At 46.7% G+C, this 57298-nt stretch carries 55 protein-coding genes and 2 other annotated features; of the genes, 35 read left to right on the plus strand and 20 right to left on the minus strand.

The window, feature by feature from the left end; genetic code table 11:
- Positions 1-109 precede the first annotated feature (109 nt).
- A complete protein-coding gene (gene mnmM, locus KNQ07_RS12725; protein WP_012371148.1) occupies positions 110-700 on the minus strand; it encodes a tRNA 5-(aminomethyl)-2-thiouridylate-methyltransferase MnmM in 591 nt (196 codons plus the stop codon).
- 178 nt (positions 701-878) lie between these two features.
- Between mnmM and KNQ07_RS12730 the strand changes: the two genes are divergently transcribed.
- From KNQ07_RS12730 to KNQ07_RS12750, 5 genes are all read left to right on the plus strand, one after another.
- Positions 879-2060, plus strand: a complete 1182-nt coding sequence (locus KNQ07_RS12730) for an MDR family MFS transporter (RefSeq protein WP_214767087.1) — start codon at positions 879-881, stop codon at positions 2058-2060.
- Between the two features lie 167 nt (positions 2061-2227).
- Positions 2228-3259, plus strand: coding sequence for a peptidoglycan bridge formation glycyltransferase FemA/FemB family protein (locus KNQ07_RS12735; protein ID WP_214767089.1), 1032 nt, complete (start codon positions 2228-2230; stop codon positions 3257-3259).
- Positions 3260-3311: 52 nt separating this feature from the next.
- Positions 3312-3956, plus strand: coding sequence for an HAD family hydrolase (locus KNQ07_RS12740; RefSeq protein WP_012371145.1), 645 nt, complete (start codon positions 3312-3314; stop codon positions 3954-3956).
- Between the two features lie 39 nt (positions 3957-3995).
- Positions 3996-4218 (plus strand) — a binding site (T-box leader).
- Between the two features lie 47 nt (positions 4219-4265).
- Positions 4266-6671 carry a leucine--tRNA ligase gene (gene leuS / locus KNQ07_RS12745; RefSeq protein ID WP_214767091.1) on the plus strand — a complete coding sequence of 802 codons (2406 nt, stop codon included), beginning with the start codon at positions 4266-4268 and terminating at the stop codon, positions 6669-6671.
- A gap of 129 nt (positions 6672-6800) precedes the next feature.
- Positions 6801-7781, plus strand: a complete 981-nt coding sequence (locus KNQ07_RS12750) for a hypothetical protein (protein WP_214767093.1) — start codon at positions 6801-6803, stop codon at positions 7779-7781.
- Between the two features lie 32 nt (positions 7782-7813).
- Here the strand turns inward: KNQ07_RS12750 and KNQ07_RS12755 are convergent, their stop codons facing one another.
- Positions 7814-9073: a BaiN/RdsA family NAD(P)/FAD-dependent oxidoreductase gene (locus tag KNQ07_RS12755; RefSeq protein ID WP_214767095.1), complete on the minus strand. Its 1260-nt coding sequence runs from the start codon at positions 9071-9073 to the stop codon at positions 7814-7816.
- 184 nt (positions 9074-9257) lie between these two features.
- On the opposite strand from KNQ07_RS12755, the gene KNQ07_RS12760 reads away from it, so the two are divergent.
- Complete coding sequence (locus KNQ07_RS12760; protein WP_214767097.1) at positions 9258-10922, plus strand: putative polysaccharide biosynthesis protein; 1665 nt, start codon at positions 9258-9260, stop codon at positions 10920-10922.
- Positions 10909-11628, plus strand: coding sequence for a pseudouridine synthase (locus KNQ07_RS12765; protein ID WP_214767099.1), 720 nt, complete (start codon positions 10909-10911; stop codon positions 11626-11628). The genes KNQ07_RS12760 and KNQ07_RS12765 overlap by 14 nt, the downstream gene beginning before the upstream one ends.
- Before the next feature lie 38 nt (positions 11629-11666).
- Here the strand turns inward: KNQ07_RS12765 and KNQ07_RS12770 are convergent, their stop codons facing one another.
- Both KNQ07_RS12770 and KNQ07_RS12775 read right to left on the minus strand, forming a co-directional pair.
- On the minus strand, positions 11667-12299 hold the full coding sequence (locus KNQ07_RS12770; protein WP_214767101.1) for an SDR family oxidoreductase: 633 nt from the start codon (positions 12297-12299) through the stop codon (positions 11667-11669).
- 109 nt (positions 12300-12408) lie between these two features.
- A complete protein-coding gene (locus KNQ07_RS12775; protein WP_012371138.1) occupies positions 12409-12627 on the minus strand; it encodes a DeoR family transcriptional regulator in 219 nt (72 codons plus the stop codon).
- A gap of 306 nt (positions 12628-12933) precedes the next feature.
- Here KNQ07_RS12775 and pepV point away from each other — a divergent pair, with 306 nt between their 5' ends.
- From pepV to KNQ07_RS12805, 6 genes are all read left to right on the plus strand, one after another.
- A complete protein-coding gene (gene pepV / locus KNQ07_RS12780; protein ID WP_214767103.1) occupies positions 12934-14331 on the plus strand; it encodes a dipeptidase PepV in 1398 nt (465 codons plus the stop codon).
- A 91-nt stretch (positions 14332-14422) separates the two neighbouring features.
- Positions 14423-15568, plus strand: coding sequence for an MFS transporter (locus KNQ07_RS12785; RefSeq protein ID WP_214767105.1), 1146 nt, complete (start codon positions 14423-14425; stop codon positions 15566-15568).
- A gap of 5 nt (positions 15569-15573) precedes the next feature.
- Positions 15574-16125: an RNA 2',3'-cyclic phosphodiesterase gene (thpR, locus tag KNQ07_RS12790; protein WP_214767106.1), complete on the plus strand. Its 552-nt coding sequence runs from the start codon at positions 15574-15576 to the stop codon at positions 16123-16125.
- Positions 16100-16966 (plus strand): hypothetical protein, encoded by an 867-nt coding sequence (locus tag KNQ07_RS12795; RefSeq protein WP_214767108.1) that lies wholly within the window; start codon positions 16100-16102, stop codon positions 16964-16966. Before thpR ends, KNQ07_RS12795 begins: the two co-directional genes overlap by 26 nt.
- Positions 16967-17059: 93 nt before the next feature.
- Complete coding sequence (pulA, locus tag KNQ07_RS12800; protein ID WP_261966413.1) at positions 17060-19165, plus strand: type I pullulanase; 2106 nt, start codon at positions 17060-17062, stop codon at positions 19163-19165.
- Between the two features lie 51 nt (positions 19166-19216).
- Positions 19217-20020, plus strand: a complete 804-nt coding sequence (locus KNQ07_RS12805) for a phosphotransferase family protein (RefSeq protein ID WP_012371132.1) — start codon at positions 19217-19219, stop codon at positions 20018-20020.
- A gap of 83 nt (positions 20021-20103) precedes the next feature.
- On the opposite strand, the gene budA is transcribed toward KNQ07_RS12805, so the two are convergent.
- The 3 genes from budA to KNQ07_RS16420 all read right to left on the minus strand — a co-directional run bounded on the left by budA (position 20104) and on the right by KNQ07_RS16420 (position 22793).
- Positions 20104-20817, minus strand: a complete 714-nt coding sequence (budA, locus tag KNQ07_RS12810; protein WP_214767112.1) for an acetolactate decarboxylase — start codon at positions 20815-20817, stop codon at positions 20104-20106.
- 16 nt (positions 20818-20833) lie between these two features.
- On the minus strand, positions 20834-22528 hold the full coding sequence (alsS, locus tag KNQ07_RS12815; RefSeq protein ID WP_012371130.1) for an acetolactate synthase AlsS: 1695 nt from the start codon (positions 22526-22528) through the stop codon (positions 20834-20836).
- A 163-nt stretch (positions 22529-22691) separates the two neighbouring features.
- Positions 22692-22793: a cytochrome bd oxidase small subunit CydS gene (locus KNQ07_RS16420; RefSeq protein WP_413230418.1), complete on the minus strand. Its 102-nt coding sequence runs from the start codon at positions 22791-22793 to the stop codon at positions 22692-22694.
- A gap of 173 nt (positions 22794-22966) precedes the next feature.
- Here KNQ07_RS16420 and trmB point away from each other — a divergent pair, with 173 nt between their 5' ends.
- On the plus strand, positions 22967-23608 hold the full coding sequence (trmB, locus tag KNQ07_RS12820) for a tRNA (guanosine(46)-N7)-methyltransferase TrmB (RefSeq protein ID WP_012371129.1): 642 nt from the start codon (positions 22967-22969) through the stop codon (positions 23606-23608).
- Between the two features lie 115 nt (positions 23609-23723).
- Entirely contained in the window at positions 23724-24239 is a 516-nt protein-coding gene (locus KNQ07_RS12825) for a hypothetical protein (protein WP_012371128.1), read from the plus strand.
- Between the two features lie 73 nt (positions 24240-24312).
- Here KNQ07_RS12825 and KNQ07_RS12830 read toward each other — a convergent pair whose 3' ends face one another.
- Positions 24313-24669, minus strand: coding sequence for a DUF1304 domain-containing protein (locus tag KNQ07_RS12830; protein ID WP_012371127.1), 357 nt, complete (start codon positions 24667-24669; stop codon positions 24313-24315).
- A 60-nt stretch (positions 24670-24729) separates the two neighbouring features.
- On the minus strand, positions 24730-25032 hold the full coding sequence (locus KNQ07_RS12835; protein ID WP_012371126.1) for a PepSY domain-containing protein: 303 nt from the start codon (positions 25030-25032) through the stop codon (positions 24730-24732).
- A gap of 120 nt (positions 25033-25152) precedes the next feature.
- Here KNQ07_RS12835 and KNQ07_RS12840 point away from each other — a divergent pair, with 120 nt between their 5' ends.
- Both KNQ07_RS12840 and KNQ07_RS12845 read left to right on the plus strand, forming a co-directional pair.
- Positions 25153-26223, plus strand: coding sequence for a M42 family metallopeptidase (locus tag KNQ07_RS12840; RefSeq protein WP_012371125.1), 1071 nt, complete (start codon positions 25153-25155; stop codon positions 26221-26223).
- A gap of 135 nt (positions 26224-26358) precedes the next feature.
- Positions 26359-27372, plus strand: coding sequence for a PTS sugar transporter subunit IIC (locus KNQ07_RS12845; protein WP_214767114.1), 1014 nt, complete (start codon positions 26359-26361; stop codon positions 27370-27372).
- A gap of 103 nt (positions 27373-27475) precedes the next feature.
- Here the strand turns inward: KNQ07_RS12845 and KNQ07_RS12850 are convergent, their stop codons facing one another.
- Positions 27476-27766, minus strand: a complete 291-nt coding sequence (locus KNQ07_RS12850; RefSeq protein ID WP_214767116.1) for a hypothetical protein — start codon at positions 27764-27766, stop codon at positions 27476-27478.
- A 124-nt stretch (positions 27767-27890) separates the two neighbouring features.
- Here KNQ07_RS12850 and KNQ07_RS12855 point away from each other — a divergent pair, with 124 nt between their 5' ends.
- From KNQ07_RS12855 to KNQ07_RS12885, 7 genes are all read left to right on the plus strand, one after another.
- On the plus strand, positions 27891-28199 hold the full coding sequence (locus KNQ07_RS12855) for a thioredoxin family protein (protein ID WP_012371122.1): 309 nt from the start codon (positions 27891-27893) through the stop codon (positions 28197-28199).
- Between the two features lie 54 nt (positions 28200-28253).
- The gene (locus KNQ07_RS12860) at positions 28254-29051 is read left to right on the plus strand and encodes a DUF1444 domain-containing protein (RefSeq protein WP_012371121.1); all 798 of its coding nucleotides are present in this window, start codon (positions 28254-28256) and stop codon (positions 29049-29051) included.
- A 53-nt stretch (positions 29052-29104) separates the two neighbouring features.
- Positions 29105-29713 carry a YtpR family tRNA-binding protein gene (ytpR, locus tag KNQ07_RS12865; protein WP_214767118.1) on the plus strand — a complete coding sequence of 203 codons (609 nt, stop codon included), beginning with the start codon at positions 29105-29107 and terminating at the stop codon, positions 29711-29713.
- Between the two features lie 37 nt (positions 29714-29750).
- Entirely contained in the window at positions 29751-30647 is an 897-nt protein-coding gene (locus KNQ07_RS12870; protein ID WP_214767121.1) for a hypothetical protein, read from the plus strand.
- A gap of 78 nt (positions 30648-30725) precedes the next feature.
- Positions 30726-32021, plus strand: coding sequence for a UDP-N-acetylmuramate--L-alanine ligase (gene murC, locus KNQ07_RS12875; RefSeq protein ID WP_012371118.1), 1296 nt, complete (start codon positions 30726-30728; stop codon positions 32019-32021).
- A 171-nt stretch (positions 32022-32192) separates the two neighbouring features.
- Positions 32193-32708 (plus strand): DUF2179 domain-containing protein, encoded by a 516-nt coding sequence (locus KNQ07_RS12880; RefSeq protein WP_012371117.1) that lies wholly within the window; start codon positions 32193-32195, stop codon positions 32706-32708.
- A 116-nt stretch (positions 32709-32824) separates the two neighbouring features.
- A complete protein-coding gene (locus KNQ07_RS12885; RefSeq protein WP_012371116.1) occupies positions 32825-33265 on the plus strand; it encodes a Dps family protein in 441 nt (146 codons plus the stop codon).
- Positions 33266-33317: 52 nt separating this feature from the next.
- On the opposite strand, the gene KNQ07_RS12890 is transcribed toward KNQ07_RS12885, so the two are convergent.
- The gene (locus KNQ07_RS12890) at positions 33318-34430 is read right to left on the minus strand and encodes an aminopeptidase (RefSeq protein WP_214767122.1); all 1113 of its coding nucleotides are present in this window, start codon (positions 34428-34430) and stop codon (positions 33318-33320) included.
- Positions 34431-34570: 140 nt separating this feature from the next.
- Here KNQ07_RS12890 and KNQ07_RS12895 point away from each other — a divergent pair, with 140 nt between their 5' ends.
- From KNQ07_RS12895 to ccpA, 4 genes are all read left to right on the plus strand, one after another.
- Positions 34571-35140, plus strand: a complete 570-nt coding sequence (locus KNQ07_RS12895) for a DUF948 domain-containing protein (protein ID WP_114595229.1) — start codon at positions 34571-34573, stop codon at positions 35138-35140.
- Complete coding sequence (locus tag KNQ07_RS12900; RefSeq protein ID WP_012371113.1) at positions 35140-35700, plus strand: YtxH domain-containing protein; 561 nt, start codon at positions 35140-35142, stop codon at positions 35698-35700. Before KNQ07_RS12895 ends, KNQ07_RS12900 begins: the two co-directional genes overlap by 1 nt.
- A gap of 123 nt (positions 35701-35823) precedes the next feature.
- Entirely contained in the window at positions 35824-36909 is a 1086-nt protein-coding gene (locus KNQ07_RS12905) for a bifunctional 3-deoxy-7-phosphoheptulonate synthase/chorismate mutase (protein WP_012371112.1), read from the plus strand.
- Positions 36910-37066: 157 nt separating this feature from the next.
- Positions 37067-38077 (plus strand): catabolite control protein A, encoded by a 1011-nt coding sequence (gene ccpA / locus KNQ07_RS12910; protein ID WP_114595232.1) that lies wholly within the window; start codon positions 37067-37069, stop codon positions 38075-38077.
- A gap of 47 nt (positions 38078-38124) precedes the next feature.
- On the opposite strand, the gene KNQ07_RS12915 is transcribed toward ccpA, so the two are convergent.
- From KNQ07_RS12915 to KNQ07_RS12930, 4 genes are all read right to left on the minus strand, one after another.
- Entirely contained in the window at positions 38125-38889 is a 765-nt protein-coding gene (locus tag KNQ07_RS12915) for a FixH family protein (RefSeq protein ID WP_214767124.1), read from the minus strand.
- A 106-nt stretch (positions 38890-38995) separates the two neighbouring features.
- Entirely contained in the window at positions 38996-40189 is a 1194-nt protein-coding gene (locus KNQ07_RS12920) for an acetoin utilization protein AcuC (protein ID WP_214767126.1), read from the minus strand.
- Complete coding sequence (locus KNQ07_RS12925; RefSeq protein ID WP_012371108.1) at positions 40186-40818, minus strand: acetoin utilization AcuB family protein; 633 nt, start codon at positions 40816-40818, stop codon at positions 40186-40188. Before KNQ07_RS12925 ends, KNQ07_RS12920 begins: the two co-directional genes overlap by 4 nt.
- Positions 40819-40829: 11 nt before the next feature.
- Positions 40830-41462 carry a GNAT family N-acetyltransferase gene (locus tag KNQ07_RS12930; RefSeq protein WP_214767128.1) on the minus strand — a complete coding sequence of 211 codons (633 nt, stop codon included), beginning with the start codon at positions 41460-41462 and terminating at the stop codon, positions 40830-40832.
- A 146-nt stretch (positions 41463-41608) separates the two neighbouring features.
- Here KNQ07_RS12930 and acsA point away from each other — a divergent pair, with 146 nt between their 5' ends.
- Positions 41609-43312, plus strand: coding sequence for an acetate--CoA ligase (gene acsA, locus KNQ07_RS12935; protein WP_214767130.1), 1704 nt, complete (start codon positions 41609-41611; stop codon positions 43310-43312).
- Between the two features lie 125 nt (positions 43313-43437).
- Here acsA and KNQ07_RS12940 read toward each other — a convergent pair whose 3' ends face one another.
- Positions 43438-46083 (minus strand): transglycosylase domain-containing protein, encoded by a 2646-nt coding sequence (locus tag KNQ07_RS12940; protein ID WP_214767132.1) that lies wholly within the window; start codon positions 46081-46083, stop codon positions 43438-43440.
- 150 nt (positions 46084-46233) lie between these two features.
- Positions 46234-46435: a binding site (T-box leader), on the plus strand.
- A 50-nt stretch (positions 46436-46485) separates the two neighbouring features.
- Between KNQ07_RS12940 and tyrS the strand changes: the two genes are divergently transcribed.
- Positions 46486-47733, plus strand: a complete 1248-nt coding sequence (gene tyrS / locus KNQ07_RS12945; protein ID WP_012371104.1) for a tyrosine--tRNA ligase — start codon at positions 46486-46488, stop codon at positions 47731-47733.
- Between the two features lie 48 nt (positions 47734-47781).
- Here tyrS and KNQ07_RS12950 read toward each other — a convergent pair whose 3' ends face one another.
- The 3 genes from KNQ07_RS12950 to KNQ07_RS12960 form a co-directional block, all read right to left on the minus strand.
- A complete protein-coding gene (locus tag KNQ07_RS12950) occupies positions 47782-48309 on the minus strand; it encodes a biotin transporter BioY (protein ID WP_214767134.1) in 528 nt (175 codons plus the stop codon).
- A 118-nt stretch (positions 48310-48427) separates the two neighbouring features.
- Positions 48428-49027 carry a 30S ribosomal protein S4 gene (gene rpsD, locus KNQ07_RS12955; RefSeq protein ID WP_012371102.1) on the minus strand — a complete coding sequence of 200 codons (600 nt, stop codon included), beginning with the start codon at positions 49025-49027 and terminating at the stop codon, positions 48428-48430.
- A 225-nt stretch (positions 49028-49252) separates the two neighbouring features.
- Positions 49253-49738 (minus strand): GAF domain-containing protein, encoded by a 486-nt coding sequence (locus tag KNQ07_RS12960; RefSeq protein WP_012371101.1) that lies wholly within the window; start codon positions 49736-49738, stop codon positions 49253-49255.
- A gap of 220 nt (positions 49739-49958) precedes the next feature.
- Here KNQ07_RS12960 and ezrA point away from each other — a divergent pair, with 220 nt between their 5' ends.
- Positions 49959-51665 (plus strand): septation ring formation regulator EzrA, encoded by a 1707-nt coding sequence (gene ezrA, locus KNQ07_RS12965; RefSeq protein ID WP_214767136.1) that lies wholly within the window; start codon positions 49959-49961, stop codon positions 51663-51665.
- A gap of 66 nt (positions 51666-51731) precedes the next feature.
- A complete protein-coding gene (locus tag KNQ07_RS12970) occupies positions 51732-53291 on the plus strand; it encodes an amidohydrolase (protein ID WP_214767138.1) in 1560 nt (519 codons plus the stop codon).
- 34 nt (positions 53292-53325) lie between these two features.
- Here the strand turns inward: KNQ07_RS12970 and KNQ07_RS12975 are convergent, their stop codons facing one another.
- Positions 53326-54141: an NAD kinase gene (locus KNQ07_RS12975; RefSeq protein WP_012371098.1), complete on the minus strand. Its 816-nt coding sequence runs from the start codon at positions 54139-54141 to the stop codon at positions 53326-53328.
- 164 nt (positions 54142-54305) lie between these two features.
- On the opposite strand from KNQ07_RS12975, the gene tpx reads away from it, so the two are divergent.
- The 3 genes from tpx to KNQ07_RS12990 all read left to right on the plus strand — a co-directional run bounded on the left by tpx (position 54306) and on the right by KNQ07_RS12990 (position 57157).
- Positions 54306-54812 (plus strand): thiol peroxidase, encoded by a 507-nt coding sequence (gene tpx, locus KNQ07_RS12980; RefSeq protein WP_148206690.1) that lies wholly within the window; start codon positions 54306-54308, stop codon positions 54810-54812.
- A 104-nt stretch (positions 54813-54916) separates the two neighbouring features.
- Positions 54917-55825 (plus strand): class I SAM-dependent methyltransferase, encoded by a 909-nt coding sequence (locus tag KNQ07_RS12985; protein WP_012371096.1) that lies wholly within the window; start codon positions 54917-54919, stop codon positions 55823-55825.
- 120 nt (positions 55826-55945) lie between these two features.
- Positions 55946-57157, plus strand: a complete 1212-nt coding sequence (locus tag KNQ07_RS12990; protein ID WP_012371095.1) for an acetate kinase — start codon at positions 55946-55948, stop codon at positions 57155-57157.
- Positions 57158-57298 lie beyond the last annotated feature (141 nt).

The following is a 57298-nucleotide window of genomic DNA, read 5'->3' on the forward strand; positions in this document are numbered from 1 at the left end:
GAAAATCTAGATGTAGCCATAGAAAAAGCTCCCTTCAAAGTAGACAGTTTTTGTTATTTCAACTGTCTACTTTTTGGGGAGCATATCACATCGGGATTCCTCTTTTTGTTTAGTCGATTGTTTGTTTCTTTAATTTTTTTTCAATCGCGACGATGAACGGGGGATTGTTTTGCTGATTCAAGAAACGATATTGCAGGACGGCATAATCCTGTTGCGGGAGGGAAGAAACATGTTCCAATACCGCATCGCGTTCACGTCGTCCTTCCGAATGGCCATGGTAGATCACGAGGACAACCAGACCGCCGGGGACAAGAACCGGAAGGAGGGCACGGAGTGCTTCGAGTGTTTCTTCCCCGGTCGTCGTAACGGATTTATCACTCCCCGGTAAGTACCCCAGATTAAATACTCCGGCACGAATCGGGCGTTGTTCAGCAAACAAGCGGGCTCCGACATGAATATGACTTTCATGGTACAAATCGACCCAGTCGAAAACGTGAGCCGCCTGCAGACGGCGTGTCGTTTCTTCGATGGCCTGCTCCTGGACATCAAACGCGATGACCCGTCCGCTCGGTCCGACCTGTTCGGCAAGAAAATGCGTATCATGACCGTTCCCGGCAGTCATGTCGACGACACAATCCCCCTCATGAATGACTGATTCCAATAATTCTTTGGCGTAAGGCAATACACGTGCAAGTGACATGGCAAAAACTCCTCTTTCTGATAATATGCTCTATTTTTTTCTAAGTACCCGGAAAATTGACCCTTTAGTCAATTGTATCATTTTTCCGATTGTTCGTTTAATAGCGAAGTTCCTTGACAGAGGGTAGCGTAATTTCGTAAAGTGGCAAGGTTGGAAACTACATTGGAGGATACTTATCATGCCGAAATTACCTCGCGCGGTCTGGATTCTGGTATTGGCGATGGCGATCAATACGACAGGATCTTCTTTTTTATGGCCGTTTAATACATTATACATTCATGATTATTTAGGAGAGTCGATGACAAAAGCCGGAATGGCTTTATTCGTCAACTCGGCTCTCGCCATTGTCGGAAACTATATCGGCGGAAAAGCATTTGACCGGTTAGGCGGGAAACGGACGCTTGTCATCAGTGTCATCGGGCTGGTCCTTGCCTCGATTGGTCTTTGGCTGTTCCATCAGACCTTCACCGGATATGTGCTAATGTTGGGATTGATCGGATTCGTCGGAGGAATGGTATTCCCGACGATCTATGCTTTGACCGGTGTCATCTGGCCGGAAGGTGGAAGACGGGCATTTAATGCAATCTATGTTGCCCAAAACGTCGGAGTGGCACTCGGTACCGCGATCAGCGGACAAATTGCAGCAATCGACATCCAGTTCATCTTCATCGCCAATCTGATCCTTTACTTATTGTTTGCCGTCGTCCTCTTGGTGGGACTGAACTGGATTCACGTGCATCCGGTCAAACGTCAATCGGTATCGGCAGGGGAGGAAGTGCGGGAACCGCTTTCGAAGAGTTCAGTCCGGACGATGCTGTACGTTTCGGTCGGCTATGCGCTCTTGTGGTTTGTGTATGTTCAATGGCAGGGAACATTTTCCGTGCATACAAAATCCCTCGGTGTGACAATTTCCGAATACTCGATTTTATGGACGATCAACGGTGCACTGATCGTATTTGCGCAACCGTTATTGACACCTGTCCTGCGCTGGTTTGGTGACGACTTGAAACGTCAGTTGCTGACGGGAACCGGCATTTTTCTTTTGTCCTACGCGATCGTGCCTTTTGCCGGCGGATTCAAGATGTTCTTAGTAGCGATGGTCATTTTGACGATCGGTGAGATGTTCATTTGGCCGGCGGTTCCGGCAATGGCAGCCCGCCTGGCTCCGATCGGGAAAGAAGGCGAGTTTCAGGGGTATGTCAATATCGCCGCTTCGGCAGGGCGGATGATCAGTCCGACTGTCGGAGGGCTGATTTATGATTTATCCGGTATGAATGCCGTGTTCATGACATTGATTGGATTGATCCTGCTGGCAGGATTCACATTCGTTCGGGCTATACCAAACAAGGCGGTAAAATGAGAAAAGGACAGAAGCGGTCGCTTGATTCCGCTGTCTGTCTTTTTTGTTGAAGAAGCATATTAAACATGTAAAATGGGTATTGAATTAAAAGGTAAAAATTAATTGATTAACCAAATTAAAGGAAAAATAGTTATGTTCGACGTGTCATATGCCGGAGGTGGAAAAAGATGAGGCGATGTATTTTTGTGGAAGATCAGTTGACGTGGGCATCACTTGTGGAAAATAAATCACTTGATATTTTTTATAGCTATGAATATGTTCATTTGAATGCCCGGACCGATGAAGCGGCCGGACTGATTTATTTTCAAGGAGCATCAGGTGAATTATTTTATCCCTTCTTGAAGCGGCGGATTTTTGACACCGAATACTTTGATTTGATTACGCCTTACGGATACGGAGGTCCGGAAATCATTGGTGAGTTGACTTCAGAAGAGCTGACCGATGCCAAACGTTCGTTTCGACAATGGGCGATGCGTCAAAAAATTGTTTCCGAATTGATTCGTTTTAATCCGCTGACGGAAAACCATAAACGTGTAGCAGATTGGACTAAAACGGAATTCATCCGCCACACGACAAGCATCGATCTTCGGCCTTCTGTAGAAGAAATCATGCAGACCTTTCATAAAAAAAACCGGAGTATGATCCGGAAATCCTTGGCGTCAGAGCTGACGGTCCGAAGAGGATCGAAAGAAGATCTGCCAACCTTCATCCGTCTTTACTATCAAACGATGGACCGGAAGGATGCTTCGTCCCATTACTATTTCACGACCGAATATTTTGAACAGTTGTTTCAACCGACAGAACTGTGTGAACCGTTATTGCTGATTGCGGAGTGGCAGGGAGAAGCGGTCGGTGGATATTTCGTCCTGCTCGGGAACGAGTATGCACACGGACATCTGATCGGCTGTCAACGTGATGAACATAAACTTTTTCCGAATCAGCGCCTGGAGTATGAGGCGATTTTACATTCCAAGTCAGCCGGCATGGTCGAGCAGCACCTCGGTGGCGGCTATAAGGAACGGGACAGTCTGTTTGAAAGCAAATGTCGCTATACAGGTTACCGTATGTTTGAATACCACCAAGGAAAGACGATTCTTCTTCCCCATGTCTATGAACAATTGTGTCAACGGTACGGAAGCGACGAAGCAGCCAACTATTTCCCGGAATACCGTTATCAGGAGACGGTTTTAGCCACCTGATCATCTGCAGATGATCAGGTTTTTTGGTAGGCTGATAACAGGAGGGGAAATCATGAAAAAAACAGGTTTGATTTTTGATATGGATGGGGTCATCCTCGATAGTGAAATTCAATATTTTAAAGTCCATCAACAGATGTTCAACACGTTATCGATTCCGCTGGATTTGACGCAGTATGCGACATTCATGGGGAAAACCGGGGATGAGATGTGGGAGGAACTGATCACACAACACGCGTTACCGCACTCGACGGAAGCATTGCTGGCACTCGAACACGAATTATTCCAACAGCATGCGAAGCCGGAGACCTGCGGTTTGAAGGACGGCGTAAAAGAACTGATGGAACTGGCCCGGACGGAAGGATACCGGATTGCGATTGCGTCCTCGAGTTCACTTGAAAAAATTAAACGTGTCATTACGCATTATGAATTGACGGTCGATGCTTATACGAGCGGATTTGAAGTCCCGCGTTCCAAACCGGATCCGGCGATTTTTCGTCTGGCGGCAGAGCGGATCAATCAGTCACCCGAGGCCTGTATCGTCATTGAAGACGCCGCAAACGGGATGATTGGTGCCAAAAAAGCGGGCATGGAAGTCATTGCCCTGCTCGACGATCGGATGCCGGCACAAGTCTTGCATCATGCGGATCATGCCGTATCATCGCACGCCGCGATTGGAGAAATTTTACGCAACCGTTGACGGTAAGGGAAGGTTCGGCTTACACTTACACATAGATAGTCCATTGCGACGAACTGAAGTAGTAAGGGAGTCATTCCGTTTTAGAGAGCTGGTGGTCGGTGCAAACCAGTCGGAATCGTCCGTGAACTCGTCAGGGAGCATGATTCGTGAAACCAAGTAGCGAACTCCGGTCCTTCACACCGTTATCTGTGAATCAAGTGGTCTGCTTCAGCAGACAACGTGGGTGGTACCGCGGGAGACAAACCGGTCTTTCGTCCCTATTCCTAGGGGCGGAGACCGGTTTTTTGTATATTCAGAGGAGGAATAAAGATGCCGTACAATCATCGTGAAATCGAACCGAAATGGCAAGCGCGTTGGGAACAGGACAATGCGTTCGTCACAACAGAAGATCCGGAAAAAGAAGGCTTTTATGCGTTAGACATGTTTCCTTATCCATCGGGAGCAGGACTTCATGTCGGTCACCCGGAAGGATACACGGCAACCGATATCTTGGCCCGGATGAAACGGATGCAAGGATACAACGTCCTTCACCCGATGGGATGGGATGCGTTTGGACTTCCGGCGGAGCAGTATGCGCTTGATACAGGAAATGACCCGCGGGAGTTCACTGCCCAAAACATCGAAACCTTTAAACGTCAGTTAAAAGACTTGGGATTCTCGTACGACTGGGATCGTGAAATCAATACGACGGATCCGAAATATTACAAATGGACACAGTGGATTTTTACGAAATTGTATGAACAGGGACTCGCTTTCGTTGACGAAGTCGCCGTTAACTGGTGCCCGGCTCTTGGAACGGTGCTTGCGAACGAGGAAGTCATCGACGGGCTGTCCGAGCGTGGTAATCATCCGGTTGTCCGCGTCCCGATGCGGCAGTGGGTTTTAAAAATTACCGAGTACGCGGACCGTTTGCTCGAAGATTTGGATGAACTCGACTGGCCGGAATCCGTCAAGGAAATGCAACGGAACTGGATCGGAAAATCGGAAGGTGCGGAAATCGACTTTACGATCGACGGTCATAAAAAACAAGTGACGGTCTTCACGACACGTCCGGATACCGTCTTCGGCGCAACGTATCTCGTTCTGGCACCGGAGCATCCATTTGTCACGGATATCACAACAGAGGATCACGAAGAAGCGGTTAAAGCATACATCGCGTCTGTCCAGACGAAGTCAGATTTGGAACGGACGGATCTTGCGAAAGAAAAAACAGGCGTCTTCACGGGAGCTTTTGCCGTCAACCCGATTTCCGGCGAACGTCTGCCAATCTGGATCGCCGATTATGTCCTCGCGACATACGGAACAGGCGCGATCATGGCCGTTCCGGCACACGATGAGCGTGATCATGAATTTGCGAAACAGTTTGACCTTCCGATCATCGAAGTCGTCAAAGGCGGTAACGTTGACGAAGCAGCGTATACGGGTGAAGGCGAACACGTCAATTCACAAATGCTCGACGGATTGTCAAAACAGGAGGCGATTGAAACGATCATCGCTGAACTGGAGACGAACCAAGTCGGACGCAAAAAAATCACGTTCCGGTTGCGTGACTGGTTATTCAGCCGTCAGCGCTACTGGGGTGAACCGATTCCGGTCGTCCACATGGAAGACGGAACGATGAAGACACTCGATAAATCGGAACTTCCGCTTGAATTGCCGATGATTCCGGAAATCAAGCCGTCCGGCACAGGTGAATCACCACTCGCCCTTGCAGAAGACTGGCTCGATTACACGGATCCGGTCACGGGACTTAAAGGACGCCGCGAGACGAATACGATGCCGCAATGGGGCGGCAGCTGCTGGTACTACCTCCGCTTCATTGATCCGCATAATGAAGAGGCGATTGCCGATCCGGAAAAACTAAAATACTGGCTTCCGGTCGATATTTATATCGGAGGAGCCGAGCATGCCGTGCTTCATTTACTGTATGCTCGCTTCTGGCATAAAGTCTTGTATGATATCGGTGTCGTACCGACGAAAGAACCATTCCAAAAGTTGTATAACCAAGGGATGATTCTTGGAGAAAACAATGAAAAAATGTCGAAATCACGCGGAAACGTCATCAATCCGGATGAAATCGTCAAATCGCACGGTGCAGATACACTCCGCTTGTACGAAATGTTCATGGGACCGCTTGATGCTTCGGTGTCGTGGTCGGAGAACGGTCTTGACGGGGCACGTCGTTTCCTTGACCGAGTCTGGCGTCTGTTCGAACGGACGGCGGACATTCAGGACGTGACGACAGTCGATGCAGACTTTGAACGTGTCTACCATCAGACGGTTAAAAAAGTAACGGAAGACTTCACGAACATTCAGTTCAACACCGGAATTTCGCAGTTGATGGTCTTCGTCAACGAGGCTAATAAACAACCGGTCTTACCGCGTCACTTCCTTCGCGGATTCATTCAATTGCTGACCCCGGTCGCACCGCACCTTGGGGAAGAGTTATGGGAACAGCTTGGTTTTGAGGATACATTGACATATGCGGCATGGCCGACATTTGACGAAACGAAACTCGTCAGCGATACAATGGAATTCGTCATTCAAGTCAACGGTAAAGTCCGTTCGAAGCTCGTCATCAGCATGGAGGCAACAAAAGAAGAAATTGAAGCCCTTGCGTTTGCCGATGAAAAAACACAAGAGTGGATTGGCGATAAAACGGTTCGAAAAGTCATCGTCGTTCCGAAAAAACTGATCAATATCGTAGCGAACTAAGGTAAAACCCCTCATCTGATTCGTCAGATTGAGGGGCTTTCGTTTACCTCCGTCGCAAGTCCGCTTTTTTTTTAGGGCGCCTTCTGCTAAACTGAATCAGAAACCGAGACAGAAAGGCGATTTGTGTAAATGAAACGAACTTATATAGTCTATACAACGATTTTTGCCGTCGTCTCCGGTCTGATCCTTTGTGTGTCGCTCGTCTTTTCGAGACCTGAGACCGTCGCACAAATCAAAGAGACGTTTGCCAAAATTGAGACACAATCGAAACACCAAGCAGCAGTTAAACAAGTACCGACGAAAACACCGTCTTCCATTCCGAATCCGGAAGAACCGTTGATCAAAAACGTCCAACAGATGTTGTACGATGATTCGATCGGTTCCTATCTTGTCGTAACGGAAGATTATCACTTTTTCGAAATCAGCGGGACCGGCGAACGAATCAATGCGTCATTCCAAATCGAGGATGAAGGCAAATTGATGTTATCGGGACTTGACGGTATGACGCTCGTTGACGGCGAGACCGTCGCCTTATTGACGTCCAATCAAATTCTCGTGACCGTTAAACGGGAAGAAGGCGTCTGGAAAGAAGACAAACGGGAACGGGTGGCAGGTACGACGATCCGCGACAGTTTCCACGGACTCGGTTACGATGCCAAGAAAAAACAATTCTACACGATCAATCACATTCGTTCGTTAGCGCGAAGTGAACTGACGTATTTCACGACGAAACAAGATGAAATAAAAATCGATAAAGATGCGACCGCAAAGGAAAAACGCGCTTTAAAGAAAAAACAAAAACCGCCGTATTTGACGATTGTAGAGCGAAAGCGGATTGACACGGCCGGCGGTATGCGCAGTGATGCGAAAAAAGCCTTCACGGAAAATTTCCGTCCGATTGGTCTTGCTGAACGGCAAGGGCGGATTTACACGTTGGATTCGGAAGCATTATTCCTGTATTCGATTGACACGAAAGATGTGACGATTACAGGGGAGTCGGCAAGCCCGAAAGTCTACGGGGCAGAAGGCATATTTGTTCAGGACAATGAGTTGTTTGCTTTGATCCAAACAGATAAATTCTCGAGCCGTTCGTTTACACCAATCGACTAAAAGGCTAGCTCCGTGTGGAACTAGCCTTTTTGTCATAACGCGGTCAGTGCAGCATTCGTGCCGGCGCAATGTCCGGTCACGAAAGCGGCTGTGATATTATAACCGCCTGTATAGCCGTGGATGTCGAGGATTTCGCCGGCGAAAAAGAGACCGTCTGCTTTTTTCGACATCATCGTTTTTGGTTGGATTTCCTTGATCGAAACACCGCCGCCGGTGACGAACGCTTTATCAAAGTCGAGTGTTCCGACTGCTTGAAGCGGGAAGCGTTTGAGCGTCGCCAGCAATTGAGTGAAGTCCTGTTTTTTAATTTGCGTACAGACTTCATCTCCAAAACCGATCCGGGCAAATAACAGATCGAGCAATCGTTCCGGAACAAATCCTTTTAACGCATTGCGGACCGTTTTTTTCGGGTTAGCGGCAAGGGCAGCTTGGAACCGTTCCGTCAGGGCACCGATCGATTCTTCCGGGAACAAGTCGATCGAAAGATGGACAACACGCTCACCGGACCGTTTTCTTTCTTTGATCGTGTACTGACTGCACCGTAAAGCAATCGGACCACTCAGACCGAAATGGGTAAATAACAGATCGCCGGTGTGCGTCTTGATCGGTTTATCTTTTTTACCGTGAACCGTCAGCGCGACGTCACGTAACGAAAGACCCTGAAGTGTCTTTTCTTGGATGAACGTATCGTTCAGTAAAATCGGCACTTCGGTCGGGAAAAGTTCCGTGATCGTATGACCGGCTTTACGTGCCCAAGGATAACCGTCGCCGGTTGAACCGGTATGGGGAACCGATTGTCCACCGACAGCGACGACACAACTCTTCGCTTCGAGGCGGGATCCGTCCGCAAGCAGGACGGCTGCGAACGAACCGTCCGGATGGAAGTCAAGTGTTGCAACTTCCGCATTGATTTGAATTTCAGCGCCGTGCTGGCGGATTTGATCAATCAATACCCGGACGACGTCAGCTGCTTTATCGGAAACCGGGAACATCCGTCCATTATCCTCTTCCTTCAGAGCGACACCAAAGCCCTCGAACAGTTCAATGATGGATTCGTTATTGAACTGAGAAAAGGCACTGTAGAGAAAACGGCCGTTTCCGGGAATCGATTGAACCAATTCTTCCAATGGTTTGCGGTTCGTGACGTTGCATCGACCGCCGCCTGAAATTGCCAATTTTCGTCCGAGTTTACTTCCTTTATCGAGCAAAAGCGTCTTAGCGCCTGCTTGTAACGAGGCGAGCGTTGCCATTAAGCCGCTTGGTCCGCCTCCGATTACGATTACATCATACATGTGGTCACCTCATTTGTTGGATTCTGCTTGTTTCACTTTAGCAGAAGTTTGTACTGTAAACAAACCGTCTCTTTCTTTTATGGAAGCTGAGCGGTATAATGATTTGCAATTGTGCAAGAGAGAACTTGTATATTGAGACGTTTATCGAGTCAAGAAAAAATAGAAAGTGCGAGGAAGGTTATCCATGTCGACTGTGAGCAAAAAGCAAGAAACTTCATCCAGTAATACCGGATTCGTTCGTGGAACGATGTTGTTGTCCGGTGCATCACTCATATCCCGTGCCCTTGGTCTGATTTATCTGTTTCCGTTTCAGTTCATGGTCGGAGCGACGGGAATCATGTTTTACACGTATGCCTATAACTATTATGCCATCATGATTGGTCTCGCAACAGCCGGTATCCCTGTAGCCGTTTCGAAGTTTGTCGCGAAGTACAATGCGATGGGGGAATATGATACAAGCGAGCGTTTATACCGATCCGGCTTAAAAATCATGTCCATCACCGGTATTGTTTCCTTTCTGGCCTTATTCTTACTGGCTCCGTATCTGGCTCACCGGGCAATTCCCGGAGGAGATGTCGACTCGGCTTCTTACGTTGATGCCGTCACGATGACGATTCGCGGAGTCAGTTTCGCCTTGATTCTGATTCCGGCGATGAGTATGACGCGCGGGTATTTCCAAGGGTATCAATCGATGGGGCCGACTGCGATTTCACAAATCTTGGAGCAGATTGTCCGGATCATCTTTTTACTGACCGGTGTCAGCATCGCGATTTATCTGTTTGATACCGATGCAGCCTGGGCAGCAACGATTGCGACATTCAGTGCCTTCATCGGGGCAATCGGCAGTGTCGCTGTGCTCGTTTATTATTTCCGGAAACGTGCTCCCGGCTTAAAAGCGTTACGCGACGGTCAGACGACGATATCGCCGAATCGTCCATTATCAGGATTGTATAAAGAACTGTTGACGTATGCGATTCCGATCGTTATGGTCGGTCTGTCGACACCGCTTTATCAGGTCATTGATCAAAACACGATGAATGCGGCTTTACAAAGCATCGGATACACGCTTGAAGCCGCCGGAAACGCAACAGCCTATCTGATTGCAGATAGTCATAAAATTGTCTTGATTCCGGTTTCGGTCGCGACAGGATTATCCTTATCCGCGACACCACTTTTGACGGCCTCGTTTACACAAGGGGATATGCGGAAAGTCCGGAAACAAATCTCGCAAATTTACCAACTGGCGTTTTTCGTAACGATTCCAGCGGTCGTCGGTATGATTTTACTGAGTGAAGAGACATTCCATGTCTTATTCCCGAGAGATCAGGCGGCATGGGTCTATTTATTAAGTTATGCACCAAGTGCGTTATTCCTCGCGTTGTATTCCGTGACAGCGGCAGTGCTGCAAGGAATCAACCGGCAGTATTTCACGATTATTGCGACACTGGCAGGATTGCTGACGAAGTATCTATTGAACGCACCGTTGATTCACTGGACCGGAGACGGAACAGGGGCCGGATATGCAACCATCCTTGGATACGTCGTCGCAACCGGATTGATGTTCTTCCGGATTACACAAACGGTTCAGTTCCCGTTCAGCACAGTCTTGCGCCGGACGTCACTGATTATGATCATCAGTGCCATCATGGGTGCGAGCGTCGCGCTCGTCAAATGGGGATTAGCAGCTCTGCTTCCCGCTACGACGATCGGTTCACTCATCATCTTAATCGTCGGAGCCGGAATCGGGATTGTCGTCTTTGCAGGTCTTGCCATTTGGAGCGGTCTTGCGGAAGCCGTACTTGGACGAAAATTTTCAATGAAACGAGGACGAGGAAATGCGTCTAGATAAATTACTCTCAAACATGGGAGCAGGATCCCGAAAAGAAGTAAAACAATTACTCAAGTCGGGTGCGATTCAAGTCGATGGCGAAATCGTCTACGACCCGAAACAGCACGTCGATACAGAAAATCAACAAGTGTTATTATACGGCGAACCGGTCACGTATCAAAAATTCATTTATTTAATGATGAACAAACCGCCCGGCGTAATCAGTGCGACAGAAGATAAGCGGGATCAAACCGTGATTGATTTACTGTTTGACGACGTGACGTACTTCAAACCGTTCCCGGTCGGACGACTCGACAAGGATACGGAAGGGCTGCTCTTGCTGACGAATGACGGATCATTTAATCATGCATTGATGTCACCGAAAAAACACGTCGAGAAAGTCTATTATGCGGAAGTCATCGGTACGCTGACAGAAGAGGACGTGGAGGAAGTTGCAGAAGGGGTCACACTTGAGGACGGCTATAAAACAAAGCCGGGCAAGCTGGTTATCTTGGAAGCAACGGACGAAACATCAACACTCGAGCTGACGATTACCGAAGGGAAGTTCCATCAGGTCAAACGGATGATGCTTGCTCTCGGAAAAGAAGTGACGTATCTGAAACGGTTGTCAATCGGACAATTGCCGCTTGATCCGACACTTGAAGCAGGAGAATACCGGGAACTCACACGTGGCGAATTAGCCTTGTTTGACTGGAAACCGGAATAAAAAAAGACGCTCTTCTTATAGAAGAGCGCCTTTTTGAATTATTGATTACGCAACGCTTCCGCAATCGGGAAGGGACCGCTTAATACTTCGAACTGACGTGTTTGAGTCGGGTGATCAATCAAGGTTACGAAGAGGGCCGCGATATCATCACGTGAGACTTCGCGTCCTTCATACGAATCAAAGTGTTCTTTCGTCTCGATCGTACCGCTCGGTTCATCATAACTGAGTGGACCCGGACGGACAATCGTATAATCGAGACCGCTGTCTTTTAAATGACGGTCGGCCGCACCTTTTGATTCCAGATAAACTTTTAAATCACCTTGCGGATGATCGGCACCGATTGAACTGAGCATCAAGAAACGCTCAATCCCGCTTGCTTTGGCCGCATCGATGACTTTAATGGCTCCATCCTGATCGACGGCGCGCGTCAGCTCTTCCGAAGCTCCGCCGGCACCGGCTGCAAAAATAACGACATCCGCATCTTTGACGACATCTGTCACATCTTTCGTTAAATCACCAAGACGGACCTCGGATGCGCCAAGAGCGATTAAGTCATTGATTTGATTTTCTTCCCGTACGACGGCGATTGCTTGATGCTGACCTTGTTTCCCGATCAGTTCAACCATTTTTCGTCCTGTTGTTCCGTTTGCTCCAATGATTAAAATATTCATCTCATCATCTCCTTCTCAAACTAGATATACCCTGCCTGAAAAAAAAATAACAAAAAAAGACGCGAAGGATTCGCGTCGTTACATAAAATAGTTTGATGAAACATCTTAATCAGCCGGCTTGTCGTTGTTTTTTACTTGATGTCCAAGTACCGCGTCTTGGGCTTACAATGAGGTTGTTGTATTCGAGCACGTTCAAGTCACGCTGGACGGTTCTTGAAGTAATGCCGAACTCTTCAACCAAGTCTGCTGTCGTAGTAGCTCCGTTCTCATTGATATAGAGATAAATCGATTTAATCCGGGTCAACATACGGTCTGTAGAATCTTTCATTGGTATAACCACTCCCCCAATGGATAGAATAGTGTTCTAAAGCTTCGGGTGACAAAAGACGATGATGAATTAAGTTGTTTCGCCTTTAGTATAACTCTTTTAATATAGAATGCAAGTAATTTAACCGAACGTTTTCAAAAATCACACAAACTTTCAATAGTTAATAGCGAATGAAACGTCTTTTATTCATTTTAATGTTCGCTAAAAACGTAATAACAAAAGATTTGGTATTTTGGATGTTCGTAATTGTCAAATTTTCGCTATACTTAAAGGTGAACGAATTAGCGGACAAGGGAGAGAAGTCAAATGGTCAATTGGAAAGAAGAAGTCATGGCACGACGTGAAGATCTCTTAGTTGATTTAAAGGAGCTATTACGCATACCGAGTATTCTCGATGAAACGACGATTCAAGAAGGTGCTCCGTTCGGGACGGAAGTCAAACGGGCACTCGATTGGATGCTTGCGCTGGGGGAACGGGATGGATTTATTACGAAGAACGTCGACGGATATGCCGGTCACCTCGAGTATGGTCAAGGAGACGAATTACTCGGAATCCTCTGCCACCTGGACGTCGTACCAGCAGGCGGTGACAATTGGACATACGGACCGTTCAATCCGACATTAGCCGACGGGAAATTGATTGCGCGGGGTGCAATCGATGATAAGGGACCCACGATGGCGGCGTATTATGCCTTGAAGATCGTCAAAGAGTTGGGGCTTCCGCTTTCAAAACGGATTCGTTTGATTGCCGGTGGGGATGAAGAAAGCGAATGGCGCTGTGTGAATCATTACTTCAAGCATGAAGAAATGCCGACGCTTGGATTTGCACCGGATGCTGATTTCCCTATCATTAACGCTGAAAAAGGATTGTATGACGGATTACTCGTTCAAGGTAAACCCGTAAAAGCAGCAGATACAGGCTATCAACTCGTTCGTTTTGAAGGCGGAGAGCGTCCGAATATGGTACCGGGTCACGCGACGGCTACGGTTCATGTCGCTGAACGGGGAACGATCGAAGAAGATTTCCATCAGTATCTGGAGAAACAAGGTGTGACAGGGACAGTCAAGGAGACGGCTGAAGGACTTGTCTTTGATGTCATCGGCGTCGCAGCGCATGCGATGGAACCGGATAACGGGAAAAACGCAGCCCTTCATTTGGCACGTTTCCTGCATACCCTTCATCTTGATTACAATGGCCGCCGTTATCTCGAGATGGTCGTGCATATGTTCCGTGATTCACGTGGTGTGGCGCTTGGTGTGGCTGCATCCGATGAAACCGGCGACTTGACGATCAACGGAGGCGTTTTCCGTTACGGACAAGGGCAAGGGACGGCTTCGCTTAATATCCGTTATCCTTATAGTGCTGATTTCACAGAACGCTTACAGTTGATTAAAGAAGCAGCCATCGCATACGGGTTCGAACTTCAAACACGCACACATATGCCGCCGCATCATGTCGATCCGAACCATGAACTGATCCGGACACTCAGTGCGGTCTATGAACGGCAAACAAATCAAAAGGCCGACTTGATTGCGATCGGTGGCGGAACCTACGCCCGTTCATTGACAGCTGGTGTTGCATTTGGACCTGTTTTCCCGGGCGGACCGGAAGTCGCGCACCAAGTGGATGAGTATGTTGATTTTGAAGAGTTGTTATTAGCTGTCGCCATCTATGCAGAAGCGATTTACGAATTGGCGAAATAAACATCTGTTCATCTGAAAAACCAATTTATAAGGAAATGAATCCCCCGAATCCATTGTGATAGGGGGATTGATTCTTGAAGGAGAGTCAGTTGTGATCCATCGTCAAAAATATCATTTTCAAGCCCTTTATTTTTTCATCTTCTTTGGGCAAGGTGCACTTATTCCCTATTTGGCACTGTATTTTTCCAATGATGCGTTTCAATTATCAGCATCGGAAATCGGAACGATTGTTGCAGTAGGTCCCGTATTATCGATTGTCTTACAGCCGATTTGGGGAATGGCCGCCGACCGGTTCGGGCGACCGAAACGTTTATTATTGGTGGCCTTACTCGCGGCAGGTCTCTTAACCATCAGTTATTTACTGACTTCTATTTATTTATTTCTGTTATTGATTTCTTCACTCTGGGCGTTGTTCCAGTGCGCACATATTCCGCTCGTCGATACATTGGCGATTGAATTCTCCAAAAGAAAATCAGTCGACTACGGGGCGTTACGCTTATTTGGCTCCGCCGGTTTTGCGCTCGCTGTCTTTATTCTCGGACAGGTGACGGAACAGGGCTCGCTCGGTGCAATTTTTTATGCGAGTGGAACAGCACTCGTTCTCGGATTTCTGGTGTTGATTGGAATTGAAGAAACCCCTGTTTCGACGGTCGAACGTGAACACATTCCATTGAAGGCCTTGTTTTCGAATAAACGTTTTTTACTGTTTTTAGCAGGCGGCAGTTTAGTGTTTGGACCGATTTTTGCCAACAATTATTACTTCGGCAGTTACGTGACGATTCGTGGAGAGTCGACGGCACTCGTCGGAACGCTGTTTTTTGTTGCGGTGTTATGCGAAATTCCATTCATGCGTATTGCGACACGAGTCATGATGCGGTTTGGGCCGATTCCTGTCTTGGTGTTTATTTCCGTCTTATCCGCGTTGCGGACCGGAATCTTGGCGCTTGAGCCGCCAATTTTTACACTTTGGATTTTGGCGGCATTACAAGGACTCATCATCGGTCTGTTGATTCCTGTCGCTCTTGATTATGTCCGTTCGCTGGTACCGCCTTCAACAGTGGCGACGGCAGTCAGTACGTATATGGCGACGACGACCGGTCTTGCGACGGCATTATTCAATTTAATGAGCGGGATTGTTTTGGATCAATGGACCATCTACGCGGTATTTTGGGTATATACAGGTAGTAGCCTGTTAGGTGCTTGTTTGTATCTGATCAGCTCAAAAATCAAGGAGTGATCCGTATGCAAAAACACTTTTTCATCGCCATTCCGGTTGCTGACGAGACGTTGGCGCGATTCGCGTCTTCCCTGAAACTTGAGCGTTATTACAAAACGGTATATGAACCGAACGAATATCATCTGACACTGCGTTTTTTAGGCTCACTAACCGATGACGAGTTGAGAAACTGGCGGCGTCAGCTGACGGAGATTACGCAAATGACTTCCGCCTTTACTTTAAAATTAGATCACCTTGAACGATTTGGATTAGCAGAACGACCCCGTGTCTTTGCTGCCGGACCGGCATATGAGGAAAAACTGTTTCAGCTTGCCCGGCAGATTGATCCGAATCCGGCTAAACCGTTTGTTCCACACATTACCCTTGCGAAGAAGTGGAATCAAGAAGTGTCGCTCCACCCACCCGAACAAACACCTGCCGCCAGCTTACATGTCAAAGAAATCGTTCTGTATCAGATTTGCCCGGACAATCAACCGCGGTATCAGGCAGATACACGATTTCAATTTGGGAAGAATGAACGAGGTGATATGATTGGCATTATTGATGAAACTTTATGATTTAGAAAGCCGTTACGAAAGAAATCCGCTCGAAACTTCAAAACGTTTTAAAGATCAGCAGCTTGTTGATTATGCGAACGTCTTGAAAAAATGGGAGACGGGTGAATTGTTCCCGGGTGAGACGATCATCCGGCCGAAAAAATGGTGGCAGCCTTTTAAGAAACCGGAAATGTTTCAAGTACCGGGAAAACAAATCTCGAAGTCTGCTTTTGATAAATGGTACAAAAAGCGAGTGGAAGTCCAAAAATTAATTTATGTCGCAGGCGGAGCGACGGAAGATGACATCTGGCGGCTTCCTTTAAGACGACACCTGGATTTTTATCAGATGCTGCATCTCTTGAATGATCAATTCGGTATGTTTTACCGTGCCGTCATTCAGTACCAGCAAGGAGAAGTGGAACTCAGTCCGTTTGTCGTAGGGCCTTCTGCCATCTATATACTGGATTGGTTAGACGGCGAAGAGAGCATCTATCACATCAAACGCAGTAAACTGTGGCGCGAACAACCATTCAAAGCCTCGCCGAAAAACATCGTTAATCCGTTAATCAGTTTAAAACGGACAGAGGATATCCTGCGATTGATTTTAGGTTCCGAATTCATATTGCCAATCGAGCGTGTCGTCATAGCGTCACAAGGCTATTTCGATCAAATGCCAAAAGAGACAACGACGACTTACGTCAGTAAGATTGATTTTACAGAGTGGTTGCGGAAAATGAATCTGTCGGCTGTGCATACAAAAGCTTTTCAGATGCGCGTATGCGAACAGATTTTAAAAGAGACCGTTTCGGTGACATTCCAAATGGCACTGAACAGTCAGGAAAACGGGCGGATTCAAAAATAGGGAGGGAAGCGGCAAGATGTTTGCTTGTCGCGTAAACAGATGATAAATAATGAATCGGAAACGCAACAAGTCAGATTGTATTCAGTTGAGTTCGTGACATTTCAAACCATCTTAATGGAAACCGAAACACCGTTTGGACAAGGTGAGTTTTCGCTCGTCTGTGATGGTGAGCCGATGGACTACTCCATCGAAAATCGGGAAGATATGGACGGAACAATCAAACTGACACTGCTGCTCGACCGGGCGGTTGAATTGGAACGCTGTTATGAAATCATCTTACCCGATCAGGAACGAGTCCGCGTGCTGCCAAATCGGATTGTACAGACGGCAGGATTTGATCGTAAATACAGTTATGAAGGACCTTTGGGTGCGGTCTATGAAACCGACATGATTTCCTTATACGTCTGGTCCCCGCTGGCTGAACGGTTGGAATGTATCCGCTACGATCAAGACGGTGTCGAAAGGGACAGCCGGGACTTTGAACGGCAAGAACGCGGCGCGTATCGGTTAGTGGTTCCCCGTTCATGGGAGAACAGCCTGTACCGTTACCGGGTCACGACGTATCAAGGAACAGAGGAAGTTGTTGATCCTTATGCCAAGGCTGTCAGCGTAAATGGACAATTCGCGGTTCTGCTTGATGTCGAGCAAGAAATCAACCGACAGTTTCCTCACCGGCAAAAACGGCCGTTGTTAATCAAACCGACAGATGCCATCCTTTATGAAGCACATATTCGGGATTTCACGATTGATCCGTCTTCCGGTTCTCATTATCCCGGACAATACCTCGGTATGACGGAAACAGGGACCGTATCACCGGAAGGACGCTCGACAGGCATCGATTATTTACTGGACCTCGGTGTGACCCATCTCCAACTGTTACCGGTTCATTTGTTTACGACGACGGAAGAAGTGAGCCGCCTTCCTTACAATTGGGGATACGATCCTGTTCAGTGGTTTTCACTGACAGGCTGTTATGCCAGCGATCCAATCGATCCAAAGGTCCGGATTCTTGAGTATGTCGGGATGATTGAACGGCTTCATGCAGCGGGAATTCGAGTGACGTTTGACGTAGTCATGAATCATGTCTACATCCGGGAACGGTCAGCGCTCGAATACCTGGTGCCGGGCTACTATTTCCGCTATGAAATGGACGGAACACTTGCCAATGGAACTGGAGTCGGGAATGACACCGCATCGGAACGGTTCATGATGCGACGGATGATTGTGGACTGCCTGACCTATTTTGCAGACATTTTTCATGTGGACGCCTTTCGTTTCGATTTGATGGGCATTCATGATATTGAGACGATGAATCATGTCCGGTCAGCATTAGATCATATTGATCCGACCATTCTTGTGTACGGCGAAGGATGGGACTTGGCGACACCATTACCGCAACGTCAAAAGGCAATCAGTTCAGTCGCTTCACAAATGCCGCGAATCGGTCATTTTAATGATGTTTTCCGGGATGCTTTAAAAGGCTCGACGTTCAATGAAACAGACTGTGGTTTTGTATCGGGCAACGGTTGGTGGGAAGGGGAAGTACGCAACGGAATGGCCGGCAGTATCACGTTGAATGGTCAGACGACGGGGCGTTTCCCTGAGCCGACGTATTCGATCAATTATGTGGAAGCACATGACAATCACACCTTGTACGACAAGTTGACACTCGCCCGGCCGGACCTCGATGAAACGACACGGTTACAGATGAGCCGACTGGCCCAAACGATTATATTTTTATCAGCCGGCATCCCGTTTCTTCATGCCGGACAAGAGTTCGGCCGAACGAAACAAGGCGTCGAGAACAGCTATAATGCACCTGATGCGATTAATCGGGTGGACTGGACGTTACGGGACCGCCAGGCACAGATGGTCGAGTATTTAAAAAACATCTTGCAAATCCGTCGGATGCACGGTGGATTCCGGTTGCACCGAGCTAACCAAGTGCAGGAACTGATGCATTTTTTGCCGATGCAACCTGGAGTCATCGCATACGAAGTAGGGGCTATTCATTCCTACGATGCCTGGCAACGGACGCTTGTCGTGCATAATGTGACGTCTGAGAAGATTGATATCGCGCTGGATCATCCTAAATGGAATGTGCATGTTTATGGAAACGAAGCATCTATCACACCGATTGAGAAGGGTGTTTCGCAGATCACGGTCCTTCCGTTGTCAACAACGATCGCCACATGTTAAGATAATCATTGTGCCTTAAGGCAAATCTACTAAAAAGTTGAGCGGATTATAATGGAATTAGATATTTTAGATGCGCTTGGCGAAGGCTGGACCCTTACGCCAGCAGGCGGAATTACGGGAGAAGCATACATTGCCTCAACGGGGCAGTCAAAACTCTTTTTAAAACGAAACTCCTCGCCATTTTTGGCGATTTTATCAGCGGATGGTATCGTGCCGAAGCTGCTTTGGACAAAGCGGATTTACAGCGGAGATGTCATCAGCGCCCAGCAATTCATCGAAGGTCAAGAGTTGGAACCGGAAATGATGGAACGGCCGGAAGTCGCAAGGTTGCTCGGAAAGATTCATGATTCGAAGGAACTGTTGTTCATGTTACAACAATTGGATCAGCGTCCGATCGAACCGGATGAACTCTTGCGGCAGTGTCGTTTATATTTTCAACCTGCTGAACTGGCACAACCGGAATTGATTGAACAGGCCATCGACTATTTGTCCGAGCGGTTACCTTACGTCCGGACAGACGAGCAAGTCGTCTGCCATTCGGATTTAAATCATAATAACTGGTTGGTCGGAACAGACGGACATCTGTATCTTAATGATTGGGATGATGCGATTATCGCAGATCGTGCGTATGATCTGGGGATGATGTTATACAGTTATGTCGATGAAGAGTGCTGGCCAGAATGGTTTGCGCATTACGGACATCCGTTGACGAAAGATTTGAAACAACGCATGTATTGGTACGTCGTGGCGCAAGCAGTACTCTCGATTTACTGGTATGAAGATACCATGCATCCTGATGCAACAGAGAGTTATCTTTTTTTAGCGCAATTGCTGGAAATGGAACAGGAAGATTAAAGCGGCGATCTGTTCAAGACAAGAATTTTAAAACACTAACGAAAAACGTGCGGACACAAGTGATTCTGTGTCCGCACGTTTTTTTAGCCTTCGGCAATTTGGATTTCTTTTTCGATATCATGACTTTCAAGATCAGCTGTCCGGTACGCTGCTGTCGTCGGCAAACGTAAGTCCAACTTTGGTTTTTCCTCGAATGTAACGGTTACGTCTTGTACCGTATAGTCGAAGACATGTCCGCCACCGCTTCGTTCTTGATCGATGAAATGAAGATGGTAGCCGGCGACTGCGATTCCATGACCAAACCGGGGTGTGAAATAACCGGCTAACGTACCGTCGATGTGTTCGAATGTCCGGGCGCTTTGTGTCGCGACGGCTTCAGTGATTGGACGGAATGGTTTTTCCTGCCGAGCGACGGTTCGTGTCTTGACCTCGGAAAATCGTCCTTCAATCCGGACGGCGTAAAAGCTGTTGGTCGTACCAAGCTGTTCACTTAGCCAGTGTTCAAAATCAGCTTTAGACATCGTTTGCTTCACGGACAACGACTGTTCGGGAACGAATCGCGTAAGAGAACAGAACGGAGTTGTCGTTTTGGGATCGAGCGGACGGGCGCTGCCGTCCGACCGCAGTTGATAAAAGGAACCGTCAAAACCAATCATTTCCCCGTCGAGATGGTCGAATGTACCGATTCCGAAATCATAACCGGAAAGAATCGATTCGTAGCGTGTTTCACTTTCGAATACACCGTCGAGTAAGGCCATCATTGTCGAAATCTGAAGTAATGTATCGTCATGCTGCATCGCTTTCATCTCCTTATCAGTTCAATTGATCCAAGTGTACCTCTTTACCGAGTGTAATGTTATCGCTGTAGTCGATCGGAACATCCACGATGACAGGTCCCTCTGTTTGCCATGCTTCTTCCATGACCGAGATGAGTTCGGACGGATGATTGACACGGAGTCCTTTTGCACCGAAGCTTTCAGCGTATTTTACTAAATCGACTTCTCCGAACGAGGTACCGGATTTCCGTTTGTATTTCATTTCCTGCTGGAATGCTACCATATCAAACCCGCTGTCCCGCCATACGAAATGGACGAGCGGAGCATTCAGGCGGACTGCCGTTTCCAGTTCCATGGCGGAAAAGAGGAATCCACCGTCGCCGGAAATCGAGACCGCTTTTTTACCCGGACGGACGAGCGTCGCGGCGATTGCCCAAGGTAATGCGACACCAAGTGTCTGCATGCCGTTGCTGAACAAGAGATGACGAGGCTCGTACGACCGGAAGTGACGTGCCATCCAGATGTAATGCGATCCGACATCTACTGTGACCGTGACGTCGTCCGCGATTTGTTCGCGTAATGTTTTCATGAAGTAAAGCGGATGAGTCAGTGGTGAGTCCTTCACGATTGGCGGGATGTCCCGTTCTTCCAGACGTTGTTGAAGACCGTGTAAAAATTCAGTTGAGCTTGCCGGAAGTGTCAATGCATGCAAACGTTCTGATAACGCATTGATGGTTGCTGCAACATCACCGACGAGTTCCCGGTCCGGACGATAGAAGTGATCGATTTCGGCCCGCATCTGATCAAGATGAATCAATGTCCGCTCGTGAGACGGTTGATTCCAGAATTTCGGATCATATCCGATTGGATCGTATCCGATCGATAAGACGAGATCGGCTTCAGCAAGCAAGGCGTCTCCCGGTTGGTTACGGAAAAGACCGACCCGTCCGTAAAAATTAGATTCAAGCTCGCGTGACAACGTACCGGCGGCCTGGAATGTCTGAACGACCGGGATCGACACGCGTTCGAGCAAAGCACGGATGGCCTGAACGACACGCGGTTGACTCGAGCGCATACCGAGTAACAAAACCGGTAACTTCGCTTGTTCAATCAGGGTAGCCGTCTCATCAATCCATTCTTCTGGAGCGATTCCGAGTTTAGGTGCTTCGACCGCTTTGAACGAAGTGACGTTCGCTTCATTTAATCCGACATCCTGCGGAATGCTGACAAAAGCGGCACCGGACGTCGTTTCCGCTGTCCGGAAAGCATTGGATAAGACTTCAGGGATATTGTCGGCATCTTGAACTTCAGCGCTGAAGTTGGTAATCGGTTTGAACAGTGCCTGGTTATCCATCGATTGGTGGGTCCGTTTCAACCGATCGGCTCGTGTGACGGCACCGGCAATCGCGACGACAGGGTCACCTTCCGAGTTGGCCGTGACAAGACCGGTCGCGAGATTGGAAGCACCGGGTCCTGACGTGACAAGTACCACGCCGGGTTTGTCCGTCAAGCGGCCGATTGCTTGTGCCATGAACGCGGCATTCTGTTCATGACGTGCGACGATCAGTTCCGGTCCCCGGTCCTGCAGAACATTAAAGACAGAGTCAATTTTCGCTCCAGGAATCCCGAAGATATAGTCGACACCCTGTTCGATGAGGGTATCGACGACCAAATCGGCTCCTGTTTTCTTCTGTACTAAGTCATTTGAATCACTGTTTTGTTTTTCTTTCATTACAATTCTCCTTTTCTACCAGTAGTTTTGGTTGTTCGATAGCTGTAATATAAAAACTGTTTCGTGAAAAGTATACATCTGTTTCAATGAGAAACCAAGGTGAATCCTTCAGAAACTAAAAAAGACACCTTGTGATCAACACAAGATGTCTGCCGCTAACTGTTTATTCCGCATTCACTTTTCCGAACGTCGCCCAGACGAAAAGAGCCGTTACACCCATGACGAGAACGATCGGAGAACCCCACGCAATCAAGAAGTCTTCCAACATTAAAACCTCCTTTAGGAATCATCGTACTGTAAGTGTAGTAGATTGCTCACTTATTCTCAAGTGACGATCTGCTGAACATTCTTTTGGGAGAATGAAGAACATCTTATATATTTACCCGAATCATGATAAACTTATCTGCGGATAATTTAAGAATCGAAAGGATGAGCAGTATGCGTTTACGTCACAAACCATGGGCACTGGATTATATGAAAGAGCAATCCTCCATCTATATAGCAGACCCGTCGACTCTAAAAGGAAACTGGTCGAATGAATTTAAGAATGAGAATCCGATTTACATCGAAGTCGGATCAGGTAAAGGCGCCTTCATCACAGGGATGGCAAAACAGTATCCGGAGGTCAACTTCGTCGCAATCGAACTGTTTGAGAGTGTTGCAGTCGCCATCGTTCAAAAGATGGTGGAAGAACCGCTTGCTAACGTCCGTGTCTTGACGGTCGATGCCAAAGACTTGCGTGACTTCTTTGAAAAAGGAGAGGTGGCCCGTGTTTATTTGAACTTCTCCGATCCGTGGCCGAAATCACGGCATGCGAAACGCCGCTTGACGTACAAAACGTTTTTGGCAACCTATGAAGATATTTTACCGGAAAAAGGGCAGATTCATTTCAAGACGGATAACCGGAAATTATTTGAATCAAGTCTGATGACGATGTCTGCTTACGGGATGACATTTGATTGGATGTCACTTGATTTACATGCCAACGAGCCGGAAAATAACGTCAGAACGGAATACGAAGAACGATTTTCAGCAATGGGTCAACCGATTTATCGGATGGAAGCAACGTATACAAAATAATTTAGACAAAAAGTTTTCTTATTTTCCTAGCATTTCTTTCACACTTTTTTCTTATTAATTGGTACAATGTTGTTGACTGAAGAACTGTATTTACAGGTAAAGGGGGAAATTGGGGATGTGGCAAAAAAGCTTAGCCTTCGTAACGGCACTCTTTCTCGCATTGAGTATCGGACAATCGGTATTCGCTGCGATTGATACGTCATCTATGCAAAAAGCACTTGACGAGGATTTGAAGAGTACACATTACGACTATAAAAAAGGTTCTGTAGAAATTGAAGATCCAAAAACATTCACTGGTGAAAAAGGTGAAAATATTATCGGTGGAATCGCGGTAATCGAGACAGTTCGTGATGGAATCTTCATCACGATCAAACGTGAAATTCATTTCTACAACGCAGACAGCGGTAAATTACTTACAAGCGCAGATGCGGCTAAAGTAAAAGGCGTCAAAGAATACATCGACAGCAACTCGGATAACCTGCACCAAAAGGTGGTTTACTGGTTGCCGATGTTACTGATGTTATTAATCATTGCAGTACCAGCTATCATGCTATACGTTGTTGTACCGCGTCTGTATTCAACAAGTGAATACATGAACCCGATCTACGAACGTAATGATAACCCGCGTTAATCTTTTATGAATTAAATGAAAATCCCTTTTCTACCCGAATTACCGGGTGCGACAAGGGATTTTTTTGATGAATTCAGACGAATAAGACGAGTAAAAAAGCAATGATGGCCGGAAGCCCTTGTTTGAAAAGAATTGAGGTGTTGGCAGTAGCTGCACCATACAGAGCGGCGACGATGACACAACCGAGGAAATACAATTGGACCGCTGAGGAATCAAGGATCAGCCCGAAAATCAGACCAGCGGCAAGAAAACCGTTATAAAGACCTTGGTTGGCAAACAGTGTTCGGATCTGCGGATTGGAGACGGCTTCTTCGGTCAGACCGAATGTACGCCGGGCAGATTTTGATGACAGGAAAAACATTTCAAGTGCCAGAATATAAAAATGTTCCACGGCGACTATTAAAACGAAGAGAGTAGCGAGTAAAGACATGTCGAGTGTCTCCTTTCTGAAAAAAAACCATACTTCGTCGATCGAAGTATGGTCCGTCTATTATGCGTATTCGAGTAAAGCACCTGTTTCCGCATCAACTGTGAATTGATACGTTTTTTCATCGTCACCTTCAAGGACCGAGATGCCACCTTTGTAGCTTTGGTAGTCACGTGACTCGTATGCGTACGCCTCTGGTGTTGCAGAGATCCATGCACCTTGGACACGTCCTTTTGCTGAAAATGTGCGTTTCGTGATTTCGAGCGCTTCCTCGGCAGAGAGTTGTTTGTTGTCGACAGCCTTCTTGACTGCGAAAGCGGCAACGACCGCTGCTGCGAGACCGATAATCCAATAGCGTTTTTTCATTAAAATTCCCCTCCTTACAGGTTCTATTCCTACTGTACCAAATAATCCGTCCAGTGAGAAACAAAAGGTTAAGTGATTGAAGCAAAATTTTGTATAATGAATGAACAGGAGGGGATACATATGAATGAAAAAACAAGAGACTTGTTTCGAACATTGACAGAATTGAACGGTGCACCCGGGTTTGAACATGATGTCAGACGCTTTGTGAAAGAACGGATTACACCGGTGACGGATGAAATCGTCATGGACGGTCTTGGTTCAATTTTCGGAAAACGCACGGGTCAGGCGGATGGTCCGAAAGTTATGGTTGCCGGTCATATGGATGAAGTAGCTTTCATGGTCACACAGATTACGAAAAACGGGATGCTCCGGATTCAACCGCTCGGTGGCTGGTGGAGTCAGGTTCTGCTTGCACAACGTTTTTCGATTTGCGGCGATAACGGGATCATTCCCGGTGTCATTGCGTCAACACCACCACATTTGCTGACGGATGAAGTCCGGAATAAACCGATGGCGATCAAAGATATGTTCATCGATGTCGGGGCAGACTCAAAAGAAGAAGCGGAATCCTTTGGTATTCGTCCGGGTATTCCGGCTGTCCCGTTTTTCCCGTTCACACCGATGGCGAACCCGAAAAAAATCATGGCCAAAGCATGGGACAACCGCTACGGCGTCGGGATGGCAATTGAGTTGTTGGAAGAAACGACAGCAGCGGATCATCCGAACGTCTTATTCTCAGGTGCAACGGTTCAAGAAGAAGTCGGCTTGCGCGGTGCACAAACGGCCACCAATCTGATTGATCCGGATGTTGCTTTTGTCGTCGACGCCTCACCGGCCAACGATGCTTCAGGAGATAAAACGGAATTCGGTCAGCTTGGTCAAGGACCGTTGTTACGTATTAAAGACAGCGTCATGATTTTATCGAAAGAAATGACGGATTATGTGCTCGATACAGCGGAATCGAACAATATTCCGTATCAATATTACGTCGGAGCAGGTGGAACGGACGGAGGCGTCATCCATCGTTCGAACAACGGAATTCCAACGACGGTCGTCGGTCTTCCGGCACGTTATATCCATACACATGCTTCAATTATGCACACGGATGACTATGATGCGGCAAAAGAATTACTGAAGAAACTGGTCACGCAACTGGATGCGACGACACTTGCGACGTTACAAATTAAATGAACGTGATAGAAGAGGGGATCGTTGCGATCCTCTTTTTTTTGGTTTCAACTGTCTTGTCAGATGAAAAACAAATGTATGACCTTTTTTTAGAGTTTGTTATAATGAATCTGATTTTAAACAGAAGGAAGTGGCAGCTTGTTAAAAAGAAAAGGAATTTTACTCAGTCCGAAAGTATATTTTATTACGGTACTCAGTTATATGGCATTAGGATTATTCAGTTCTTTGATTATGGGACTAATTTTAAAGACGATTGGTGAAGGGTTAATCACAAAAGGAATCGATGCGGAAATACTCGTCACGGTCGGGCAGCAGGCTATCGCACTGACAGGGCCGGCAATCGGAGTAGCGGTTGCCTTTGCGCTCGAAGCTCCGCCGCTTGTCTTGTTTTCAGCCGTTGCGGTCGGTGCCTTTGGTTACGAAGCGGGAGGTCCTGCCGGAAGTTACGTGGCAGCCGTCATTGCGACCGAAATCGGAAAACTGATCTCAAAAACGACGCGACTCGATATCATTTTGACGCCATTCATCACCTTGCTCATCGGTTTTGTGAGTGGAAAATATGTCGGAGCTTGGATTGGAACGCTGATGACCGATTTAGGGGAAATCATCCGGTGGGGAACAGAAAGAGAACCTTTAGTCATGGGGATTTTTGTAGCGACCGTCATGGGTCTCGCTTTGACGGCTCCCATCTCGAGTGCAGCTCTCGGAATCATGTTAGGTCTGGATGGACTGGCAGCCGGTGCTGCAACGATCGGCTGTGCCGCACAAATGATCGGTTTCGGTGTCATCAGTTATCGCGATAACGGGATTGGGGGTTTCATTGCCCAAGGAATCGGCACGTCGATGTTACAAGTGGGTAATATCATTCGAAATCCATGGACGATTGTCCCGCCGACACTGGCGGGCGCACTGCTCGCACCGTTCGCGACCGTTTTATTGACGCTCGAAAGTAATGCTGAAGGATCGGGTATGGGGACAAGCGGACTGGTCGGTCCACTGATGATGCTAAAAACGATGGGATTCGAAGGCGAGTACTACTTAGCGGTTTTCGTATTGTGTTTCCTGGCACCAGCACTGATCAGTTATTTGATTTACCGTATCCTCCGTCGCATGGGACGGATTAAAGACGGGGATCTGAAAATCGAGTATTGATGAACAAATTTTTTCGATGAGTAGATAAGCAAGGGTGGCAGATTATCATTCTGCCACCCTTGCTTTTTTGTAGAGACTGACTCAAAAGTCAGTCCCTTCATGTTCACAGTGAAAAGCCGAACGCACTGGAGTAAAAACTGGTGAAAAAGACATACAAGTATAAAAGATAGAGCGGAATCAAATACCGCATCCGAACGATCGGCAATTTTCTGGCGAGCCGTTTCCCGATTGCTTCGAGCAACATGATGATGGCAAATCCGACTACAAGAAGGATCAGGATTTGAGGCAGGCTACGTTCGGAATCGATAAACGAATAGCCGTACCGGAGACAGCTTGTCATGCCGACAAAACCAACAAATCGTTCAAAAGGATGCTTAACAGGTTGATCAGTCATAATAATTTCCTTTCAGGACATTTTCTAGTTGCAGTATAGCAAACAGAGCACGAAAACGCACAGAAACATTCGAATATGCTATGATGGAGCCAATGAAAAAGCAAGTATTGAAGGAGTGTAACAGATGAAAAAATTAGAATCGAAAGAACAATTTGATCAAGCGAAAAAAGAAAAATCGATTTTCCTCTTTTCAGCGGATTGGTGCCCGGATTGCCGGTTTTTAGATCCCTTCATGCCGGAAATGGAACAGACGTTCAGTGAATTTAATTTTTATTACGTCGACCGCGATCAGCACATTGAAATTGCCCAGGAAATGGACATCTTCGGAATTCCGAGCTTTGTTGCGTATCGTGAAAATGAAGAAACGGGTCGTTATGTCGGGAAAGAACGAAAAACACCTGAACAGGTGACCGCATTTTTAGAAACAGTCTGAAACAAAAGCGAGCGCTGACTCGCTTTTTTTAATAGGAAAGGATGAAATGGATTCATGGAACTACAACAAATTCGCCGCCTCGTTACGGAGGCATTTGATACCACTCAATATACAACGTATTTCGATCGGGAAAAATCGGTTCTCCGCATCGAACGCAAACAGGATCGGACAGGAGTCGATCTGGGATTGAATCCGCTTGTAGCGAAAGCAAAGCGTCGCGGTGTCATAGCGGTCGAAGAGACGATCGAATACATTAAAGCCGTTTTGGAGCAGACGGAACCGGTTTCGCTGATTGGTCATGAACAACGGGTCTTCCCTGTCATTCGGGCAAAATCTTTTGCCGATGAGACGAAAGATGGCAAAAAAATCATCAGTACACCACATACCGGTGAAACGAAAATCATGTACGCGCTTGATTTAGGGGCTACGTACCGGTTGATTGACGAAGAATTGTTGAATCAAGCAGGATGGACGACCGAACATTTGTCAGAGGCAGCGCGGTTTAATTTAAAATCACTCGAAGCGCCGTTTAAGATGGATGAAGTGGCCGGGAATATCTTTTATTTCTTGAGTACGGGTGACGGCTACGAAGCGAGTCGTGTCTTAAACAAACAATTATTGAGCGATTACGCTGAAAAAATGACAGGAGAGTTTGCTGTTGGAATTCCGCATCAGGACGTGCTGATCTTTGCTGACATTCGAAACGACGCGGGATACGATGTTCTGCAACAATTGATGTTTGACTTCTTCACGAACGGACGGGTTCCGGTAACGGCACTTCCTTTCATGTACGAAGAAGGCAGACTCGAACCTGTCTTCGTCCTTGCAAAAAACAAGCATCCGAAAAGCTGAATAATCTGCTACAATAGGCATTGTGAGAAAGTTTGAAGGGAGTCATGGATTGCATGAATGTTTTTTATAATAAAGAAGGTGTCGGAGACGTCTTGATGGTCATCTTAGCAGATGCACCCCGCGCTGAAATCACTGCCGAAAGAAAAGGCGATGTAGCAACGATTTTCCATGGCGAAGACGTAATTGGCTATAACATCTTCGAAGCATCAAACCAGTTTGAATTAAATGCTGTAGGACCGGTCGACTTGACACCGGAAATTGTTGAAACGATTCAACGCGTACTAGGAGAAAATGGAATCAATTTTGAAGCACGTGAAATTGATTATTCACCTAAATTCGTCGTCGGATTCGTAGCATCTGCCGAAAAACATCCAGATGCGGACAAGTTGTCGGTTTGTCAGGTAGAGGTGGATGGTCAGACACTGCAAATCGTCTGCGGGGCACCTAATGTTGCCGCCGGACAAAAAGTAGTCGTCGCTAAACCGGGGGCGGTCATGCCGTCCGGATTGATTATTCGTCCTTCCGCTTTACGTGGAGTGGCTTCTAGCGGAATGCTTTGTTCTGCCCGGGAACTGGCATTGCCGGATGCACCGCAGGAAAAAGGAATTCTTGTACTCGAAGATACCGCGAAAACGGGGGAAGCATTTTTAATCGGTCGATAATTCGGCCGATTTTTTAACAAGATGGAGGGGTGAGGGAATGAGCAATCGTTATGAGCAGTCGTTAAAGGAACAAGCAGCACGGATTCGACGTGAATTAGCAGGCGAAAAAGAAACGAAACCCGTCGAACGTCCCAAAAAAGAAGAACGTGAAGATCGATTCGTGTTGACGGATGTTCCATCGCCTATTTACGGATTCCAACGACCTAAAAAGCAACGGTCGATCCAAGAGGAAATCCATTCGGACGAATCTGAAGTCGATGTTTCAAGTGTACATGAAGAGGAAAAGTCATCAGAAGAGTCGCTTGAACATGAGACAGAGGAATTGAACGAAGGGTCGCGGATCGAGACGATGGAACAAACGGATCTAACCGAAGCGGATGCTGGCTTAGTACCGATGACAGATTCAGAGATTCTCGTTCCGGAACCGTCGATTGAAGAAAATTCTTCGCCGGAGGATATTGTCGAAAATAAAGTCGAAGCACAAGCGTCAACAGAAACTCTTCTTCCTGAAGAAGAAGAGGATGCAGTTGAAGAAGCAGAAAATCCGGGTGCAGAAGAAACGGACAAAGAAGATACGGTAGAAGAAACAGTTGCAGAAGAAACCGACAAAGAAGAAACAGTGGAAACGCAAATCGAAGCGACTCCTGAGGTTCCTGTAGCAGATCAGACGGTACAGGAAGAAACAGAAACCATTCCGTCCTCAACAGATATGGTACACGTGGATTCTCAGATGGAAGAACCGCTCTCTGCCGACGACGCTTCAGTTGATGAAATGAAGCAAGTAGTTGCAGTGGAAACAGAACCGACGGCAAACCAGTCGATTCAAATCAAAAAGCCGGTCGGTCCGCCGGTAAACGTCGTGATGACGACGAAGGACTTGATGGCGATGTATCGTGCACGTCGGGAACAAAATAATTTACATGGTAAAAAATAAGTCGGTTTGCTATAATGGTACAGGTTTTGTACCCAAGCCCGATGGTACGGACCGGAACGTGAATTGGAGGGCTCATATATGACAAATTATCATTTTGTAGGGATTAAAGGAACAGGGATGAGTGCGCTCGCCCAAGTACTGCATGAAATGAATCATCAAGTACAAGGTTCTGATATTGACAAGCATATTTTTACAGAGGATGCCTTACGGGCAAAAGGAATTCCGTTTTTCCCGTTTAGTGCGGAAAACATTAAAGAAGATCAAGTCATCATCCAAGGGAATGCTTTTGGGGATGACCATCCAGAAATTGCTCGGGCAAAGGAACTGGATTTGACGATTTATCACTATTACGATTTCTTGGGGCATTTAGCAGATGAGTATCGGTCTGTTGCGATTACAGGATCACATGGTAAAACATCGACGACTGGTTTACTCTCGCACGTCTTGAGTGGAATTACACCAACGGCATTTCTGATTGGTGATGGAACAGGTGCCGGTGTGGCAGAAGCAAAAGCATTTGTCTTTGAAGCGTGCGAGTACAAACGCCACTTCTTATATTACAAACCGGACTATGCCATCATGACGAACATTGACTTCGACCATTCTGACTACTTTACGGGAATCGACGACGTCGTCTCGGCATTCCAAGAGATGGCGATGCAGGTCAAACAAGCAATCGTTGCTTGTGGAGATGACGAGCACCTGCAAAACCTTCAGGCGAATGTTCCGATTCTGTATTATGGTTTTGGAGAAAATAATGATTTCCGTGCAGAAAACGCGACGTCGACGCCGGACGGAACATCATTTGATGTCTATCTCCGGGATGATTTTTACGGGACGTTCCTGATTCCTGGTTTTGGCCGACACCATGTCTTGAATGCGTTGTCTGTCATTGCGATCTGCCAGTATGAAGGACTGAACAAAGAAGAAGTCGCTGCACGTCTGTCTACATTCGGTGGAGTGAAACGTCGTTTTAGCGAAACAAACTTCGGTTCGCAAATCCTTGTTGACGACTACGCGCATCACCCGAAAGAAATCAGTGCGACGATTGAATCGGCACGCAAGAAATATCCGGATCGTGAAGTCGTAGCGATTTTCCAACCGCATACGTATACCCGCTTAAAGTCATTCATGGATGATTTTGCGACATCATTACGTGAGGCGGATGCTACTTATCTGTGTGAAATCTTTGGATCGGCACGTGAGCAAGAAGGGCAAGTCCGTGTAGAAGATTTACAAGATAAAGTGCCGGGGTCTGATATTTTGACGCGGGACAATGTATCGATTTTACGTAAACATGAAAATGCCGTGTTGCTCTTTATGGGAGCAGGAGACATTCAAACGTATCAACACCAGTACGAGAACGCAAAGTAATATCGTGAAGTATAAACAGGCGCTGACATTCATTTGTCAGCGTCTTTTTTGTCGGTTTCGTGAAACAAAAAATCGGAAGTGATTTTGAGGAGAAATCTGTTGAATTTTTGATTGCATCTTGAATTGATTTTTGGAATAGTGGGGGTATGTTATTTAGAAAGGAAAGACGTCATGGGACAAATTTTACTCATCTTACTGTTGCAGCTGATTTACGTACCTGTTTTGACACTACGTACCATCATGCTCGTCAAAGGAAGAACTATCATTGCAGGTGTGTTAGGAACGGTTGAAACGTTGATTTATATCTTTGCGCTCGGAATCGTATTCCGTGACTTGACGACAGTCGGCATGATTGTCTACGCCCTTGGATTCGGGCTTGGAATTCTGATCGGAGGATTCGTCGAACGGAAGCTGGCAATCGGATACAACATGATTCAAGTGCATACACAGGACTTCCCAGCAGAGCTGATTCAGGTCATCCGGGATAACGGATTCGGAGTCACGCATTATCAAGGGCAGGGCCGTGATGGAATTCGATACCGTCTGGATGTACTAGCAGCCCGGACGAGAATGAAAGTGTTGCGTAATCTGGTCGAGGAATATGAACCAAAAGCTTTTCTTGTCGCATTTGATTCCGTTGATTTCAAAGGAGGCTATATGCTCAAGGGATTAAAACGATCCCAGTAAGGAATTTCATCATCGGTCTCTGAAAGAATCTCCCATGAAATCATGTTTAAGTTTTGTTATTTAAGGATAAAGACGATATAGAACAAAACACAGTTTTATGAGAGGAGAGATCGTTCATGATTAGTAATCACGCTAAGAGTGCTTTAAACCAACAGGTGGCAAACTACGGGGTACTGTTTGTAAAACTTCATAACTACCACTGGTACATTAAAGGTCCTGATTTCTTGACGCTGCATGTAAAACTTGAAGAGTTATACACTTGGGTTTCAGAACAATATGATGTCGTGGCAGAACGTCTGTTGATGAACAATGGAATGCCTTCTGCGACGCTGAAGGAATATTTAGAGCAGACGACGCTTGAAGAAGCAAAACCGGGTTTATCGGCAGATGAAATGGTGGAGTCGGTCATCAGTGATTTCCAACAGATTCGCAAAGAAATGCTAGATGCAATCGTTCATCTTGAATCGCAAGACGTAACGGTTGAAGATGATTTGCTGGCACAAGCAAAAGAAATCGAGAAACAAATTTGGATGTTGCGCGCGACATTAAAAAAATAACTTAAAAAAGCGGATGGCTTCATCCTATGTGGAATAAGCCATCCGTTTTCCCTTACTTTAAGTTTTCAGGATTCAAGACGTCGAGTTCAGGTAAAACGAAGCGACCGTCTTTGCGAATCAAAACATCATCAAACCAGATTTCTCCGCCGCCGTAATCCGGACGTTGAATGTTCACCAAATCCCAGTGAATGGATGAGTCGTTTCCGTTATACGCTTCAGCATATGCTTGACCAGGCGTAAAGTGGAAACTGCCGTCGATTTTTTCATCAAACAAGATATCCTTCATCGGGTGTTGGATGAATGGGTTGACACCGATTGCGAATTCTCCGACGAAACGAGCTCCGGCATCTGTATCAAATACTTGGTTGATGCGTTCCGTATCATTCGCAGTCGCTTCGACGATTTTTCCGTCTTTAAACGTCAGTTTGACGTTCTCGAAGGTAAAGCCCTGGTAAGGGGAAGGTGTATTGTATGAAATCGTTCCGTTGATTGAATCTTTGACCGGTGCCGTAAAGACTTCTCCGTCCGGAATATTGGCATTGCCGGCACACTTGATGGCTGGAATGTCTTTGATTGAGAAAGTCAGGTCTGTTCCGGGACCGACGAGACGAACGCGGTCGGTTTTATTCATCAAATCGACGAGGGGCGTCATCGCTTCACCCATCTTCGCGTAATCGAGCGTACAGACATCGAAGTAGAAATCTTCGAAAGCTTCTGTCGACTGGTTCGCCAGTTGGGCCATTGAAGTCGTCGGGAAGCGCAATACGACCCATTTCGTACCTTTGACACGATCTTCGGTATGCATTTTACCGAGCGTTTTACCGTACAGCTTCATTTTGTCAGACGGGACATCGGAAAGTTCATTGATATTGTCTCCTGCACGCAGACCGATATAAGCATCCATCGCCTGCATTTGTTTTTGTTCGATGTCTGCCATCAACTGAAGTTGTTCTTTCGACGCATTGCGGTACAATTTCCGTAACACACGGTTATCCTTTAAGAGGACGAATGGAAGACCGCCGGCTTCATAAGCGGCATCAACGAGTGCTTCGACAAGTTCACGTTCGATTCCGAAATTCTCGATCAAGACTTTTTCACCAGGAGCAAGTGCTACTGAATAATTGATAAGATTCGTTGCGAGTTGTGTTAGGCGCGGGTCACGCATGAAAAGTTCCTCCTCAAAATGATGTATGTAGGTTTCATTTATCATTGTAACGGAAATAAACCATTTGGAGTAGCAGGAACAACTTCTCCGACGTCGAACTACCAACTAGACACTAGCAAAAGAAATTGGAGGCACGAACCATGGAAATTACATTAGGCGGAATTGCCGGACTGGTTGCTGCGATTGCATTCGTAGTACTCGTCATCTTCCTCGCACGCGTATTGAGCGCAGCAGGCAAGACACTTAACAACGTAGCAGATACGACAGCAGGGCTTGAGCGTCAATTAGACGGCATCATGATGGAGACGACAGCGTTGTTACACAAAACGAACCGTCTTGTCGATACGATTGAAGAAAAAACAGAATTACTTGCACCGGTTGCGAACTCGATCGAAGAACTCGGAACATCGCTCAATAAAGTAACAGATTCAGTTCGTACTGTGTCTGACACGGTCGCAGGTGCTGCCGATACAAACAAAGAACAAATCGCACAAGCTGTCCGTTGGGGATCAGTCGCGGTTGAACTGTTTAAAAAAAATAAGCCTGAACCAGGCCAAGACGTGACCTCTTCGACAACAGCTACAACAACAGTCGAAAAGAAACCGCGTCGTCGCTTCCGTAAAAAAGCAGAAACACCGGTTACACCGGAAATCGTTTCTGTCCCGGATGTCGAGAGTATTCCAGATGAGTTGAAGGGAGATCGTTCATAATGACAAAACAACATCCATACCAAGCACAAGATACTTCTAAAGGTGGCGGATTCCTTGCCGGCATCATCGTCGGTGGACTAATCGGCGCAGCAGCGGCTTTATTATCAAGTCCGAAATCGGGTCGTGAAATGCGCGGAATGCTTGATGAGCGGACAGCACCGGCACGCCAACGTTTAAACGAACAGACACAGGTCGTTCGCGAAAAAGCAGAACCACTCGTAGGCGAATGGATTCAATTAGCAAAAGATAAAGCAGCACCTGTCATTGAAAAAGCGAAAAAGAATCCGACAGTCCAGGAAGCGGCGCAATATGCCGGTTTTGAAAAAGACCAATCGAGCATCGATGCTGCACTTGCAGAAGCGGAACAACTGGTCCGTGATATCGAACGTGAAATCGGGGATGAAGTGGACGGCGCTTCTGTCGCAGAACAACTCGATACAGAAACCGTTGCAGAACTGTCGGATTTCCGTGAGCATCTCGAAGAAGAGCAGGATGATTCAGAAGATGAGGATAACGATCCTCAGTCAAAATTAAGCCATGAAAAGAAACCTAAAAAATAAAGAATCGGAGCGTACTGCCTGACTTTTAACGGGTAGTACGCTTTCTTTATATACAATTGCAAAAGAGTTCGCTATAATTAGTTGCTATTACGAGCTATATGCTGATTAGGGAGTGGTAGAAGAATGGATCAACATGCAGAATTGAAACGTTTACGGGATGAACTTGATTTAGTGAACGCTGAGTTGCTGGCGTTAATTAATAAACGAGGGGAAATAGCGGTTGAAATTGGTGAAGTTAAACGTGCCCAGGGAATCGACCGGTATGATCCGGTCCGTGAACGCCAGATGCTTGAATCGATTGCAGCGAGCAATCATGGTCCATTTGAAACAGGACGCCTACAGCACGTATTTAAAGAAATTTTTAAAGCCTCACTTGAACTTCAAGGGGAGGATCGGACACGGAAGTTGTTAGTCTCGAGAAAACAAAAACCTACGAATACAATCATTCGCATCGGGGATGATGTGATTGGTGATGGTTCCCAACAATTGATTGCCGGTCCATGTGCAGTCGAAAGTGAAGAACAGGTGTTTGAGGTGGCAGAGCAACTTGCGAAACATGGTGTTCGATTCATGCGTGGCGGTGCTTACAAACCACGGACATCACCATACGATTTCCAAGGTCTTGGATTAGAGGGATTAAAGATGTTGAAAAAAGCAGCTGATGCGCATGGTCTTCATGTCATCTCTGAAATCATGACGCCAAGCGCGGTCGAATCAGCACTTCCTTACGTAGACATCATTCAAGTCGGTGCCCGCAACATGCAGAACTTTGACTTATTGAAAGAAGTAGGGCGGACGAACAAGCCGGTGCTGTTGAAGCGGGGCTTATCGGCTACACTTGAAGAATTCATGTACGCTGCGGAATACATTATGGCAAGCGGAAATGAACAGGTGATCCTATGCGAACGCGGAATTCGGACGTATGAACGGGCGACCCGCAATACACTCGATATCTCCGCCGTTCCGATTCTCAAACAAGAAACGCATCTTCCGGTCATGGTCGATGTAACCCATTCGACGGGCCGTAAAGATTTACTTCTTCCGACTGCAAAAGCAGCGTATGCGATCGGAGCTGATGCCGTTATGGTAGAAGTCCATCCGTTTCCGGCGCTTGCGTTATCGGATGCAAACCAACAATTAGATTTTAATGAGTTCGATTCGTTCATAGAGAATCTGACTTCTACTTTTCCGGCACTAAACGTTCAATGATTTTCTAAAAAGACTGTTCTTTAGCGAATGAAAACGTTTTACAATGAGGGAAGAATGGGAAAAGAAAGTTATCTTTTCCTGTCTTCCTTTCGTGTTGCCTAAAAATGAAAACAAGAATGAAAACAAAAAGGTTGTCTAAAATAAGGAGGAATTTGTTTTGAACAGTAATATAACGATTTATGATGTCGCACGGGAAGCCGCCGTCTCCATGGCGACCGTCTCGCGTGTAGTGAATGGAAATCCGAACGTCAAACCGTCGACACGGAAAAAAGTACAGGATGCCATCGACCAGCTCGGCTACCGTCCGAATGCCGTCGCGCGAGGTCTTGCCAGTAAGAAAACGACGACTGTCGGGGTTATCGTACCGGATATTTCAAATATCTTTTTTGCAGATTTAGCGCGGGGAATTGAAGACGTTGCAACGATGTATAAGTACAATATCATCCTATGTAACTCAGATCAAAATCCTGAAAAAGAAATTCATTTGTTGAATACGTTACTTGGTAAACAAGTCGATGGAATCATCTTCATGGGCGGGCGTCTTCATGAAGATCTTGTCCGTGAATTTAAAACATCACCTGTTCCGATTGTATTGGCGGCTACTTTAAACCAAGATTATGATTTGCCGGCCGTTAATATTGATTACGAAAGTGCTGCACATGATGCTGTAAAATCTCTGATTGACAATGGTCATAAACGGATCGGATTCATTACTGGGCCACTGGAACAACAAATTAATGGCGAAAAGAAATTTGCCGGCTACCGGAGCGCCTTGGAAGAAGCTAATTTACCGTTTGATGAGCAAAACGTTGTCCTTGGAAACTACACGTACGATTCAGGTATGAAGGCGATGAACCAATTACTTGAACTCGGGGATGCTTGTCCGCGTGCGATTTTTGCAGGGACAGACGAAATGGCGCTTGGTGTCATTCACGCTCTTCAAGATGCCGGTCATCAAGTTCCAGAAGACTTTGAAGTCATCGGTCATGATAACACACGTCTTGCGACGATGATTCGTCCAAAACTGACGACGGTCGTTCAACCGATGTATGATATCGGAGCCGTTTCCATGCGTTTGTTGACGAAAATCCTCAATAAAGAAGAAATCGAGACAAACGATGTGACGTTACCACACCGAATCGAACAACGGGATTCTACACGTTCTTGATCTAAAAAAGTCTGTTCCTTTCCGATTGGAAAAGAAACAGACTTTTTTTATCGTTTAACGACGATCGTTTGGTCTTGGTGATGGTGTAATTGATCGTTCTCGACATGAAGTCGGACGATGGTCTCTCCTGGATGTGTCAATGAGACTTCACCTACGTATTGATCCGATTTTTTAGTGAGCGGCAGATACGTATGTTTTTCGATACCGGGTTCGATGACTTCAATTTGAACATCTGCCTTGAGCGGTTTGCCGTTTAGGAAAACATGAAAGGAGACGGGAAGTTTTGACCCGGCTTTCATTGTTTTAGCGCCCATGTAATGAACGGATAATCCTTCAACGGTAGCGTGTTCATGTGCATGTTCAGTCTTCTTCTTTTTTGTGCCTTCGTGCGAGTGATCCATGACGACGAATGAGATCTTATCCATATGGTGGAGTCCGTTTTTATCATTGATATGATAAAGACCTTCGTATTCGCCTTCGGCAAGCTTGGCTTCGGCTTGATAAGTACCTTTCTTTTTTAATGCCGCTTTAAACTTTTGATGAACCGCTTCTTTTTCATCCGCTTTCCAGACTTCGAAAGCTACGTTTTCCAGATTAACAGCCTTTTTGTTTTCAAGTGCTGTCGCTTGGAAAACTACTTTTTGGTTTTCCATCGTCTTCGCCGGTACATCAACTGTAACGTCGACCGGTTTTTTTCCCGAGCCTTGCATTGTATCGTGATCCATTGCTTGTTTGTCATTCGCGCATCCGGCAAGCAAAAGTCCTGTCGCGAAAAACATCCCCATGAAGCCTATTGTTTTTTTCTTCAACACGGATTCCCCCAATTTTCGTTTACTAAATAAAGTAATGAAAGCTTATTCAGTATAACAAGAACTTGTGAAATGCCCACGAAGTAATTGTGAAAAGAACAAGACATTTTTAATCATTTGAATAAGGGGAGGAGAACGATAAGTGTTCTTTTTTAGAATCATCGATGAACGGCCACAGTAATCGTTTAACGGTCTCCCAGTTTTTTTCTTCGATTTCCGGACGACGAGGAATCATCGGATACAGCGGAACAGGATCGGCCCATGTCACCGGAACCGTCGGACTCTCTTTCTGCCATCGCTGAATCCATTCTTCCGGAAGATTCCCGTGGAAGGGAGATTGATTCGTTAAAGCAGCAAATACTTGACTCCAGGCGCGAGGGACGACGCGGTACCAATCGTACCCGCCGCCACCTAAAGCGACAATCCGGCCGTCTGTGTACCGGTCAGCAGCCTCAACAGCGATTTGAGGAATCTGTTCGTAGCTTTCCATCGTTAACGACAGATGGGTCAAGGGATCAAGGGCATGTGCATCTGCACCATTTTGAGTAATGATGAGATCCGGTTTAAAGAGTTCGCATGCTTCGAACAAAACAGTCCGGTAAGCCTGCAAAAAAGAAGCGTCTTCCGTAAAAGCGTCAAAGGGAACATTCCAGCTCCAGCCGTAGCCTTCCTCTGCTCCACGCTCCGTCACCATTCCGGTTCCGGGAAATAAGTAACGTCCGGTTTCGTGAAGCGACAATGTCATGACATCCGCCCGGTTGTAAAACGCCCATTGAACACCATCACCGTGATGGGCATCGGTATCGACGTATAAAATCCGGCAATCGTATTTTTGAATCATGGCTGCCATCGCGACGGCAGTGTCGTTGTAGATACAAAAACCGGAAGCCCGTCCGCGAAAGCCGTGATGCAGTCCACCTCCGATATGGAATGTCCGCCGGTATTGACCGGACAGGACGAGTTCGCATGCTTCAATCGTTCCGCCGACGAGCAAGGCCGCACTCTCATGCATCCGGTCAAACAGCGGGGTATCCTCAGTCCCTAATCCGTACATTTGCGCCTTCATCGGAGAAAGTTCGCCGTGTCCTGCGAGTTTCACCGCCTGTATGTAGTCCGCATCGTGTATCAGCGACAATTCCTCGTCGGTTGCCGGACGGGGGACGATGCAATCGACGGTCTCGAGAGCACCGGTTGCTTCCAACAGCGACAAGGTCAATTCGAGTCGGATCGGATTAAACGGATGGGAGTCGGAGAACCGGTAGGCGGCCTCTTCCGGGCTGTAAAGATAAGCAAACTCCTTCATCGGCTCATGTCAGGACCGACGACGTCGAATCCTTCCTTTCGTAATTTTTCGATGACGCGGATTGGATTCATTGTTTGGACACGAAAAGCGACGATTCGGACGTACGGATCATTTGTCGGGTAGACCAGGACGTTTAGGATGTTGACGTTTGTTTTCGCCAGGAGTCCGGCAATTTTAGCAAGTGTTCCTGCCGTATTTTCGACGCGGACTTCGATTTGGGAACTCGGTTCAAGGGCACCAGTCAATTGGACGAATGTCCGCAACAAATCCGTCTCTGTCACTAAGCCGACCAATCTTCGTCCCCGCACAATCGGAAGACAGGAGAGGCGGTGTTCGTAAAATAAGACCGCCGCATCTTCGATGAAATCGAGCGGGTGAGCGGTGATGGGTGTTCGTTGCATGATGCTTGAAACAGCATTTTGCTGATCCTTCAAAAAAGTTTCCGGGTGAAAGACGCTGCTTGCGCTTTGCATCTCCTGAAGACCAATCAGCCCGAGCAGTTCCTGACGGGCGTTCGTCACAGGCAAGTGACGGATTTTGTGACGGCGCATCAACTCAGCCGCATGAGCAATTGAATTCGTAGGTTGGATGGTGATACAGTGTGTCTTCATGATTTGTTCGATTAACATGCGATCCCTCCTTAATCGTACATGAAGCGACGGCGGAGCCGTAAGGCATCGAAATGCGCTACGACTTCAGGTGCGACATGTTTACCGATCCGTGCCATTAAACAATTGGCAGGATGCGAGGCGATTTCTGGATCGTCCGTCGGGAAAAACACCAAACCACCGTGATTCATCATCTTTTCCATGATTTTGCGGTAGTCCCAAACGGATAAACCACTTCCTTTTAAATCCCAGTGCCAATAATATTCTGTCGTTAAAATCAAATAATGTTCCATTGCCGGATCGAGCATCGAAACTTCGAGGAGTTTCTTACCGATTTGTTGTCCCCGAAAACGGGCTGCCACTTCGATGGCACCCAGTTCTAAAATATACGGATTGTTCCCTTCGCTCCATGTCTCATACGGATCGGGATACAGGAATGTTACGTAGCCGATGATATCATTTCCTTGTCGGGCGATGATGATGCGTCCTTCTTCCAGCGCAGCGATCTCAACGAGTGCTTCGTGTTGCTCCGCTGGTTGTCGAAAAGCTGTCAGCCCGGGATCGAGTGTGTAAGTAGCAAGGATCTGGCTTGTGACTGGTCCTTCGATTTCCACCGGACCAAGCGATGTTTCATGAGTACGATGATTGAATTGTTTTTCAAACATGTAAGCGTCACCACCTTCTTGTTCATTATAATCGAAAGCAGCAAAAGAAAGAGAGGGATTTTTTAACAAATTGACGGCAAATGGATTGAACTACACGATAACTAGCTTATAATGTAGGAGAGAACAGTGAAGGGGAGGAACGAGACATGAAAGTTTTGAAAGCGCTTCCGGGGAAGCATTGGTTATCCGAATATGATGGTTCAGATTCATATGATTGGCAAGAAGCGGAACAGTATTTTTCGTGGTCGACGACGGGGAAAGTCAACATGGCCTACGAAGCAATCGATCGTCATGCAGAAGGTGAACGTGCCAATAAGACGGCATTGATTTATTTTGACGGGACAACGGAACAGACGTTTACGTATGCCGATATGAAAAGACTGACGAATAAAGCGGCGAACGTCCTGAAAGACGCAGGAATCGAAGCGGGAGATCGGATTTTCATTTTCATGCCACGTTCACCGGAATTGTATTTTGCCTTACTCGGTGCGTTGAAAGTCGGCGCGATTGTCGGTCCACTATTCGAAGCCTTCATGGAGCAGGCAGTCCGGGATCGCCTGCTGGATTCGGAAGCAAAAATGCTGATTACGACAAAAGCCTTATTGCCGCGTGTTCCTGTTGATGAGCTGACATCTCTCGAACAGATTTTCCTGGTTGATGAAGACGTCGAGGAAGACGATAAAATCAAGGACTTCCGACAAGCGTTTCAACAAGCATCTGAATCGTTTGAGCCTGTCTGGCTGGACCGGGAAGATGGTTTGATTCTTCATTATACATCGGGTTCGACGGGTAAACCGAAAGGCGTTTTACATGTTCAAAATGCCATGATCCAACATATGATGACAGGACGATGGGTGCTTGATCTACAGGAAGACGACGTCTACTGGTGTACGGCAGATCCGGGATGGGTCACGGGGACAAGCTACGGTATCTTTGCACCTTTCTTAAACGGTGCGACGAATGTTGTCGTAGGCGGTCGCTTTAACCCGGACTTCTGGTACAGTGTCATCGAGAAATATAAAGTAACTGTGTGGTACAGCGCACCAACTGCTTTCCGAATGCTGATGGGAGCAGGGGCGGAAGTCGCCAATACACATGATTTGTCCAGTTTACGGCATGTCCTTTCCGTAGGAGAACCTCTTAATCCGGAAGTCATCCGCTGGGGGAAAGAAGCTTTTGATCAACGGATTCATGATACGTGGTGGATGACGGAGACAGGGGCCATGATGATCTGTAACTACAAATCCATGGATATCAAACCGGGATCGATGGGGAAACCGATTCCGGGAACAAAAGCGGCTATTGTAGATGATCAGGGAAATGAGTTACCTCCGTTCCGGATGGGAAATTTGGCATTAAAAACACCTTGGCCGTCGATGATGCGCCAAATTTGGAACAATCCGCAAAAGTACGAGTCGTATTTCTTTAAAGGGTGGTATGTATCAGGGGACTCGGCCTATATGGACGATGAAGGATACTTCTGGTTCCAGGGTCGTGTCGATGATGTCATCATGACTGCCGGAGAACGTGTTGGACCATTCGAAGTGGAAAGCCGCTTAGTCGAGCATCCGGCTGTTGCAGAAGCGGGTGTCATCGGGAAACCGGATCCGGTTCGCGGTGAAATCATTAAAGCCTTCATTTCGCTGAGAGACGGTTATGAGCCGACAGAAGAGCTCAAACAAGAAATTCAAAAGTTTGTCAAAGAAGGATTAGCCGCACATGCTGCTCCGCGTGAAATTGATTTCCGCGATAAATTACCGAAAACACGTAGTGGTAAAATCATGCGTCGTGTTTTAAAGGCGTGGGAGCTGAATCTTGAAACGGGAGATTTGTCGACGATGGAAGACTGAGGAAACATCATAAAACGAGACCATCTATTTCCGGAAAAATCGGAAGTAGGTGGTTTTAATTTTAAAAGGAAACCTAAAAAAACACCGACTTGTTTAGAGTCGGTGTTTGAGTGACGGAACTTGGATTACTCTGCATTTTTCCGATTCTCATCGGCTTTCTTTTTGGCATCAGCCTTGGCTTTTGCTTCATCCGCTTTACGTTTGGCATCAGCATCAGCTTTGGCTTTTGCTTCATCCGCTTTACGTTTGGCATCAGCATCAGCTTTGGCTTTTGCTTCATCCGCTTTACGTTTGGCGTCAGCATCGGCCTTGGCTTTTGCTTCATCCGCTTTACGTTTGGCATCCGCATCGGCCTTGGCTTCGTCCGCTTTACGTTTGGCATCCGCATCGGCCTTGGCTTTTGCTTCATCTGCTTTACGTTTGGCGTCAGCATCGGCTTTGGCTTTTGAGTCGTCCGCTTTCTGTTTCGCGTCAGCGTCGGCTTTGGCTTCTGCTTCTTTTTTCTTTCGATCTTGTTCGGCTTGCTTTTTCTTTTCCGCTTCCGCTTTTTTCTTCGCTTCCGCTTCTTTTTTCTTTTGATCTTCCTCTTTGAAACGACCGGTATTTTTGAAGTCGTCTGCACTGACAGAGGCTGGCTGATTGAATCGGGCACCTGACTTGAAGTAACTGCTGTTTGCGTTATATGTCAGATTCGCCATTTGAGCCCAAAGATTTTGTGTCCGTTGATAGTACGTCGTCGCACCCATCAAGGAGTTGTTTTGGTCATGTCCGGTCCAGACGGCAAGCGTGACACCAGGTGTTGAACCGACAAGATATGAGTCTTTGATTTCATTCGTCGTCCCGGTTTTACCTGCCCAATCACCAGGTGCCTTGAGTAATGAATTGGCATATTGCGCCGTTCCTTTATCAAAGACACCTCGCATCATATCAAGCGTTAAATAAGCCGTCCGATCCTGGTAAATCCGTTTTTTCTTTGATTTTGCTTTATAGATGTTTTTGCCGTCTTTCGTAATCTTCGAGATGACATACGGTTTGACGTATTGCCCGTAGTTGGCAAGTGTCGCATAGGCGCCGGCCAGTTCGACCGGTGTGATTTCCATCGTTCCTAACGCGGCAGATGGTGCATAGCGGATGTTATCGGGAATTTCAATTCCCATATCCACTAATTTTTGAATCGAGTTCGACATGTTCATCTTTTCATACGTTTTAACGGCAGGAACGTTAAGCGAGAGTTCCAGTGCTTCCCGGACAGTGACGTTTCCGCGGTAACGTCCGCCTTCGTTATTGATCGGGTTATCACCGGGTTGACGCGGAACGGTCTGGTAATAATATTCTTCGTCATTAATGGTGGATGCCGGTGTGATCAATCCGTTTTCAATTCCGTTTGAATAAACAAGAATCGGTTTAGCGGTAGAACCGATTTGGCGTTTCGCCTGGAAAGCGCGGTTGAAGTCATCCGCTGTCCCATCCGTGTAACGTCCACCGACAAATCCCAGTATCCGGCCGGTTTCATTTTGAACCATAACCGCAGCGGTCTCTTCCGGATCTTTTTTCGTGACGGTCTTTTTCGTTTTTGGATTAACGACTTGTTTGTATTGCGGCGCACTTGGGAAATTGGCCGCATTTTTAGCCGGTGCCTGCATCGCTTCATGAATCTTTTTATCGAGCGTCAAATGAATTTTATATCCACCTTGTTTCATGGCAATCATCGCCTGATCCCGGTAGTTGGCTTTGACTTCGGCCAGTTCAGAAGGTTTGACTTCATCCTCTTTAATCCCGTCCTGTTTCATGAAATAGCTGGTCATGATTTTAAGTGCTTCTTTTTCGGCTAAATCATAGACGTAAGGATACGTATCGCGGGAACGTTTTGAGGTTTTGGCAAAGTCCTTTGTAATATCGTATTTTACAGCTTTTTCATATTGGGCTTTTGTAATACTTTTTGCGACATACATCCGCTTCAAGACGGTTTTCATCCGATTGGTACTCGGCGTCAAATCTTTTTTGACGACCCCACCTTGAAGGTAAGGCGTATAGTAGTAAGGGTTTTTTGGAATACCGGCCAGGAATGCTGCTTGCGGTAATGTCAGTTTTTTAGCGGGTTTATTGAATACACCACGTGACGCAGCTTCGATTCCGGCGATATTTCGCCCGAGTGAATTCCGTCCGAATGAAACGACGTTCAGATATGCTTGAAGAATTTCATCTTTAGTCATTGCATTTTCGAGACGAAGTGCCAAAATGATTTCTTTCGCTTTTCTTTCAAAAGATACTTCATTCGTCAAAATTTGGTTTTTAATCAATTGTTGTGTTAACGTACTTCCGCCCGTCCGAGAAGACGAGTTCGTCAATTCCTGTAAGACGGCACGTAAAGTGGCTTTTGGAACGACTCCATCATGCTCATAGAAATCAACATCTTCCGTTGATAAAACAGCATCGAGCAGATAAGGAGAAATTTCTTTGATATTGACAGGTTGACGTTCTTCGTCTGTGGCGATGTTCGTCAGCTTTTCGCCACTTCCCCAGTAGATCTCACTCGTAACGGCGTAACTGTTTACTTGTTGTTTCATTTCTGTTAGTTTCGGAGCTTTTGTATCTTTGACGAGCGAAGCGAAATAGCCGCCAGCTGCTCCGACAGAAAAACTTCCGACCAACAGGACCCCTATAATGAGGAATAAAATGATATTCCAAGACACATCATATGTGATATTTGACCAGTGCCGAACGGCTTTCGTCCGGGGATGATTCCAAAACTTGAACCAGTTCTCGCGCATAAATGATCTCCTTTACATCTTAAACTTGGGTGTAAATTAACATTAAATCACAGATAGACGTATTATACCATAACTGAAGTATTAGAAAATGGCTTGACAGTGGATTCTGCTTCAACGTATCATGGAAACAGCTTCATCAAATGTATAGTAAAATCAGCTGTGATTGGAAAAAAGTAATGAACCGCTCCCTGTATCAGAGACCTAGTGGTGCTGCGAACTAGGACATAGCGCTTCATGAATTACGCTTCCAGGAGCTTCTTGAGAAATCAAGCGGACTGCCCCGTTATCGGCAATCTAAGTGGCATGATTTTCATGCAATTAGGGTGGTACCACGGAATATTCCGTCCCTTCGTTTCAGACGAGGGGACGGTTTTTTTTTAGACTATTTTAGGGGGAAGACAGATGACGTTACTTGAAGATTTAGAGTTTCGCGGATTGATCAGCCAGATGACGGATGAAGAAGGAATTAAGGAGTTACTTTCCAGTCCGACGACACTTTACACAGGATTCGATCCGACAGCTGATTCGCTCCACATCGGACATTTACTGCCGATTCTTGTCTTACGACGCTTCCAGGAAGCAGGACATCATGCGATTGGATTAGTTGGCGGAGCGACAGGGATGATCGGGGATCCAAGCGGTCGTTCGACGGAACGCTCATTGAATACATCAGATATCGTTGAAGAATTTGCTAACCGGATTAAAGGGCAGTTATCCCGCTTTTTACCGCTTGATGGTGAAAATCCGGTGACGATTGCGAACAATCTTGACTGGACAAAGGATTTGACGATCATTGATTTCTTACGTGATATCGGAAAACATTTCCCGATCAGCTACATGCTCGCGAAAGATTCCGTTGACTCGCGTCTGCAAAATGGGATTTCATTCACGGAGTTTTCTTACATGTTGCTTCAGTCATTCGATTTCCTGAAGCTGTATGAAAATGAAGGATGCCGCCTGCAGGTCGGCGGAAGTGACCAGTGGGGGAACATCACAGCTGGAATGGAATTGATCCGCCGTGTCGGTCACGATCAAAAGGCATTCGGGATTACCGTACCGCTTGTGACAAAATCGGATGGACAAAAGTTCGGGAAAACAGCCGGCGGAGCAGTCTGGCTCGATGCCGATAAAACGACGCCGTACGAATTTTACCAGTTCTGGTTCAACGTCGACGATCTCGATGTCATCAAGTTCTTAAAATACTTTACGTTCCTGACACCTGACGAAATCAACGCACTCCAACAGGAAGTCGAAACGGCACCGGAAAAACGCGTCGCGCAACGCCGGTTGGCTGAAGAGATGACGGTTCTTGTTCACGGAGCAGAGGCGCTTGAACAATCGGAACGCATTACAAAAGCACTTTTCAGCGGGGAAATCAAATCGTTGAAAGCAGAAGATATTGCCGATGCCTTTAAAGGCATGCCGCGTTTCACACTCGGTGAAGCAACCAATCTGGTCGATATCCTTGTTGAAGCCAAAATCAGCCCGTCAAAACGTCAAGCACGTGAAGATGTAACGAACGGTGCGATTTACATCAATGGAGATCGTGAACAAGAATTAACAAAAGAGATCACAAAACAAGATGCGATCGGTGATTTTACAATTATCCGCCGCGGGAAAAAGAAATACTTCGTGCTTGAACATGCTTAAATAGAATGAAAAACAACGCTGACGATTTCGTCAGCGTTGTTTTTTTGTTTAAGCGACACGGAACAACCGGAGCGGAAGCAGTCGAACCGCGATTGTCGTTGCAAGCAATGCTTTCAGGACATCTCCCAAAATAAACGGTGTGTTGATGACCAGGGCATCCATGAAGGAAAGGTGGAGAACCAGCATTAATCCGAATGTACCAAGGACATAGACAAGACCAAGTCCAAACACAATCATCCCGATGAACAACGGCAGGAAACGGCGGGTCTTTTCAGCGACCAGACCGATGAAGAAACCGGCAATCGGAAAAGCAATCAGATAACCGACAGTCGGACCGACGAACGGGGCAAGTCCTCCTTTTCCACCGAGCAACGGGAGACCGGCAGCGGCAAGCAATAAGAAAATCAAGACAGCCAGTCCGCCGCGTTTCGCGCCGAGAATGGCGCTGACCGTCATGATGGCCAGCATTTGCAGTGTGATGGGCACAGGACCGACGAGTTGAAGTTGCGGCAACAGACTGACCGCAGAAATGATGGCAGCACCTAACGCAATAAATGTAAGATCTTTTGTTTTCATAAGATGACACGTCCTCTATGTTTTTGTGTTAACCAATATAAAATAAAGGTTAACACAAAAAAAGCAAAAGGGAAACATAAAAAAAGCACCCACCGGAGTGGATGCTTGAAACAACTGATTAACGTGAGTAGTACTCAACGACGAGTTGTTCTTGGATTTGATCGTTCAATTCAGAACGCTCTGGAAGACGGACGAACGTTCCTTCGAGCTTCTCAGCATCGAAAGTAACGAAGTCTTTAGTTGCTGGTGCAACTTCGAGTGCTTCTTTGATAACGACAAAGTTCTTCGATTTTTCGCGAACTGAGATCGTTTGACCTGGTTTCACGCGGAACGACGGGATGTCGACGCGAGCGCCATCAACTTGGATGTGACCGTGGTTGACGAGCTGACGAGCAGCACGACGTGTACGAGCCATACCCATACGGTAAACGACGTTGTCAAGACGTGCTTCAAGTAAGAACATGAAGTTCTCACCGTGGATACCAGGCATTTTGCCAGCATCGTTGAAGATACGGTTGAATTGGCGTTCGTTTACTCCGTACATGTGACGAAGCGTTTGCTTCGCTTGAAGTTGAAGACCGTACTCAGACATTTTACGACGGCTGTTACCGTGTTGTCCTGGAGCGTACGGACGTTTTGCGATTTCTTTTCCTGTTTCAGTAAGTGAGATACCGAGACGACGTGAAAGTTTCCAAGCTGGACCTGTATAGCGAGCCATAATAAGACTCCTCCTTAGTGTTCGTTATTATTTGCATAAAAATAATAACGCCATCAAACCCACGTTACGCCCATTTCATGATGTGGCACCCTCGCTTGATAGCAAAGTTACACGATGCCCCTCCGGCAAAGCCGAGTCATGAAATGTGATACGCAAGCGATTTGACCGCTATCGTTATCATTTCTGCACTTTTACAAGTATACGTCTGCTGATTCGTGCTGTCAATCAAATATGACGAAGAAGAATTTCGCTGAATGCTTCGAGACCGGCTTGATCCGTCTCATCGAAACGGCTGAGTTCAGGACTGTCGATATCGAGGACACCAATCGTTTTTCCGTCTTTAATCAACGGGACGACGATTTCCGAATTCGTGGCCGCGTCACAGGCGATGTGTCCCGGGAACGCATGAACATCCATGACGAGTTGTGTCGTCTGATCTTGTGCCGCTGTACCGCAAACGCCACGACCAAGCGGAATCCGGACACATGCCGGTAATCCTTGGAATGGTCCGAGCACCAATTCGTTTTGTTCTTGATCCATCAGATAAAAACCGACCCAGTTTGTTCGGTCGAGAAATTGACCGAGGAGTGCACTTGCATTTGACAGATTGGCAATCTGGTTTGTTTCTCCCGTCAGCAAAGCATCAAGCTGTTTATTCAACATCTCGTATTGTTTTGTACGATCGCCATCATAAGTCGTTGTCTCAAACATATAGAATTCCTCCTGAAAAATCATATTTCATTCATCTTATCGGGTTTTCCCGCGACTGACAAACAATTGATTTCAGGAATTCCGACTTAAAAATCCGGAAGAAATTAGTAAAAGCCCGAGTAAATCTATGCAAATCGGTTGCGCTATACTATTATAAGGATAAGATTAAAGCGAATTTCTCAAAATATAAAGTCGCTTGATAGGGTGGAGGTCGTAGCAAATGTGGGCATGGGTGATTGGCGTCATCGTCATCGTATTACTCGTCATGCTGTTCAGCATGGTCAGTCGGAAAAAATATTATACGAAAATCGATGAACTTGATCTTCGGAAACAAGGAATCATCAGCGCGTCGATTCCGAAGGAGTTGCAAGAACTGAAGGAACTCCCGATGGCGGGTGAGACGGAGACGAAATTCACTTCCTGGCATCAAGCATGGGAGGAACTCGTGACAGTCCACGTCGCACAAATCGACGAGACATTATATCGAGCGGAAGAAGGATTGGATCGTTACCGGTTTGTTGCGGTCAAAAATGATCTGGAAGTGACAGAACAATTAATTGCCGAACTGGAAGGATTAATTGATGAAATGCTGGCAGAGATGTCAACATTCAAAACGAATCAGTCGGTCTTGGCGGAACTCAAGGCGCAAGGCGAAACAAATTCGAGCCAAGTTCGTAAATCGCTGTTGTTGCAGGCGACGTCATTCGGACCTGCATTACCTAATTTAGAAGAGCAGGCGGAACAAATCGACCGGTTACGCGTCGAGATGGTTGCCTTTGAAGAGGCGGGCGAAGTGACGAAAGCTTATGAGACCAGTCTGTTACTGGAAGCAAAAGTAGAAGAAACACGCCAACTCGTCGAAGTGATTCCGCAACAATGGAAGACACTTGCGCATGAATTACGTCAACGGATTGACCAGCTCAGTGCCGGATACAAAGAAATGACGCTTGACGGTTATCCGCTTGAACCTCTCGGAATGCAGTCGGATATCAAACGGTTTGAAGAACAACGTCTGAGCCTCGTCAAAAAACTCGAATTCCTGGAAATCGCGGGACTTGAAGAGCAGGTGCAACAACTCGCTTCGGATATCGATCAAATGTACGATACATTCCGGCGGGAAGTCGATGCAAGACATCATGTCAAAAAAGAAAATCAATCATTGAAACAAAAAGCATTACGGATGCGGGAAAAGGTCCATCAACTGGCGCAGGAATTCAGCAAGCTCCGTGAGAATTACGAGATTTCAGCAGATTTAGGGGAACATTACGAATCGATTCAGCGCGATGAAGAAATGTTGTTCGGAGCAGCAAAAGATTTAGATGAATCGATTGCGAGCCGGATCATTCCTTTCAGCATGCTTGAAGATCAAATGCGGGATGCGGTCCGTTTGGAAGAACAGCTGATGCTTCAATATGAACGGTTCGCTGTTGAACTGCAGGCATTACGGAAGGAAGAAACGGAAGTCCGTCAACGTGTTGCCGAGTGGCGTCAACTGTTATCGACCATCCGATTACGCTTAAAACGACTCGGTCTCCCGAAAATTCCGGCAGACGTCGAAGAGGCTTTGCAGGCATCAAGCCGTTCACTGCAGACACTTGAGATGCGGTTGGAAGAGTTACCGTTTAACGTCCATTACATCGTTTCGCAAAGTGAAGATGTCAACGGAACGTTTAAAACATTGCAAGAACGGATAGATAAAGTAGTATTCGAAGTCACGTATGCAGAGCGACTCGTCCAATACGCCAATCGATTCCGTCGACAAGATAACGAGATACATATGTCGTTGACGATTGCTGAGACGAAGTTCCTTGCAGGAGACTATGAACGGACGATTGCGTTAGGGGAACAAGTGTTACAACAGTTTGATCCTAATTCGATTGAACGTATTCGAAAAGCATGCGGTCAACCGGAAACGATGCATGCATAATCATCACTGACAATTCAGGGTGGCCGTCCAGGTCACCCTGTTTTTGTAAAAAAAGGAGCGATTGAGATGGGGAAACTGTATGTGAACGGAATCATTCGAACGATGTCGCATGAAACAGACATTCATTCGGCGATGTTCGTTGAAGGAACGCGTATCATTGCAATGGGGGAAGAAGGAAAGTTACGCCGACGGTTCGGAAGACGGATTCTGTCAATCGTTGACCTGAACGGGAAAGCTGTTTACCCGGCCTTCACGGATGCGCACATTCATTTAATCGGATACGGAGAAGCGATCGGGCGGGTCGATGCATCAAACTATGCGACACTTGAGGAATTAGGAAAAGCATTTGTTGAGGCAGAGGCAATCAACGGGTTACATGTGGCGGAAGGGTACGATGAAACGAAGCTTGACCGGGCGCCGACGAAAGCATGGTTAAACCAACTGTTCCCGACAGAACCAGCGCTCTTAAAGCGGACGGATCGGCATACAGTCCTCGTTAATGATGTGTTATTCAAACAGCTGGGGTATAAAGCCTCAACTGTCGTCGAAGGCGGGAAAATCGGATTACTTGAATCAGGAGAAGCAGACGGATTCCTTTACGATGCAGCGATTGAACCGCTGTACGCCTTACAATCCGGATCGGTCGAGCGGAATAAATCCTCGTTGCGGTCGGCAATCAAAGACTTGTACCGTCACGGAATTATTGCTGCGCATACGGAAGATTTAGCGTATCACGGTGATTTAGAAGAAGTCCTGCAGGCATACCGGGAGGTGACGGAAGAAACAGGCTTCCATGCCCATCTGCTTGTTCATCATTTAGTCATCGATCAACTCATTCAGATGAATCCCGTGTTGCCATCGACCCTGTCGACCGGCGCAATGAAACTTTTTGTTGACGGAGCGCTTGGCGGACGAACAGCACTGCTTGGCAGAGGATACTCGGATGATGCGACGACACGCGGCATCGAAGTCCATTCGCCGGAACAATTGGAACAACTCGTCAAACGGGCCCGGAGTTACGGCTTCACGGTGGCGGCACATGTCATCGGCGATTTGGCGGTCGAACGTTTTGTCGCCGTCCTCGAAAAATATCCGGCGCCAAAAGGAACACGGGACCGTATCATTCATGCGACGGTCGTCCGTCCGGAACTATTGGCACGGATTCGTAAATTGCCGGTCTTGATTGACGTCCAACCTGTCTTCCTGCTCGATGATGCAGATTTTGCGCAGGAACGTCTTGGTCTGAACCGTCTCGATTGGGCTTATCGATTGAAGTCACTGGGGGAAACGGGAGCGCTTCTATGTGGCGGATCGGATGCGCCGATCTCGAATCCGGATGTCCGGCGGGCCTTGTATGCCGCGACGACCCGAACAGCAGGGAACATCAATAAAACGAATGAAGTTTTGTCGATGTATGAAGCGTTATTATTGTTTACGAAAAATCCGCATATCGCGACGGACACCCACGGACGAAAAGGAATGTTGCTTCCGGGTTACGACGCGGACTTCGTCATTTTCGAACAGGATTTTTATACGTTACGCGGGGAAGCTGTTTTGCACAACCGCTTGCTGGAAACTGTTCAAGCAGGTAAAACAGTCTTTGAGTCGGCACCGGTCATGAATTAAAATAAAAAAACTGCCAATCGGCAGTTTTTTTATTTTATAAGAAAGAACGTTGGATTTTATGCCAAAATGTATTATTCGTTAATTTAACGGTCTTCAGTTCTTTTTCCGATAATTGAATATCGACAGAATCTGTCCGTTTTAAGCTGAGCGCCTCATTATCCATTCCGATGATCGGATAGTCGTTGCCGTCTTCGATGATACGTAAAGACAATTTCCGACCGCGGTTTAAGAGGAACGCTGAACCGAGTGTCCGGTAACGGTTGTTGTTGACGGACGCAATCTCACTGACTTGCAGACAATGGATCAATGGATCGACGATGGCACCTGACAATGATTTGTTGTACGCCGTTGAGCCGGTTGGTGTCGAGATGACCATACCGTCCCCGCGGAATGTCTCAAACAGGAAACCGTCAATGTAAACTTCGATTGCCAGTGACTTGATGATGCTCGATTTAACGGAACACTCGTTCAGACACAGCATGGCTGGACCACCGTTGATCGAAGCTTCAAGCAACGGATAGCGGCGGACTTCAATTTCGCCTTCTGAAGCGCGGCTGCCGGTTTCTTTGAAAATCGCTTCGACTGAAGACAGATCGTTGATGTCGAAATCACAGTAAAATGAATTTTGTCCTTCACCAAACCCGACATAAATGGCATCTTCCCGGAATCCCGTGAAGCGGGCCGCCTGAAGAAAGGCACCGTCTCCGCCGACAGAGACAATGATGTTGGCTTGTTTGTGATCCTGGACGACGTTCAATCCATACCGATTTCCTACTTCAATCAGTTTACGTACCTGCGTCTCGTGTCTTTGTTTATTACGGTAATACAGGTAGACATTGTTTCGAGCCATGGTCAATTCCCCCTTGAAAGCGTTTCATGAACTCTTTCATTATACCTGTCTTTGACAAAAATCGGTACTGATAGCTTAAAGCACGGGCAGAAATCTTGTGTTATCGTGGCAGTATTTTTATAGTAGAATGGAAAACGACATATGAATCTATTGGGAAATGGGGAATTTACATGGCAACATTTAAAGGCAACGCAATCACATTAATCGGAACACCTGTTGAAATCGGACAAGAGGCACCGGATTTTGAGGTTCTAGCAAACGACCTTTCACCGGTGACACGCGATACGTATGAAGGAGTCCGCATCATCAGTGTCGTGCCGTCAATCGATACAGGTGTCTGTGATGCCCAAACACGTAAATTCAACGAAGAGGCAGCAGCGATCGAAGGTGTGACGGTCTTGACGATTTCAAACGACTTACCGTTTGCACAACGTCGCTGGTGTGCAGCAAGCGGCCTCGATAACGTCGTCACACTGTCCGACCACCGCGATCTTTCATTCGGTACACAATACGGAGTAGCAATCGAAGAACTTCGTTTGCTCGCCCGTTCCGTATTCGTCATCGATGCGTCAAATGAAGTCGTCTACGCGGAATATTTAGAAGAGTCAACGAACGAAGTTGATTTCGATTCGGCACTTGCAGCTGCTAAAGGCGCAAAAGCAACGAAGTAAGAATAGTTTACAAACGGCGTAAAACCGCTACAATGAAAGTAATGAGAAAAAACGGCTCCCAAGAAGTGCGGGGGCCGTTTCGTTTTGGAAAGGGTGGGAAACATATGGAATCGTTAGAAAAATTATATAAAGAACTGACGCAACAAGCACGTAAGTTAGAACGTGATTTGGACATGCCTTATCTTGAAGGATTAACGGAAGTCATTGACCGCTTAAATGAGCGGCATACGGAAAACGTGGAACCGGAAACAGTCCGCAAAGCGGTTTCCCTCGCAATTCTTGAAGGAATGAAACAAGCGCAACCGAATCATTTGCCGACACCGGACAGCGTTGCATTGTTTGCGGGTTATTTAATCGGGAAATTAATCAAGAAGGAGGATGTCCGTTTACTTGATCTCGGCAGCGGAACCGGCGGCATGTTGCATGCTGTCCTCAGTCAACTTCCAAAAGATACGGTTGCCGAAGCCGTCGAAGTGGATGAAACGTTGATTCGATTATCGGCATCGGTTTCGGAATTAATGGATTATCCGGTCAACTATACGCATCAGGATGCATTACGTCCGCTCCTACTTGATCCGGTCGATTTGGCGATGGCAGACTTGCCGATTGGCTACTATCCGGATGAGGAAGTTTCAGAAACGTACGTTTTAAAACGGGACGAAGGCATGAGTTACAGTCACTTCCTGTTGATTGAACAAGCGATGAATTATGTCAAGCCGGGTGGGTTTGGTGTGTTCGTCATTCCGAATGGACTTTTTCAACATGATACAGAAGGTAAACTGAAGCAGTATTTCGAAACGAAAGCACATGTCGTCGGAATCCTCCAATTACCATTGACGATGTTTAAACAGGAGCAAGCGGCTAAAAGTTATCTGATAGTCCGGAACCACTTGGCGGGCATGACGATGCCGAAACAAGCATTACTGGCCGAGTTACCGTCGTTTACGGATGCCCGTGCGTTTGGCGGAATGGTGAAACAGATTGATGAATGGATTAACACAGAATTAAAATGAAATGCGCAAAGTGATTGAAATCTGTCGTTAATTTGACTATTCTAGTGTAGAACAGAAAAAGAGCAAGACTCATACAGATGTGAATGTCGATCGATTTGAATGGAAAAGGGGAAATAAATCATGGCAAAGATTATGGCAGTAAACGCCGGTAGTTCGTCACTGAAGTTCCAGTTACTTGAGATGCCGAACGAAACGATGATTGCAGTCGGTTTAGTAGAGCGCGTCGGAAAAGACGATGCCATCTTTACGATTAAATACGGAGAAGGACAGAAATTCACAGACGTTCTTCCACTTGCAACACATAAAGAAGCAGTTGAATTGTCACTTGAGAAGCTGATGGAATTCGGCATCATCTCATCATATGATGAGATTAAAGGTGTCGGACACCGTGTCTTACACGGGAAGGAAAAATACGCGGACTCTGTCATCATTACAGAAGACGTCATGCAAGATATCGAATCGTACACGGAGCTCGGTCCGTTGCACATTCCACCAAACTTGATCGGGATTCGCGCATTCCAAGCGATCTTGCCAAACGTACCGCAAGTCGCAGTCTTCGATACAGCGTTCCACCAAACAATGCCGGAAGAAAACTTCCTTTACAGTCTGCCGTATGAGTACTATACAGAGTACGGCATCCGCAAATACGGTTTCCACGGAACAAGCCATAAGTACGTCACAGAACGTGCCTCTGAACTGCTCGGCCGTCCGTTACAAGACTTGCGTCTGATCTCATGTCACCTCGGAAGCGGAGCGTCAATCGCAGCCGTTGCCGGCGGTGAATCGATTGACACAACGATGGGCTTCACACCACTTGAAGGAATTACAATGGGTACGCGGTCTGGTTCACTTGACCCGGCTCTGATTCCGTTCTTAATGGAGAAGACAGGGAAAACAGCAGAAGACGTCTTGAACGTCATGAACAAAGAATCTGGTATTTACGGTCTGTCTGGTCTTTCAAGCGATTTGCGTGATGTCCAAACAGCTGCAAAAGAAGGAAATCACCGTTCAGAAATGGCGCTTCGCATCTTTGCGAACCGGATCCACGGCTACATCGGACAATATGCAGCCGAGATGAACGGAGTCGATGCGATCATCTTTACAGCAGGTGTCGGTGAAAACTCGGATTCGATCCGCGAGCGTGTCTTACGCGGTCTTGAGTTCATGGGCGTTTACTGGGATCCATCACTCAACAACGGTGCACGCGGCGAAGAATTATTCATCAACTATCCGCATTCACCGGTCAAAGTCATTATCATTCCAACGAATGAAGAATTGATGATTGCCCGCGATACAGTTCGTGTAGGTGGATTGGTTGAACAAAACGCATAAGTAAATCAAACGTCTGGATGACAACGAAAGTTGTGTTCAGGCGTTTTTTGTTTGACGAATTGTAATATTAAGTGCAACACCTAGCTGAAAACACAAAAAAAACCCATAACGGCCTCGTGTAGAATAGAGTTACCACACAAA

The sequence above is a fragment of the Exiguobacterium sp. s145 genome, from assembly GCF_018618835.1.
Taxonomy (GTDB): domain Bacteria; phylum Bacillota; class Bacilli; order Exiguobacteriales; family Exiguobacteriaceae; genus Exiguobacterium_A; species Exiguobacterium_A artemiae.

What these genes read in the sequence shown, in the direction of transcription:
- murC (WP_012371118.1), top strand. Translation starts at nt 30,726, where the DNA reads ATGACAAATTATCATTTTGTAGGGATTAAAGGAACAGGGATGAGTGCG.
- acsA (WP_214767130.1), top strand. Translation starts at nt 41,609, where the DNA reads ATGAAAGTTTTGAAAGCGCTTCCGGGGAAGCATTGGTTATCCGAATAT.
- KNQ07_RS12895 (WP_114595229.1), top strand. Translation starts at nt 34,571, where the DNA reads ATGGAAATTACATTAGGCGGAATTGCCGGACTGGTTGCTGCGATTGCA.
- KNQ07_RS12835 (WP_012371126.1), bottom strand. Translation starts at nt 25,032, where the DNA reads ATGAAAAAACGCTATTGGATTATCGGTCTCGCAGCAGCGGTCGTTGCC.
- KNQ07_RS12940 (WP_214767132.1), bottom strand. Translation starts at nt 46,083, where the DNA reads ATGCGCGAGAACTGGTTCAAGTTTTGGAATCATCCCCGGACGAAAGCC.
- KNQ07_RS12860 (WP_012371121.1), top strand. Translation starts at nt 28,254, where the DNA reads ATGGAACTACAACAAATTCGCCGCCTCGTTACGGAGGCATTTGATACC.
- leuS (WP_214767091.1), top strand. Translation starts at nt 4,266, where the DNA reads ATGCCGTACAATCATCGTGAAATCGAACCGAAATGGCAAGCGCGTTGG.
- KNQ07_RS12840 (WP_012371125.1), top strand. Translation starts at nt 25,153, where the DNA reads ATGAATGAAAAAACAAGAGACTTGTTTCGAACATTGACAGAATTGAAC.
- KNQ07_RS12825 (WP_012371128.1), top strand. Translation starts at nt 23,724, where the DNA reads ATGTGGCAAAAAAGCTTAGCCTTCGTAACGGCACTCTTTCTCGCATTG.
- tyrS (WP_012371104.1), top strand. Translation starts at nt 46,486, where the DNA reads ATGACGTTACTTGAAGATTTAGAGTTTCGCGGATTGATCAGCCAGATG.
- mnmM (WP_012371148.1), bottom strand. Translation starts at nt 700, where the DNA reads ATGTCACTTGCACGTGTATTGCCTTACGCCAAAGAATTATTGGAATCA.
- rpsD (WP_012371102.1), bottom strand. Translation starts at nt 49,027, where the DNA reads ATGGCTCGCTATACAGGTCCAGCTTGGAAACTTTCACGTCGTCTCGGT.
- KNQ07_RS12905 (WP_012371112.1), top strand. Translation starts at nt 35,824, where the DNA reads ATGGATCAACATGCAGAATTGAAACGTTTACGGGATGAACTTGATTTA.
- KNQ07_RS12805 (WP_012371132.1), top strand. Translation starts at nt 19,217, where the DNA reads ATGGAATTAGATATTTTAGATGCGCTTGGCGAAGGCTGGACCCTTACG.
- alsS (WP_012371130.1), bottom strand. Translation starts at nt 22,528, where the DNA reads ATGAAAGAAAAACAAAACAGTGATTCAAATGACTTAGTACAGAAGAAA.
- trmB (WP_012371129.1), top strand. Translation starts at nt 22,967, where the DNA reads ATGCGTTTACGTCACAAACCATGGGCACTGGATTATATGAAAGAGCAA.
- KNQ07_RS12985 (WP_012371096.1), top strand. Translation starts at nt 54,917, where the DNA reads ATGGAATCGTTAGAAAAATTATATAAAGAACTGACGCAACAAGCACGT.
- KNQ07_RS12870 (WP_214767121.1), top strand. Translation starts at nt 29,751, where the DNA reads ATGAGCAATCGTTATGAGCAGTCGTTAAAGGAACAAGCAGCACGGATT.
- KNQ07_RS12890 (WP_214767122.1), bottom strand. Translation starts at nt 34,430, where the DNA reads ATGCGTGACCCGCGCCTAACACAACTCGCAACGAATCTTATCAATTAT.
- KNQ07_RS12830 (WP_012371127.1), bottom strand. Translation starts at nt 24,669, where the DNA reads ATGTCTTTACTCGCTACTCTCTTCGTTTTAATAGTCGCCGTGGAACAT.
- KNQ07_RS12740 (WP_012371145.1), top strand. Translation starts at nt 3,312, where the DNA reads ATGAAAAAAACAGGTTTGATTTTTGATATGGATGGGGTCATCCTCGAT.
- KNQ07_RS12885 (WP_012371116.1), top strand. Translation starts at nt 32,825, where the DNA reads ATGATTAGTAATCACGCTAAGAGTGCTTTAAACCAACAGGTGGCAAAC.
- KNQ07_RS12900 (WP_012371113.1), top strand. Translation starts at nt 35,140, where the DNA reads ATGACAAAACAACATCCATACCAAGCACAAGATACTTCTAAAGGTGGC.
- KNQ07_RS12855 (WP_012371122.1), top strand. Translation starts at nt 27,891, where the DNA reads ATGAAAAAATTAGAATCGAAAGAACAATTTGATCAAGCGAAAAAAGAA.
- pepV (WP_214767103.1), top strand. Translation starts at nt 12,934, where the DNA reads ATGGTCAATTGGAAAGAAGAAGTCATGGCACGACGTGAAGATCTCTTA.
- KNQ07_RS12850 (WP_214767116.1), bottom strand. Translation starts at nt 27,766, where the DNA reads ATGACTGATCAACCTGTTAAGCATCCTTTTGAACGATTTGTTGGTTTT.
- KNQ07_RS12750 (WP_214767093.1), top strand. Translation starts at nt 6,801, where the DNA reads ATGAAACGAACTTATATAGTCTATACAACGATTTTTGCCGTCGTCTCC.
- KNQ07_RS12770 (WP_214767101.1), bottom strand. Translation starts at nt 12,299, where the DNA reads ATGAATATTTTAATCATTGGAGCAAACGGAACAACAGGACGAAAAATG.
- KNQ07_RS12950 (WP_214767134.1), bottom strand. Translation starts at nt 48,309, where the DNA reads ATGAAAACAAAAGATCTTACATTTATTGCGTTAGGTGCTGCCATCATT.
- KNQ07_RS12970 (WP_214767138.1), top strand. Translation starts at nt 51,732, where the DNA reads ATGGGGAAACTGTATGTGAACGGAATCATTCGAACGATGTCGCATGAA.
- KNQ07_RS12880 (WP_012371117.1), top strand. Translation starts at nt 32,193, where the DNA reads ATGGGACAAATTTTACTCATCTTACTGTTGCAGCTGATTTACGTACCT.
- KNQ07_RS12925 (WP_012371108.1), bottom strand. Translation starts at nt 40,818, where the DNA reads ATGTTAATCGAACAAATCATGAAGACACACTGTATCACCATCCAACCT.
- ezrA (WP_214767136.1), top strand. Translation starts at nt 49,959, where the DNA reads ATGTGGGCATGGGTGATTGGCGTCATCGTCATCGTATTACTCGTCATG.
- KNQ07_RS12765 (WP_214767099.1), top strand. Translation starts at nt 10,909, where the DNA reads ATGCGTCTAGATAAATTACTCTCAAACATGGGAGCAGGATCCCGAAAA.
- KNQ07_RS12735 (WP_214767089.1), top strand. Translation starts at nt 2,228, where the DNA reads ATGAGGCGATGTATTTTTGTGGAAGATCAGTTGACGTGGGCATCACTT.
- KNQ07_RS12730 (WP_214767087.1), top strand. Translation starts at nt 879, where the DNA reads ATGCCGAAATTACCTCGCGCGGTCTGGATTCTGGTATTGGCGATGGCG.
- thpR (WP_214767106.1), top strand. Translation starts at nt 15,574, where the DNA reads ATGCAAAAACACTTTTTCATCGCCATTCCGGTTGCTGACGAGACGTTG.
- KNQ07_RS12920 (WP_214767126.1), bottom strand. Translation starts at nt 40,189, where the DNA reads ATGAAGGAGTTTGCTTATCTTTACAGCCCGGAAGAGGCCGCCTACCGG.
- KNQ07_RS12990 (WP_012371095.1), top strand. Translation starts at nt 55,946, where the DNA reads ATGGCAAAGATTATGGCAGTAAACGCCGGTAGTTCGTCACTGAAGTTC.
- KNQ07_RS12760 (WP_214767097.1), top strand. Translation starts at nt 9,258, where the DNA reads ATGTCGACTGTGAGCAAAAAGCAAGAAACTTCATCCAGTAATACCGGA.
- ytpR (WP_214767118.1), top strand. Translation starts at nt 29,105, where the DNA reads ATGAATGTTTTTTATAATAAAGAAGGTGTCGGAGACGTCTTGATGGTC.
- KNQ07_RS12775 (WP_012371138.1), bottom strand. Translation starts at nt 12,627, where the DNA reads ATGAAAGATTCTACAGACCGTATGTTGACCCGGATTAAATCGATTTAT.
- KNQ07_RS12930 (WP_214767128.1), bottom strand. Translation starts at nt 41,462, where the DNA reads ATGTTTGAAAAACAATTCAATCATCGTACTCATGAAACATCGCTTGGT.
- KNQ07_RS12960 (WP_012371101.1), bottom strand. Translation starts at nt 49,738, where the DNA reads ATGTTTGAGACAACGACTTATGATGGCGATCGTACAAAACAATACGAG.
- budA (WP_214767112.1), bottom strand. Translation starts at nt 20,817, where the DNA reads ATGCAGCATGACGATACATTACTTCAGATTTCGACAATGATGGCCTTA.
- KNQ07_RS12755 (WP_214767095.1), bottom strand. Translation starts at nt 9,073, where the DNA reads ATGTATGATGTAATCGTAATCGGAGGCGGACCAAGCGGCTTAATGGCA.
- KNQ07_RS12975 (WP_012371098.1), bottom strand. Translation starts at nt 54,141, where the DNA reads ATGGCTCGAAACAATGTCTACCTGTATTACCGTAATAAACAAAGACAC.